Annotated in this window: 54 protein-coding genes (2 of these 54 cut by a window edge); 31 read left to right on the forward strand and 23 right to left on the reverse strand. The window is 44.7% G+C overall.

Translation table 11 applies throughout. From position 1 onward, the window contains the following. The 4 genes from nirB to cobA form a co-directional block, all read left to right on the forward strand. Positions 1-2233, forward strand: the 3' portion of a protein-coding gene (gene nirB / locus R7127_RS09410; protein WP_064376961.1) for a nitrite reductase large subunit NirB. The gene continues 332 nt to the left of window position 1, outside the view; the window shows 2233 of its 2565 coding nt (coding positions 333-2565); its start codon lies off the left edge, out of view; its stop codon occupies positions 2231-2233. A gap of 13 nt (positions 2234-2246) precedes the next feature. Beyond that, a complete protein-coding gene (nirD, locus tag R7127_RS09415) occupies positions 2247-2570 on the forward strand; it encodes a nitrite reductase small subunit NirD (RefSeq protein ID WP_005387969.1) in 324 nt (107 codons plus the stop codon). Between the two features lie 195 nt (positions 2571-2765). Further along, positions 2766-3617, forward strand: coding sequence for a formate/nitrite transporter family protein (locus R7127_RS09420; RefSeq protein WP_025767739.1), 852 nt, complete (start codon positions 2766-2768; stop codon positions 3615-3617). Positions 3618-3790: 173 nt separating this feature from the next. Next, positions 3791-4549, forward strand: coding sequence for a uroporphyrinogen-III C-methyltransferase (gene cobA / locus R7127_RS09425; protein ID WP_213895321.1), 759 nt, complete (start codon positions 3791-3793; stop codon positions 4547-4549). Between the two features lie 16 nt (positions 4550-4565). Here cobA and R7127_RS09430 read toward each other — a convergent pair whose 3' ends face one another. Beyond that, positions 4566-5006 (reverse strand): DUF4174 domain-containing protein, encoded by a 441-nt coding sequence (locus tag R7127_RS09430; RefSeq protein WP_005387976.1) that lies wholly within the window; start codon positions 5004-5006, stop codon positions 4566-4568. A 119-nt stretch (positions 5007-5125) separates the two neighbouring features. Here R7127_RS09430 and R7127_RS09435 point away from each other — a divergent pair, with 119 nt between their 5' ends. Continuing rightward, on the forward strand, positions 5126-5614 hold the full coding sequence (locus tag R7127_RS09435) for an NYN domain-containing protein (protein ID WP_005387978.1): 489 nt from the start codon (positions 5126-5128) through the stop codon (positions 5612-5614). A gap of 88 nt (positions 5615-5702) precedes the next feature. Here R7127_RS09435 and R7127_RS09440 read toward each other — a convergent pair whose 3' ends face one another. Next, complete coding sequence (locus R7127_RS09440; RefSeq protein ID WP_005376060.1) at positions 5703-7034, reverse strand: anaerobic C4-dicarboxylate transporter; 1332 nt, start codon at positions 7032-7034, stop codon at positions 5703-5705. 419 nt (positions 7035-7453) lie between these two features. Here R7127_RS09440 and R7127_RS09445 point away from each other — a divergent pair, with 419 nt between their 5' ends. Then, on the forward strand, positions 7454-8191 hold the full coding sequence (locus R7127_RS09445) for a siderophore ferric iron reductase (RefSeq protein ID WP_042520969.1): 738 nt from the start codon (positions 7454-7456) through the stop codon (positions 8189-8191). A gap of 89 nt (positions 8192-8280) precedes the next feature. Further along, complete coding sequence (locus tag R7127_RS09450) at positions 8281-10452, forward strand: TonB-dependent receptor (RefSeq protein ID WP_005376064.1); 2172 nt, start codon at positions 8281-8283, stop codon at positions 10450-10452. A 49-nt stretch (positions 10453-10501) separates the two neighbouring features. Here the strand turns inward: R7127_RS09450 and R7127_RS09455 are convergent, their stop codons facing one another. Then, positions 10502-10693, reverse strand: a complete 192-nt coding sequence (locus R7127_RS09455) for a DUF2986 domain-containing protein (protein WP_005376066.1) — start codon at positions 10691-10693, stop codon at positions 10502-10504. A gap of 136 nt (positions 10694-10829) precedes the next feature. On the opposite strand from R7127_RS09455, the gene R7127_RS09460 reads away from it, so the two are divergent. Together R7127_RS09460 and R7127_RS09465 are read left to right on the forward strand one after the other, a co-directional pair. Further along, positions 10830-11339 carry a GNAT family N-acetyltransferase gene (locus tag R7127_RS09460; RefSeq protein ID WP_033907038.1) on the forward strand — a complete coding sequence of 170 codons (510 nt, stop codon included), beginning with the start codon at positions 10830-10832 and terminating at the stop codon, positions 11337-11339. Positions 11340-11353: 14 nt separating this feature from the next. After that, positions 11354-11743, forward strand: coding sequence for a nitrous oxide-stimulated promoter family protein (locus R7127_RS09465; protein ID WP_262584689.1), 390 nt, complete (start codon positions 11354-11356; stop codon positions 11741-11743). A gap of 50 nt (positions 11744-11793) precedes the next feature. Here the strand turns inward: R7127_RS09465 and R7127_RS09470 are convergent, their stop codons facing one another. Together R7127_RS09470 and trxC are read right to left on the reverse strand one after the other, a co-directional pair. After that, positions 11794-12954 (reverse strand): MFS transporter, encoded by a 1161-nt coding sequence (locus tag R7127_RS09470; RefSeq protein ID WP_033907039.1) that lies wholly within the window; start codon positions 12952-12954, stop codon positions 11794-11796. A gap of 176 nt (positions 12955-13130) precedes the next feature. Continuing rightward, positions 13131-13565: a thioredoxin TrxC gene (gene trxC / locus R7127_RS09475; RefSeq protein ID WP_005376074.1), complete on the reverse strand. Its 435-nt coding sequence runs from the start codon at positions 13563-13565 to the stop codon at positions 13131-13133. 162 nt (positions 13566-13727) lie between these two features. Between trxC and R7127_RS09480 the strand changes: the two genes are divergently transcribed. Next, on the forward strand, positions 13728-14822 hold the full coding sequence (locus R7127_RS09480; protein WP_033907040.1) for a ketoacyl-ACP synthase III: 1095 nt from the start codon (positions 13728-13730) through the stop codon (positions 14820-14822). A gap of 86 nt (positions 14823-14908) precedes the next feature. On the opposite strand, the gene R7127_RS09485 is transcribed toward R7127_RS09480, so the two are convergent. From R7127_RS09485 to R7127_RS09530, 10 genes are all read right to left on the reverse strand, one after another. Then, positions 14909-16234 (reverse strand): DUF1501 domain-containing protein, encoded by a 1326-nt coding sequence (locus R7127_RS09485; RefSeq protein ID WP_213895322.1) that lies wholly within the window; start codon positions 16232-16234, stop codon positions 14909-14911. Between the two features lie 9 nt (positions 16235-16243). Beyond that, positions 16244-17812 carry a DUF1800 domain-containing protein gene (locus R7127_RS09490; protein ID WP_085569015.1) on the reverse strand — a complete coding sequence of 523 codons (1569 nt, stop codon included), beginning with the start codon at positions 17810-17812 and terminating at the stop codon, positions 16244-16246. Positions 17813-18219: 407 nt separating this feature from the next. Beyond that, complete coding sequence (locus tag R7127_RS09495; RefSeq protein ID WP_115386657.1) at positions 18220-19482, reverse strand: hydroxymethylglutaryl-CoA reductase; 1263 nt, start codon at positions 19480-19482, stop codon at positions 18220-18222. A gap of 351 nt (positions 19483-19833) precedes the next feature. Continuing rightward, positions 19834-21051 carry a mannose-6-phosphate isomerase, class I gene (manA, locus tag R7127_RS09500; protein ID WP_170890085.1) on the reverse strand — a complete coding sequence of 406 codons (1218 nt, stop codon included), beginning with the start codon at positions 21049-21051 and terminating at the stop codon, positions 19834-19836. A 124-nt stretch (positions 21052-21175) separates the two neighbouring features. Next, complete coding sequence (locus R7127_RS09505) at positions 21176-22516, reverse strand: MFS transporter (RefSeq protein ID WP_318148385.1); 1341 nt, start codon at positions 22514-22516, stop codon at positions 21176-21178. Positions 22517-22522: 6 nt separating this feature from the next. Beyond that, positions 22523-24025, reverse strand: coding sequence for a signal transduction histidine-protein kinase/phosphatase UhpB (gene uhpB, locus R7127_RS09510; protein ID WP_213895323.1), 1503 nt, complete (start codon positions 24023-24025; stop codon positions 22523-22525). Continuing rightward, complete coding sequence (uhpA, locus tag R7127_RS09515; protein WP_005394558.1) at positions 24025-24633, reverse strand: transcriptional regulator UhpA; 609 nt, start codon at positions 24631-24633, stop codon at positions 24025-24027. Before uhpA ends, uhpB begins: the two co-directional genes overlap by 1 nt. A 139-nt stretch (positions 24634-24772) precedes the next feature. Continuing rightward, complete coding sequence (gene uhpT, locus R7127_RS09520; RefSeq protein WP_005479317.1) at positions 24773-26167, reverse strand: hexose-6-phosphate:phosphate antiporter; 1395 nt, start codon at positions 26165-26167, stop codon at positions 24773-24775. Between the two features lie 406 nt (positions 26168-26573). Beyond that, the gene (fdhD, locus tag R7127_RS09525; protein ID WP_213895324.1) at positions 26574-27404 is read right to left on the reverse strand and encodes a formate dehydrogenase accessory sulfurtransferase FdhD; all 831 of its coding nucleotides are present in this window, start codon (positions 27402-27404) and stop codon (positions 26574-26576) included. Between the two features lie 53 nt (positions 27405-27457). After that, positions 27458-28342 carry a LysR family transcriptional regulator gene (locus R7127_RS09530; RefSeq protein WP_005460961.1) on the reverse strand — a complete coding sequence of 295 codons (885 nt, stop codon included), beginning with the start codon at positions 28340-28342 and terminating at the stop codon, positions 27458-27460. A 666-nt stretch (positions 28343-29008) separates the two neighbouring features. On the opposite strand from R7127_RS09530, the gene R7127_RS09535 reads away from it, so the two are divergent. Together R7127_RS09535 and R7127_RS09540 are read left to right on the forward strand one after the other, a co-directional pair. Continuing rightward, positions 29009-31333: an FdhF/YdeP family oxidoreductase gene (locus R7127_RS09535; protein WP_262584682.1), complete on the forward strand. Its 2325-nt coding sequence runs from the start codon at positions 29009-29011 to the stop codon at positions 31331-31333. Between the two features lie 195 nt (positions 31334-31528). Further along, positions 31529-32005: a DM13 domain-containing protein gene (locus tag R7127_RS09540; protein ID WP_005376099.1), complete on the forward strand. Its 477-nt coding sequence runs from the start codon at positions 31529-31531 to the stop codon at positions 32003-32005. Between the two features lie 198 nt (positions 32006-32203). Here R7127_RS09540 and R7127_RS09545 read toward each other — a convergent pair whose 3' ends face one another. Continuing rightward, on the reverse strand, positions 32204-32653 hold the full coding sequence (locus R7127_RS09545) for a YkgB family protein (protein ID WP_213899877.1): 450 nt from the start codon (positions 32651-32653) through the stop codon (positions 32204-32206). A 146-nt stretch (positions 32654-32799) separates the two neighbouring features. Here R7127_RS09545 and R7127_RS09550 point away from each other — a divergent pair, with 146 nt between their 5' ends. After that, entirely contained in the window at positions 32800-33600 is an 801-nt protein-coding gene (locus R7127_RS09550) for a PhzF family phenazine biosynthesis protein (RefSeq protein ID WP_031781164.1), read from the forward strand. Positions 33601-33738: 138 nt separating this feature from the next. Continuing rightward, positions 33739-34437, forward strand: a complete 699-nt coding sequence (locus R7127_RS09555) for an aspartate/glutamate racemase family protein (protein ID WP_053349909.1) — start codon at positions 33739-33741, stop codon at positions 34435-34437. Between the two features lie 67 nt (positions 34438-34504). Here R7127_RS09555 and R7127_RS09560 read toward each other — a convergent pair whose 3' ends face one another. Beyond that, positions 34505-36208, reverse strand: a complete 1704-nt coding sequence (locus R7127_RS09560; protein WP_104976080.1) for an FAD-dependent oxidoreductase — start codon at positions 36206-36208, stop codon at positions 34505-34507. A gap of 151 nt (positions 36209-36359) precedes the next feature. Between R7127_RS09560 and R7127_RS09565 the strand changes: the two genes are divergently transcribed. The 3 genes from R7127_RS09565 to R7127_RS09575 are packed head-to-tail and all read left to right on the forward strand — an operon-like array spanning position 36360 to position 37524. Continuing rightward, a complete protein-coding gene (locus R7127_RS09565; RefSeq protein WP_005376206.1) occupies positions 36360-36650 on the forward strand; it encodes an ArsR/SmtB family transcription factor in 291 nt (96 codons plus the stop codon). Positions 36651-36655: 5 nt separating this feature from the next. Beyond that, positions 36656-37069 carry a YeeE/YedE family protein gene (locus tag R7127_RS09570; RefSeq protein WP_254901900.1) on the forward strand — a complete coding sequence of 138 codons (414 nt, stop codon included), beginning with the start codon at positions 36656-36658 and terminating at the stop codon, positions 37067-37069. A 14-nt stretch (positions 37070-37083) separates the two neighbouring features. Then, a complete protein-coding gene (locus R7127_RS09575) occupies positions 37084-37524 on the forward strand; it encodes a YeeE/YedE family protein (RefSeq protein WP_154204408.1) in 441 nt (146 codons plus the stop codon). A gap of 36 nt (positions 37525-37560) precedes the next feature. On the opposite strand, the gene R7127_RS09580 is transcribed toward R7127_RS09575, so the two are convergent. Continuing rightward, complete coding sequence (locus R7127_RS09580; RefSeq protein WP_213910219.1) at positions 37561-38424, reverse strand: endonuclease/exonuclease/phosphatase family protein; 864 nt, start codon at positions 38422-38424, stop codon at positions 37561-37563. A gap of 309 nt (positions 38425-38733) precedes the next feature. On the opposite strand from R7127_RS09580, the gene nrdD reads away from it, so the two are divergent. Beyond that, a complete protein-coding gene (gene nrdD, locus R7127_RS09585) occupies positions 38734-40854 on the forward strand; it encodes an anaerobic ribonucleoside-triphosphate reductase (protein ID WP_005388026.1) in 2121 nt (706 codons plus the stop codon). An 83-nt stretch (positions 40855-40937) separates the two neighbouring features. Further along, complete coding sequence (gene nrdG, locus R7127_RS09590) at positions 40938-41408, forward strand: anaerobic ribonucleoside-triphosphate reductase-activating protein (protein ID WP_005376213.1); 471 nt, start codon at positions 40938-40940, stop codon at positions 41406-41408. Between the two features lie 84 nt (positions 41409-41492). On the opposite strand, the gene R7127_RS09595 is transcribed toward nrdG, so the two are convergent. Further along, positions 41493-42878 (reverse strand): MATE family efflux transporter, encoded by a 1386-nt coding sequence (locus tag R7127_RS09595; RefSeq protein WP_005388027.1) that lies wholly within the window; start codon positions 42876-42878, stop codon positions 41493-41495. Between the two features lie 120 nt (positions 42879-42998). Between R7127_RS09595 and R7127_RS09600 the strand changes: the two genes are divergently transcribed. From R7127_RS09600 to R7127_RS09610, 3 genes are all read left to right on the forward strand, one after another. Further along, a complete protein-coding gene (locus R7127_RS09600; protein WP_064376844.1) occupies positions 42999-43856 on the forward strand; it encodes an AraC family transcriptional regulator in 858 nt (285 codons plus the stop codon). A gap of 155 nt (positions 43857-44011) precedes the next feature. Beyond that, positions 44012-45199: an aromatic amino acid transaminase gene (locus R7127_RS09605; RefSeq protein WP_047101084.1), complete on the forward strand. Its 1188-nt coding sequence runs from the start codon at positions 44012-44014 to the stop codon at positions 45197-45199. Positions 45200-45210: 11 nt separating this feature from the next. Then, positions 45211-45894, forward strand: coding sequence for an ATP-dependent zinc protease (locus R7127_RS09610; protein WP_005388032.1), 684 nt, complete (start codon positions 45211-45213; stop codon positions 45892-45894). A gap of 129 nt (positions 45895-46023) precedes the next feature. Here the strand turns inward: R7127_RS09610 and R7127_RS09615 are convergent, their stop codons facing one another. Both R7127_RS09615 and R7127_RS09620 read right to left on the reverse strand, forming a co-directional pair. After that, positions 46024-46560: a hypothetical protein gene (locus R7127_RS09615; protein WP_017634623.1), complete on the reverse strand. Its 537-nt coding sequence runs from the start codon at positions 46558-46560 to the stop codon at positions 46024-46026. Between the two features lie 154 nt (positions 46561-46714). Next, positions 46715-47089, reverse strand: a complete 375-nt coding sequence (locus tag R7127_RS09620; protein WP_005376220.1) for a YgiW/YdeI family stress tolerance OB fold protein — start codon at positions 47087-47089, stop codon at positions 46715-46717. 155 nt (positions 47090-47244) lie between these two features. Here R7127_RS09620 and R7127_RS09625 point away from each other — a divergent pair, with 155 nt between their 5' ends. From R7127_RS09625 to modC, 4 genes are all read left to right on the forward strand, one after another. Beyond that, positions 47245-48696, forward strand: coding sequence for a cobyric acid synthase (locus R7127_RS09625; RefSeq protein WP_262584663.1), 1452 nt, complete (start codon positions 47245-47247; stop codon positions 48694-48696). A gap of 69 nt (positions 48697-48765) precedes the next feature. After that, a complete protein-coding gene (gene modA, locus R7127_RS09630; protein WP_065275320.1) occupies positions 48766-49521 on the forward strand; it encodes a molybdate ABC transporter substrate-binding protein in 756 nt (251 codons plus the stop codon). Positions 49522-49548: 27 nt separating this feature from the next. Continuing rightward, the gene (gene modB / locus R7127_RS09635) at positions 49549-50238 is read left to right on the forward strand and encodes a molybdate ABC transporter permease subunit (RefSeq protein WP_054575444.1); all 690 of its coding nucleotides are present in this window, start codon (positions 49549-49551) and stop codon (positions 50236-50238) included. Beyond that, on the forward strand, positions 50235-51341 hold the full coding sequence (gene modC, locus R7127_RS09640; protein ID WP_054575980.1) for a molybdenum ABC transporter ATP-binding protein ModC: 1107 nt from the start codon (positions 50235-50237) through the stop codon (positions 51339-51341). The genes modB and modC overlap by 4 nt, the downstream gene beginning before the upstream one ends. Positions 51342-51417: 76 nt before the next feature. On the opposite strand, the gene R7127_RS09645 is transcribed toward modC, so the two are convergent. Next, positions 51418-51855, reverse strand: a complete 438-nt coding sequence (locus R7127_RS09645) for a DUF3069 domain-containing protein (protein WP_005376232.1) — start codon at positions 51853-51855, stop codon at positions 51418-51420. 273 nt (positions 51856-52128) lie between these two features. On the opposite strand from R7127_RS09645, the gene R7127_RS09650 reads away from it, so the two are divergent. After that, positions 52129-53088 carry a diguanylate cyclase gene (locus R7127_RS09650; RefSeq protein WP_005376234.1) on the forward strand — a complete coding sequence of 320 codons (960 nt, stop codon included), beginning with the start codon at positions 52129-52131 and terminating at the stop codon, positions 53086-53088. Positions 53089-53339: 251 nt separating this feature from the next. On the opposite strand, the gene R7127_RS09655 is transcribed toward R7127_RS09650, so the two are convergent. After that, positions 53340-54578: a sensor domain-containing diguanylate cyclase gene (locus R7127_RS09655; protein WP_130545642.1), complete on the reverse strand. Its 1239-nt coding sequence runs from the start codon at positions 54576-54578 to the stop codon at positions 53340-53342. A gap of 253 nt (positions 54579-54831) precedes the next feature. Here R7127_RS09655 and R7127_RS09660 point away from each other — a divergent pair, with 253 nt between their 5' ends. The 4 genes from R7127_RS09660 to pntB all read left to right on the forward strand — a co-directional run. Continuing rightward, entirely contained in the window at positions 54832-55200 is a 369-nt protein-coding gene (locus R7127_RS09660) for a late competence development ComFB family protein (RefSeq protein ID WP_005376241.1), read from the forward strand. Positions 55201-55241: 41 nt separating this feature from the next. Further along, positions 55242-55523 (forward strand): HlyU family transcriptional regulator, encoded by a 282-nt coding sequence (locus tag R7127_RS09665; RefSeq protein ID WP_115386646.1) that lies wholly within the window; start codon positions 55242-55244, stop codon positions 55521-55523. Positions 55524-55957: 434 nt separating this feature from the next. After that, a complete protein-coding gene (locus R7127_RS09670; protein ID WP_172563813.1) occupies positions 55958-57514 on the forward strand; it encodes a Re/Si-specific NAD(P)(+) transhydrogenase subunit alpha in 1557 nt (518 codons plus the stop codon). A gap of 8 nt (positions 57515-57522) precedes the next feature. Beyond that, positions 57523-57671 carry the 5' portion of a Re/Si-specific NAD(P)(+) transhydrogenase subunit beta gene (gene pntB, locus R7127_RS09675; protein ID WP_005376248.1) on the forward strand. 1228 nt of this gene lie beyond the right edge of the window, so 149 of the gene's 1377 nt are visible here — the first part of the coding sequence; the start codon lies at positions 57523-57525; its stop codon lies off the right edge, out of view.

Genomic DNA, 57671 nt, shown 5'->3' on the forward strand with positions numbered 1-57671 from the left:
ATTCCCATTTGTTCCACCTATTAAAGGTCACGAAAGCAAAGACTGTTTTGTTTACCGTACTATCGAAGATCTTAAAGCGATCGAAGCGTGTGCGAAGAAGAGCAAATCAGGCGTTGTTGTCGGTGGTGGTCTGCTAGGCCTTGAAGCAGCAGGCGCACTGAAAGCACTGGGTGTAGAAACGCACGTTGTTGAGTTCGCGCCAAAACTAATGGCTGAGCAACTTGACCTGGCTGGTGGTAACCAACTTCGTCACAAGATCGAGCGTATGGGCGTGAACGTTCACACCAGCAAAAATACGCTTGAGATTGCGCCAGAAGGCACAAACGCACGCAACGTTATGCGTTTTGCTGACGGTTCAGAACTAGAAACAGACTTCATCGTATTCTCTGCAGGTATTCGTCCACAAGACAAACTAGCACGCCAAATGGAGCTAGAAGTGGCACCTCGTGGCGGTGTTGCTATCAACGACCATTGTCAGACTTCTGATGAGAACATCTACGCGATTGGTGAGTGTGCGTCTTGGAACGAAATGTTCTACGGCCTTGTTGCTCCTGGCTACAAGATGGCGACCGTTGCTGTTGACCACCTACTAGGTAACACAGAAAGCAAATTCGAAGGCGCTGACATGTCTGCGAAGCTGAAACTTCTAGGTGTAAAAGTAGGTTCAATCGGTGACGCGAACGGTCGTACTGAAGGCTGTAAGAGTTACGTTTACCAGAACGAAGAACAAGAAGTTTACAAACGTCTTATCGTTTCTAAAGACAACAAGAAACTGCTTGGCGCGGTTATGGTTGGCGACACCTCTGACTACGGTGACCTGCTTCAACTTATGTTGAACGAAATCGACCTACCAGAACACCCGGATGCGTTGATCCTTCCTGCACACGCAGGCGCTGAGAAACCAGCACTCGGTGCAGACGCTCTACCAGAAAGCGCAGTAATCTGTTCTTGTTTCGACGTAACCAAAGGCAAGATCGCACAAGCGGTTGCTGATGGTCACCACACATTGGGCGACATCAAAGCAGTGACTGGCGCAGGTACAGGCTGTGGTGGTTGTATTCCTCTAGTGACCTCTGTTCTAAATGCTGAGCTTGCTAAATCTGGTATCGAAGTGAAGAACGACGTGTGTGAGCACTTTGCATACTCACGCCAAGAGCTGTTCCACCTAATCCGTATTGAAGAGATCAAAACGTTTGATGAGCTTCTAGAGAAATACGGTAAAGGTTACGGCTGTGAAGTTTGTAAACCACTGGCTGGTTCTATCTTGGCTTCTTGCTGGGGTGAGCACATTCTTAAGCCACAACTGGTTAAGCTGCACGACACGAACGATAACTTCCTAGGTAACATCCAAAAAGACGGTACTTACTCTGTTATCCCACGTATGGCGGGTGGTGAAGTAACACCTCAAGCACTGGGTGCGTTAGCGAACGTTGCAGCAGAATACAACCTATACACCAAAGTAACCGGTGCTCAACGTATTGGTCTGTTTGGTGCTCAAAAAGACGATCTTCCAGAGATCTGGCGCAAGCTTATCGACGCTGGTTTCGAAACAGGTCAAGCGTACGCAAAAGCACTTCGTATGGCGAAGACCTGTGTTGGCTCAACGTGGTGTCGTTACGGCGTTCAAGACTCTGTTGGTCTGGGTTCTTACATCGAGAACCGTTACAAAGGCATTCGTACACCTCATAAGATGAAGTTCGGTGTTTCTGGCTGTACTCGTGAGTGTGCGGAAGCACAAGGTAAAGACCTTGGTATTATCGCGACTGACGCAGGTTGGAACATGTACGTATGTGGTAACGGTGGTATGAAACCTCGTCACGCAGACCTACTTGCAAGTGACCTAGATAAAGAAACACTAATCAAGTACATCGACCGCTTCATGATGTTCTACATCCGTACTGCTGCGCCACTACAACGCACATCAGTTTGGATGGAAAACATGGAAGGTGGCGTTGACTACCTACGCGAAGTGATTGTTGAAGACAAACTTGGCATCAACACTCAACTAGAAGCTGACGTAGCGAAGCTTGTAGATGAGTACGAGTGTGAGTGGACTGCGACCATCAACGACGAATCACAACTGACTCGTTTCGCGCACTTCATCAACTCTGACAAGCGCGATGAAAACGTCGTGTTTGTACAAGAGCGCGAACAGCACCGCCCAGCAACCTTCACGGAAAAACACCCTGAAGCGAAAGGCGACATCCTACACGTAGCGATCACTGAAGCATAAGGGAAGGTTGATTATGTCATTTGAAAAGATTTGCCAAATCAGCGACATCGTACCGGGCACGGGTGTTTGTGCACTGGTTGATGGTCAGCAAGTTGCGGTATTTCGCCCAACACAAGCAGAAGAAGTGCTGGCGATCAGCAACACAGACCCGTTCTTCCAATCAAACGTGCTTTCTCGCGGTTTGATCTGTGAGCACCAAGGCGAGCTTTGGGTGGCTAGCCCACTTAAGAAGCAACGCTTTAACCTGACAACAGGTGCGTGCATGGAAGACGAGCGTTTTAGCGTGAAAGCGTACAAAACCCGCGTAACCAACGGCGAAGTAGAAATCTCTGCGTAAGCTTGGTTTTCATTCCCTCCTCTTAGGGGGAGGGAATGAACTGAAACCTAGATTTAATAGACAAAGGCTTTCCAAGCATCATCTCAGGGGAACAGGGAAGCGAGGTGTTGTAGACAGCGTTCAGGTGTCAACGGGAAGCCTTTCTCTATTCAATCTTTAACTTTTTAACTTTCAATTTTGGATAAGGACACATTCATGTCTACTGATTTTAAGCCTGCAGAATTCGTGCAAACCATGATCAATGTTGGTGAAGCGAAAACCAATACAAGCACGCGAGATCTTCTGCTTCGCGGTACGATGGCTGGCGTTATTCTTTCGCTTGCGGTGGTGGTTGCTATTACCGCGATTGTACAAACGGGTATCGGCCTTGTAGGAGCACTTGTTTTCCCCGTTGGTTTCGTAATTCTAAGTGTGATGGGGTATGACCTAGTAACCGGTGTTTTTGGTCTAGCGCCTCTGGCTAAGTTTGCGAACCGTCCGGGCATCACTTGGGGTCGTATCTTCCGTTGTTGGGGTCTTGTAGGCTTGGGTAACCTTATCGGTTCTCTGATCGTTGCTTACCTAGTGGCTATCTCTCTAACAGGTAACTTCTCTCTAGAACTGAACGCAGTAGCGAAGAAATTTGTCGCTGTTTCTACCGCGCGTAGCCTTGGTTTTGAAAACATGGGTATGGACGGATGGATCACATGTTTCGTACGCGGCATCTTCTGTAACCTAATGGTGTGTCTAGGCGTTATAGGCAACATGACGGCACGTTCGGTGTCTGGTCGCGTAGCAATGATGTGGTTCCCAATCTTCATCTTCTTTGCGCTAGTATTTGAACACACCGTAGTAAACATGTTCCTATTCCCACTAGGTATGATTCTAGGTGCGGATTTTGGTATCGCGACTTGGTTGAACTTCAACCTTATTCCAACCATTCTAGGTAATATTGTTGGTGGTCTCGTAATGACTTGTATTCCACTGTACCTAACTCACGCGAAAACAGCGCCTTCTATCAACGTAGTTGAAGAAGAAGTAAAAGCAGAGCCTGCAATCGCAAAATAAACCGCTTTTATCTGGCCCTACCTATGGTAGGTAGGGCTGTTCAACTCATTTAACTTTCGATAAGTATTGTATTGATTTAGCTATAAAAAGTAATAACTCCTTGGGGTGATTTTAACCTTGAGTTAATGACTTGAGTGTTACTTTTTATGTCCAAATTTTCGATAGGCGTTGATATGACAACTGTTAACTCATCTTTAAACAGCGGCTTTGTTTCTCTTGTTGGTGCAGGTCCTGGTGACCCTGATATGCTCACAGTAAAAGGCTTAAAAGCCATTCAAGCGGCTGAAGTTGTTGTGTACGACCGATTGGTATCAAAAGAGATTCTTGAGTTGGCCCATGCATCAGCAGAGATGATTTATGTTGGGAAAAAGCTCGATTTTCACTGTGTACCTCAAGATCAAATCAACCAAATCTTGGTGCAGAAAGCGCAAGAAGGTAAGCGTGTTGTGCGTCTGAAGGGCGGTGACTCATTTATCTTTGGCCGTGGTGGTGAGGAGCTAGAAGAACTAGCGGAATTTGGTATTAAATACGAAGTGGTTCCGGGGATCACAGCAGCAGCGGGTGCAACGGCTTACGCTGGTATTCCATTAACACACCGCGACCATGCGCAAAGCGTTCAATTCATCACTGGTCACGTACAAAAAGATGGTCGTGAGATTGAATGGCATTCTCTAGCACAATCCAACAACACACTTGTTTTCTACATGGGTTTGAAGCAAAGCGGCCACATTATGGATAAGCTGATCACTCATGGGTTAGATCCTGAGATGTCATGCGCCATTATTGAAAACGGTACGCGCCCAGAGCAGCGCGTGTTCCAAGGAAAGTTGAACGAGCTATCGATCATGGCAGAGCAAGCCGTGAGCCCAGCATTGATTGTGGTTGGCAGCGTGACTCAACTTCACAACAAGTTGGATTGGTTCGCAAAGTAATACTGCCCACAAGTGACTATATTTTACAGGGGCTTTGTTGCCTCTGCATTTCTTGCTTACGCATAGGCATTTGATCAATGAGGTTGTTGATAAACGACCAGTCTGTTTCTGCGCCCCAGCGGTGCTTTTCTAGACCATCTTTACCAAGCAAAATAGCGGTATGAGAACCTTTTTCGACCTCATAAAGACGAGCTAGCATTTTTAGGTCGAACTCTTCTTTAAGCCAAGCAGGAAAAGTATAACCTTGTTCTGTAATGACCAGCGTGACGACATCTCTGTCTTCCAACTCACACTCATTCATAAGTGTTTCTAGCAAGAATTGTTTGACGTATTCATCATTTTCTGGCGCAAAGTAGAGCACACTTCTATGTGGCCAGTATTTGGAGTGCGCTGGATAACCAAATGCTGTCGATGACAAGATACAAGAAAGCAGTATCACTAGTAACTTTCCGCCCATGACAGTTCCCCTAGAAACCCAAATAACTTTTTATACGTTAAGTTTAGTGGAATTGGCTCATTGTGCTTTTTCCAAAACTGGCATAGGGTAGGCAGCAAATAAATTGAGCGTAGAAATAGATGAGTTCGGAAAGCAAACAAAAAATCGCCATTTTGGTTGATGTACAGAATGTGTATTACACCTGTCGCGAAGCGTATCGAAGCAATTTTGATTACAACCAGTTTTGGTATGTTGCCACACAAGGGAAAGAGGTGGTAAGTGCTCGTGCTTATGCCATTGCGAGCAATGATCCCAAGCAACGTCAGTTCCACCATATTCTTCGTGGTGTTGGATTTGAGGTGATGCTTAAACCCTACATCCAGCGTCGTGATGGCAGCTCGAAAGGCGATTGGGATGTGGGTATTACTCTCGATGCAATTGAAATTGCTCCCGAAGTTGAGGAAGTGATTCTAGTTTCGGGAGATGGAGACTTTAGTCTGCTAGTAGAGAGAATTCAGCAGCGCTTCAATAAAACGGTGACCGTTTATGGTGTACCTAAGCTAACATCCCAAACTCTGATTGATTGTGCCGACAATTTTGTCGCGATTGATGACGATTTCTTGCTGTAGTTAAATAGTGTAATAAAGAAAGGCGAGTCACTCAGGCTGTACGAAAACGTACAATGACTCGCCTCTAATTTATCGTTGATTTGGCTAGTTACGAAGGAATGATCATTTGCCCTAGCAAGTAACCCAAGCAACACGCACCAATCACGCCGATTAAGCCCACAGACATGAATGAGTGGTTGAAGTACCACTTACCAATCTTAGTTGTGCCCGAGGTATCGAAGTTCACAGTCGCGATATCTGAAGGGTAGTTGGGAATAAAGAAGTAGCCGTATACCGCTGGCATCAAGCCGATAAGCAGCGCAGGTTCCAAACCTAAGCCGAGACCAACAGGCAGCATCATGCGAGCCGTTGCAGCTTGAGAGTTCACCACAACCGACACAATGAATAACGCAAGCGCGAATGTCCAAGGGTAGTTGGTTACCATCTCTACGATGCCGGATTTAAATTGAGGCATAGCGTACTGGAAGTATGTATCTGACATCCATGCAATACCGAAGATAGCAATCGCCGCCACCATACCAGATTTAAATACCACCCCATTTGGTACGTCGCGCGGGTCAGTTTTGGTCGCAAGCAAAATGATACCGCCGAAGCAGAGCATCATCATTTGAATCACAACTGCCATGCTGATTGGCTTCGAGCCATCTACGATGGTACGAATGTCTGGCCACATCGCGATAACGACGATAACCAAGATAGAAGCAATGAACAGCAATACAGAGTTACGAGCACTTGTTGGTAGTACTTCATCAAGAGACGTTGCAGTTGTGTTGAGGATTTTTTCTCTCCACACAGGATCTTTCAAACGCTCTTGGTATTCTTCATCGTCGTCTAGTTCTTTACCACGCTTTAGGCTGTAAAGTGACATCAACAACGTACCGAATAAGGTTGCAGGTACAGTAACGAGCAGAATTGAGAGCAGAGTGATCTCGTGTTGAATATCAGAGAGTTGCGCCAAGTAGTAAACTACGGCCGCTGAAATTGGTGATGCCGTGATTGCGATTTGAGAGGCGACAGAAGCGGCAGCCATAGGACGCTCAGGACGAATGCCGTTTTTAAGTGCAACGTCGCCAATGATTGGCATGATAGAGTAAACCGCGTGACCTGTACCAAGTAGGAAGGTCATAAAGTAAGTCACGAACGGAGCAATAAGGGTGACGCGTTTTGGGTTCTTACGAAGCACACGCTCGGCAACTTGCAGCATGTATTTCAAACCGCCAGCGGCTTCAAGAATGGAAGCACATGTTACCACCGCTAAAATGATCAACATGACGGTGACAGGAGGAGAGGTTGGCGGCATCTTAAAGATGAAGACTTCAATCACCAAGCCAATTCCGGATACGACCCCAAGGCCTATACCACCATAACGTGAGCCGATATACAGCATCACGAGCAAAAATAGAAACTCAAGATACAACATGTGGATTTCCTTATTCAAAACAGAGGGCTACATAGCCAAATTACCTCTTTGTATTGTCTCGATATGCAGAAAGAAAATACTTCATGTTGTTCACAATCCGCTGGATAAGAAACAGCAATATTCAATTATTGGCAATAACTCACGCTACACAGGGGAACTGTTAACACAGTTTTATCAGGGTGTTTTTATGCTGTGTATTTTTGCGATCATGTGAGCGTTAAATGCGAAGAGGTTTAAGAGTTTGTTGCTATTCATCGCATACGTAACCAGACCTTACAGTTTCACAGAACGCGGAAATACAGTCATAACTAACCCTAAGAGTGCTTCTTTGTTATGAAAACGCAAAGGATAATAGTTTGCATTGCGATTGGTGCTTGGGTATAAAGGTGTCAGAATGACTACACCAACAATAAGCCATCATGTCTGAGCAATTTTTCCCGCAACTGTTTCAAACTTCGAGTGAGATTACACCTTATCTACACGGTGATATCGGCGAGATAGGGCAAGAAGCTATCCATATCGAGAATGATATCAACCCGATCATCCAAGGCCTTTACCAGCAAATCTCGGAGGCTCATCCGGAAGCGGGAAAAGCATATTGGTTGACAAGAACGTGGGATTTACTTTGTTGGCAGCCAGTTTATGTCGCATTCATCTCCATTTACGGTTACCACACGTTGCCAAACATTCGCGAGATAGCGCAGCACCTCAAACCTTGTTTTGTTTCTGGGTACCGATTCGCCGACGAAGCGCATATACATGGCGAGCCAGAAGCGTTGATAAAAGAGGCGGGGCGTCAAATCCGAGAACTGTTCGACTTCTATCAACAAGAGATGAGTCAATGGACACGCATTCGTCCTGGCTTCACCCATCAATTGATGTCGGACGGAATCATGGCTTGTTTAATTCGTCTCCAACAGCGCTTTCCGCAAATGACTAACTCGACACTTCAGGAGCATGCGGTCTTGTGGCTAAGCGCAATGGGTTTGGATGTTGATAATAGCCGCTCACTTCATGAGACGGAATCTGATCAGCCGCTAAAGTTAGTAAGAAAAAGTTGTTGTTTAGTCTATAAGTGTGAAGGCAGAAAGCTTTGTGCAGATTGTCCTCGTTTAGAGGAAAATCGACAGCTTATGAGCAAGAAGGTTCTTAATTAACATTTATTTAACTTGTGTAACAGTGCTCGATTTGAGAGTGAGAATAAGTATCATTGCATGCTCTTGTTGACAACAAAAAGATAAATACAATGATGAAAAGGACGTTTTCTTTCAATCTCATCGTACTTGCGATGAGCAGTGGATACGCAGTTAGCTCAATAGCAGCAGAAGATCTTCAACAAACATCGACTCCGAGCGATGAGCAATTGGTTGTTGTAGGCAGTGTGATGCCGAAATCGATCTCCGATATTCCAGGAACGGTTTGGTTTGTTGGCCAAGAAGAGATTGCTCAGCAATATCGTGCGGGCAAGACACTGGGTGATATTCTTTCTGCAACCATCCCTTCTTTAGACGTCGGCACCGGTGGTCGAACTAATTATGGTCAGAACCTTCGCGGTAGAGCAATGTTGGTAATGATTGATGGTGTCTCTTTACAGTCTTCTCGCCCGATTAGTCGTCAGTTAGACGCAATAGACCCATTCAACATCGAGCGAATTGAAGTACTATCTGGTGCAACCTCCATTTATGGTGCAGGCGCTACTGGTGGTGTTATTAACATTATCACCAAGAAAGCGTACTCGGATGACTTGTCGTTTGAATCCTACGTGAGTGGCACTACAGGCTTTAATAGCAGCGATGACTTTGATTACAAACTCGCTCAGTCTATCTCGGGTGGTAATGAGCGAATTACCGCTAGAGGTTCGGTTGTGTACACCGAGACACAAGGTGCATTTGACGCAAATGGCGACATTGTCACCCCAGACATTTCACAGGGCTCCTTGCAGTATAATTCAACGCTCGATGTTATGGGATCGACCGAGATTCAAATCTCCGATGCCAGCAAGTTAAACCTTGTCGCACAATACTATGACAGCCAGCAAGATTCGCCATACGGTTTGTACATTGTTAACAATAAATTTGTTGATGTACGAGAGGGGTTCGATTCCGACCGTGAACATGGTACAGAGCGAGTTCTCTTAAGTGCGAACTACGCTCACGACAGCGTATTCGGTCATCAACTGATAGGCGAGTTATCTTACCGTAGTGAAGACCAAACCTTTACTCCTTATTACCAAAGTGCCTCTCAACAAAAAACAGAAGTTTTTGCTGGGCGCTTAGCGTTAGCTAAAAGCTGGGAGTCATTCAAACTTGTTTATGGTGTCGATGCGTACTTAGACCGTTTTGAAAGTAACCAGGCTCTGTTCGATCCAACCATTGCGAACAGCTCTGGGAACTTAATTAATCGAACCTATGCCGAAGTGGGGCGTTACCCAGATGTTGATGTGGCGTCTTACGCAATGTTTGTCCAAGGGGATTACCAAATCAATCAAGATTGGTCAGTACAAGCAGGCTACCGCTACCAATACATGGACAATAAGATTGATGATTTTGTTGCCTATAGTATACAAAAGAAGATCGCATCGGGTAATGGTGTATCAGCGGATGCGGTACCAGGTGGCAGCACTGACTACTCAGTGAGCTTATTTAATTTGGGCACCATTTATCAGCTTAACGATGAATCTCAGCTTTGGGCGAACTTCTCTCAAGGTTTCGAACTCGCTGATCCTGCAAAGTACTACGGCCAAGGTAGCTACGATGCCGCGGATGCAAATGGTCACTACGCGTTGAACAATAGCATTAACGTATCTGACTCAAAAATGTCGGGCATCAAAACGGACAGCTATGAAATTGGTTACCGATTAGATACCGATACTGTCGCACTGCAAGCGGCGGGTTACTACTCGGTGTCGGATAACTCAATCAAGTATGACAAGAAGACGCTCCTAATCACCAATGTTGATGACGAGCAACGTGTATACGGTGCCGAAGCAAACATTAACTACTGGGTAAACCGTGATATTTTGTTAGGTGCATCAGGTCACTATGTGGTTTCTGAGCTGAAAACCAACGGTAAGTGGGAAGATCTAAGCGCGGGTAAAGCAAGTACATCAAAAGCGAACGCGTGGGCGGCTTACTATCAGGATGGCTATTCAGTACGTTTACAAAGCCAGACGATGTTTGATTACGAAGATGACGCAAACAATAAACTAGATGGATACACTACGTTTGATCTTCTTGGTAACGTAACACTACCTATCGGGCAGTTAGGTTTTGGTATTCAAAACCTATTTGACGAAGACTACACAACCGCTTGGGGACAACGTGCGCAGATTCTTTATGCAGCACACTACGATGCAGCAGCGTACGACTACAAAGGAAGAGGTCGCACATTCACACTGAACTACAGTGTCGAATACTAAAGCTAACTATCTCCGAATATCAAAAAAGCCGCTTGAAGCGGCTTTTCTTTTAGGCTTGATCTGTCTGCGCTGTGTCTACAACGTTTTCCGTGTGTTCTGAAGCTTGGTTTTGTTCTTCAGCTTCCATTTTCGCGCGTTCAGCTTTGGAGATATAACGCGGCTTATTGCTCTTATGTAGCTTAGCGTTATGCTTCTTCTGCTTCGCTTTCAAGATCTGATTGATTTTCTTCTTGCGGTTCATGGTGGTGGTCCTTTAATTTAGCGAGGCAGGATAGTTACTTTTTTATCAAGTTACAACTAAATAAGCGCCGGTATCGGTCGCAAAATTCAAGTACGTTCCTATGTCCAATCATCTATCGCGTTTTAATGGAGCCCAAATGAAAACACTGTACACCGAACGTTTGATACTGCGTCTTGTGAGTGTAGATGATGCACCATTTATACTAGAACTTTATAACCACCCAGACTTCTACCGTTTTGTCGGAGATAAACAAATTCGTACCGAATATGAAGCGGCGAGTTACATAAAAGAAAACATGCTACGCATGCAAAAAATTAGAGGCGTGAGTTTACTCGTTGTAGAGAAGAAAGAAGATGGGCAACCCATCGGGATTTGTGGGTTGGTTAAACGTGACACATTACAACACTATGATCTCGGATATGGATTTTTACCTTCCGCTTATGGCTTCGGCTACGGAACGGAGTCTGCAACCGCAGTGCTGGAATACGCTAGAGAGGAAATGAAACTCGATAATTTGGTTGCCATCACCAACAATGACAATATTCGTAGTATAAGTTTGCTCAAAAAACTGGGCTTTGAGTTTGAACGAGTTGAGCAGCAATATGATAATGGCCGCACGTTAGAACTTTACACAATGATGTTGTGATTTTTGGATAGTGCATGAGCGATATTTTACTTGGCAAACTCGCCACTGAATTTAAGACAGTAAAAGCCATGGTAGAGGTTTACTGTCATGACCATCATGGAACAAAACGTGACTTATGCTCAGAATGTCGTGAGCTGCTTGAATACGCAGAAGTGCGCCTCGACCGCTGTCCTTATGGAGAGAATAAACCGACGTGTAATAAATGTCCCATTCACTGCTACAAACCAGAGCCGAAAGAACAAATGCGTTTGGTCATGCGTTACTCTGGCCCCAGAATGTTACTGAAACATCCCACCTTGGCGGTTCGTCATTTGCTTCATGAAAAGCGCATGGTACCGGAAAAGCCTGCAGCGAACGCGTCAAACCGTCACAAGCGTTTATCTAAACAAAAATGCGAAGAATAAAAAAAACGAGGGCGACATGCCCTCGTTTTCGTTGAGTAGAAGCGGCGTGATTAGAGGCCAGCGGCCATACGCTGCTTGGTTTTGCTCGCAGCAAGTAGCATGTATACGCCAGTCGCAACCAAAGCGGCAAACAAGTAGCCTAGTAAGCCGTGTTCTTGGCCCATAAATTTATCAGCGACAACTGGGCCAGCAACAGAGCCGATGCTGTAGCTAAACAGCATGACTTGTGTCGCAGAGACAATAAAGCGTTCATCAAGTCCTTCGCAACCTAAGTTGATTGCTATCGGGTACAAGGCAAAAGTAGCTGCACCTAAAAAGAATAATGCAGCAGCCAATACCACGGCTGACGAGGAAATAAAGGTCATACCGATCGAAAAAATACCCAAAATACAGAAAAACGCCATTAGCACTGTGCGGCTCATGTATTTGTTTAACGCGGTCACCATTGGTTGAACTAGCATGCCACCTAGAATAACTAGCGCCATCAATGTACCAATGTCTTGATGGCTAATTTTACGGTTAGTTAACTCAACTGGCATTAATCCGTAGATTGCACCTAAGGTCAAACCTGAAACAACACAACCAATAATTGCTGCATGGTTTAGTTTGGCAATTTGCTTAAATGATAAAGCGGTTGATTCATGGCTGTTTGGCTGCTCACACTCAATGAACATTAGCACCAGCATCGCCATTAGTATCAACGTCGTGATCGCAATAAACGGAACGCCGCCACTTACGCCAAGCACGCCAATACCAAACTGGCCTAATGCTGAACCACCATAAAGCGATAGCATGTACAAGCTCAAACGTTTCGCACGCGATGCTTCGTCTCCAGACATTAGCCAAGACTCAACAATGACAAAAACACCAGCAACCGCGATACCCGCAATAAAGCGAGCGGCAAGCCACATCAATCCGTTAGCAAACACGGGTAGTGTGACGATAGTTAGCGAAAATACGGCCAAGCAACCAATAAACGCGTTACGGTGACCAACTTGACGTACGATACGTTCAATAAAAATAGCACCGGTTAATAAGCCGCCATAAAACACACTCGCCAACCAACTCGCGTAATCTGCTGAGATGTTGTATTCACCGAGCATGAGAGGGATCAAGCTCATTAAATAGCCCGAAGCCACCGCATAAAGAGACAGTGCGACGACTGGAACTGTAACTCGTGGTGATGCTGCAGGAACGACTGTGTTTTCCACTGTTTTGCGCCTATAAGTTAAATGAAATCTAAGGGTTATTCGGCGCGAATATGAGGCTAATAGTTAGGCAAGTAAAATGATAAATTTAAGTCGTTTCGACAAATAATATTTATTAACTAGATAGGTTGATAAGTTGCATAAAAACGCCAACCTACAAACAAGGTTGGCGTGGAAGATTATTTAGTAAGTGCTTGATTTAACCATTGATCAAATTGAGTTTTAGGTAACGCACCATTGATCATATCAACGCGTTGACCATTTTTGAAAACCATAATGGTAGGAATGCTGCGAATACCAAATTGCGCCGCAAGTTGTTGTTGAGCTTCGGTATCAATCTTAACAAAACGAGCCGTTCCGGCTTGCTCATGAGCAACATCAGAGAAAACAGGAGCAAAACCAACGCACGGGTTGCACCATGGGGCCCAAAAATCTACTACAACAGGCATATCACTTTGTAATAGAGCAGAAAAGTTATCTTGTGTACCTTCGATAGGCGAGCCGTCTAAAAGTGCACTTTTACATTTACCGCAAGTTGCAGATTCGGCAACGCGCTCATTAGGGACACGATTTAGACCGCCGCACGAAGGGCAGCGAGTTTTAAACGATGACATGACTTCTTCCTTTATTACGTATTGATGAAAACATGACTTACCAGTCAGCCTCATTATTTGTATACTTATTTTTTAACCTGCCGAAATAACGCAGCGCAGGTTTGTATTTGAGCCTAAGGTTCTAAGAAATTTTATTAAAATACAACAATAAATAGGTCTGCGATGACAAATTACTACGCTGAAATTACAGGTTGGGGGAAATGTGTTCCGCCAGCCGTGCTCTCTAACGATGATCTTAGCACTTTCCTCGATACTTCCGATGAGTGGATTCGTACCCGCACTGGTATCGAAAACCGCCGTATTAGTCATGTAAACACGTCAGACATGGCGACCGTTGCTGCTAAACATGCATTAGCTCGAGCAGGCGTCGATGCAACAGACGTGGATTTAATCATTGTGGCGACTTGTTCACCAGATTCATTGATTCCAAATATCGCGTCTAAGGTACAGCAGAACCTAGGTATTCGTGCAGCCGCTGCCTTTGACTTAAATGCCGCATGTACGGGATTTGTCTATGGCCTAGAAACGGGCACACGTTTGATTCAATCAGGTAACTATCGTAACGCGATCATTATTGGTGCGGAAAGATTGTCTTTCTACATCGATTGGGCAATGCGAGATACCGCTGTTCTATTTGGTGATGGTGCGGGCGCCGTTGTGTTATCAAGAACGGAAAAAGAAACGGGTTTACTACAGTCTCAAATCGGTTGTGACGCAAAAGGCCGCGATATTCTGTCCGTACCAAAGTTTGGTACTTGTATGGATCGCTTTGCGGAAGACAACGGTTACTGGGATTTCAACTTTGTAGGACAAGAAATTTTCAAACGTGCAGTAAAAGGCATGGGGCTAGCTGCGAAAACCGTACTGAAAGCATCACAGTTAACGACGGACCAAATCGATGTTGTGATTCCGCATCAAGCGAATATTCGTATTATTCAAACCTTGTGTGACCTGTCTGGAATTCCGCACGACAAAGCGTTTGTTAACATTCAAAACTATGGCAATACTTCAGCTGCGACGGTGCCAATTGCATTGTGTGAAGCGGTAGAGCAAGGTCGAGTTAACCCAGGTGATAATATGCTTCTTGCTGCGTTTGGTGCAGGTTTGACATGGGGTGCGGCAGTATTGAAATGGGGTGACCGCGTAACGCCAGTTTCTGAAAGTGATGCGGTTCTGCCTGAATGTGAGCAATCCGCGTTAGAATTACTTGAGCGTGCCATTAAGCTGTGTAACGAACGCCGTCGCGACGAGGTGTAACGGACACTCTGCAAACATAAGATGGGTAAGGGAGCGCGAGGCTCCCTTATTTGATGATGCGTTCTACAGCTAACCTGAAAAATATCTTAAGCCATAAAACCCAGGTTTGAATGAGTAAAATTACGGATGTTCGGGAAGACGTATTCCAGTGCAGCGTTATCACTCACGCCCATCCACTGTGCTAGTGTTGAACCAACTTGATCAGCGGCAATTTTGGGTATGAGTCGGCCTTGAGAGTAATCATCGTTTCCGCCCAGTATTAGTTCCGGCCATGTACCGATAGGTTGTTTCCCATTTACCGCGCCTCCAATTAATAGTTGATGGCCACCCCAGCCATGATCAGTACCATTTCCGTTGCTCATCATCCGTCGACCGAAGTCAGACATAGTGAAAGAGGTGACTTGCTTGTTTAGCCCTAACCGTTCGACCGCACGATACATTGCCAAAAGGTTTGTCGCGAGATCCTCAAGTAACACTGGATGACGTGCCAGTTGCGAATCGTGTAGGTCATACCCAGAGTGTTTAACGAAAAAGACTTGTCGTTGCTGCTTCAGGACATCTTGGCTTGCTATCAATTTGTACACGGTTTGCATCTGCTTGCCGAGCGTCGATGACGTAAACAGCGGCTCGTCAGCAATGTGGTTGAGTTGCTCGCTCAGTACACTGCTCATTACCATCGACTCATCAACCATCAAATTAAAATGACCATTAAATGGATTGTCAGTTTGATGAGAGAGAAGGCGATCATAGATCCCCTTGTATAGCGGGTTCTCAATCGCGGTAAGCTGAACCGCGCGATCTTTTTTCAGGACAGTTTGGCGGTGTTCCATTGCCCGTAACCAAAGCGAGTTGCCATGCACACTGTATAGCGGTGTTATTTCTGATTCAGAGTTTAATACATCCAACATTCTGCCAGCCCAACCAAGATTTTTAGACTCGCTCATTCCACCAAGTAACCAAGCGTCTGTTTGAGAATTATGAGAAAACAGTTGCTCGGGAAGTGATGCTTCACCTTGCTCAATAGCTTGTTTGGTGACGGGATGGTTGAGAATGCCACTATTGAGCACGATGCTGGCATCGCCTTGTTCGAAAACGGAAGTTAACGCATTTAACTTTGGGTGTAAGCCGAGCTTCACTGGGTGATTTGAGCTATCGACAGCACTTAAATTGATAGGGAGTATGTCTTCTTTGGCGACAGAGAGTGGCCCTCTGACTTTGGAATATTGACGATAGTGCGCCTCCGATAATGGCAGTATGGTGTTGAATGCATCGTTTCCGCCTGCTAAATACACACATATTAATGCTCGAAAGTCATTGGATGGCGCTGCGAGAGAGTAACCTGGCAGACTAAGAGAGGCTAGTGCGCCCATCGATAGCGTGCTTTGTATAAAATGTCGTCGTGAAATATCCATAATTCACTCCTAATCCTGAATATAGAATTCGTCGCCAGAAATGGCGGTAAATATCACTAGAGCGAGTTTTGTTGTTGGCACATAGTCCCCACGATAATCATTCAGGGCGGTGAGCATGAGCTCTTTCAATTCAGCAGAAGCCGTTCCAGCAAAGAAACGCTCGTTAACCAATTCGACTAAGGCACGGTGATCGTCCAGAAGAAGATAAAACTCGTTAAGATCGAAGTGGTAGGAATCACCACCTCCTCTACGAGTGCTGGTTAACATATAGTTGACCAAATCGGTATAAACAGACCAATTGAGAAGTTCATACTCTGGAGAGTTAATACCAGACTCCGTAAACTCGTTAGACGGCTGATAGTCTGGAGAGTAAAAATTAAACACGGAAGGAGAACGAAGCGGCCCTTGATTAGCGATGTTCATCATCGTTGTTGCGTCTTCGTAACGTGATCCTTTAATCGTAAAACCTGATGCTCGATGAAAATTAGTCAGGACCAGTATCGGTTCTTTCACTTTTATAGGCGGGGTATCCGTCATCCCTAATGCTTCAGGGTCGAGCAATATGGCTCGAACAACGGCGGTTAGATCGCCTTTTTCTCCTTCCCCATTGTTGTTAAATATCGTAGCAACACGCGCGACGTACTCTGGGCTTGGATTTGAACTGACCAAACGTTGGATAAGTAACTTTGAAACAAATGGAGCAACATTTGGGTGAGACATCAACATATCAATCACTTTTGAAAGCTCTTCTTGTGCGGTTAGACCCGATGGGATCACGTTCCCTAGAAATCGCTTCTCGCCGGTGTCGTGTCGCTGACTGATAACTCGCATCGGTTTCACGAATGCGATGTCGGAATTTTTCCATCCAGTTAATGCTCGCGCGAGCTCTTGAATATCAGTTTGATTGTACGTGGGGATAGGTTTGCCTGTGGCGTGGTTTAGTTTTTTACTGCCATCTAAATTGAGTTCATACAAACCGATAGTGAATAGCTGCATTAACTCTCGAGCAAAGTTCTCATCGGGAAGCGTTCCTGTCGTACTATTTTCTTTTGCACTACCGAGCATAGACAAATAGCTCCCCATGACTGGATGGATGGAAACGTCATACAACAGGTCTCGGTAGTTGCCAAACGCATGCTCAACCAACAGATCGTAGTAATTCACTAACCCTGTAGGTTTGCTGGAAAGAACGCCGCCATAACGAGAAACGACTACGATCTGACTCAATGCATAAGCCGTTCGCTGTCTGAGCTGATCTTCAGCAGTAACAACAATCTGATACCAAGCATTTTCTCGGTTTGACTGTAGGCCTTTAGAAAAAGGCGTTTGATAAAGTGGTTGATGGTAGGTTGCTGGCAGGTTGATTTGTTTCTGTATCCAGTCCCCTAACCCGTTTTCCCTAACCTCATTAATTAACGCAGGAGTTGGTCCAAAAGAGGTTTGATAGAGAAAACGCGCAACGGTTTGATCGGATGGGGATTGCTGTATTTGTGCTGATACATTAGGCACATGGCTCAGCAATAAGATAGCCAATCCTAGTACCCAAGCAGAGATTTTATTTAGCTTCTGACGTCTCATAGTTAACTCGCTTACCCGAAGTAACGATTTAAGTCCATTTAACGGGAGTTATTAAGCTCTTTTGAGCTGTTTAGTAAATTTATGAAAATCAAGCAGCTGCATAGGCGAGTATAGTAGCTATAAGTGGTGAACAAAAAACTCAAACGATGAATTTGGTACTATAGTGCTAGAAGTTTTTGATGCTATTTTTTCTAAGATACTGATATTAAATATGGCCAATGAAGAGTAACAAGCAGAGATATCGCAATGGATATAGAAGGGGGACAGCTAAAGTACTGTTAACAAGAGATTGGTATGTTTGTTAAGGCTTAAGTTAGTTTCAAGAAATTATTGAGCCAATAAATAAAGTCCATTGGTTTGCACAAGAGAAAACCACACGGATGTTCTCTTGTACAAAGCAACAAAGGTTATTTTCGGGCAAGCTTATGGTGAGCACGAGAAAAGTGATCGGCACAAAATGCGCCCACGATCGAGAGTTCGCCAGCCAGACAAAGCGCAGCTGCGACTTCGGCTAACGCTTTCGCATTGCCGTTGCCGTGCAAACCCAAAATATCCAAACATGCTTTTTGCGTTGGAAGGCCAGTACCACCACCAACCGTCCCCACCATGATGTTTGGCAAGGTCACGCACGCGTACAAGTTGCCTTGAGCGTCCACATCCATACGAGTGATTCCAATGGCAGACTCTGCAACGCAAGCGGCATCTTGACCACAAGCAATGTACAGCGCGGCAAGCGCGTTTGCGTAATGCGCGTTGACGCCAATTGTCCCGCTGAGTAAACCGCCCACTGTGGTCATTTTGCCAAATTGAACCATAGACTCCGGCGTCGTATGCAGATATTTTTCCACCAACTCAGCAGGAATGGTCACTTCGGCGGATACTTTCTTACCGCGTACCGAGCGCAGTGTGTGCGCGTTTGGTTTTTTGTCGCCTGATAAGTTGCCATCCAAGAATGCTTGAGTTGGTTTGATTGGGCTGGTCGCCAAAATATGATGGAACACTTCGTTTGTTGCGATGGTCACCATGTTTTGTCCGGAAGCGTCACCAGTCACGTATTCAAAGACCAAATAAACGTGGTTTCCTTCGATATTTACATTGATGTCTTTGAGTTTGCCATGTGAGGTGGTGGATTCCGCAATTTGACGAAATACGTCAAACTGGGTCACAACCCAACTGACGAACTGGCCGGCGTCAGCAAGGTGATTAAAGGCGAATACTGGTGTTCGGCTCACCCCTTCACTTAGTAACAATGCGCTCGCGCCACCAGCGGCGGTGATAAGATTTGCGCCACGGTTGTAGGAAGCGACTAACGCGGCTTCTGTCGTTGCGAGCGGAACCAAAAAGTCATCGTTCGCATACAAACCGTTGACGCGCAAAGGGCCTGCGATGCCGACCGGCACATTGACAGTACCAATGAAGTGCTCGATGTTGTTGGAGTAAGCGTCGCAATGTGACTGTGTGAAAGGATCAAGAAGATGATCTTTATTGGTCACTTGTTCCAATACTTGCCAACGGCGCGCCAAATGCTTATCCGATAGGCCAGGGCTTAAGCAGAGACGTTTCTCTGGCTTGTGAAACTTCGGTTCTAATGCCGATTGAATCTTACTGCTGGTTTCGATATCGGAAAGGGCGGAGCTTTGAACAGGGTTATCTTGGTTTAACTTCGGCATACAAACGTTAACTGAAAAATCGAACCAGAGATTGTAGTGATTGAGGCTTTGATTACAACGTTGATTATACGTTTTGCAACAAATACCACTGTGCAAGCGCCTTTATTATCCAAGTGATTTGATATTGGAGCGACGAATTTATCGGACATAAATGGGTTTTGACAATGAATGTTGAGTAAATGGTAGATCCGGGAGGTTATGGCTTTTAGAGAAACTGGCCTGTAGGTGTTTGGATTCGACAAGGTGTAAGCATGAGTGCCTTAAGAGCGGAATGGTTCAATCTATGAAAGGAATAAATTGTCTAACCCAGTCCCTTGGGTCAGACGTTAGTTTGAATCGGTTGTTCAAAAACTAGTTGAAGGCGCGAGCCACACGTCCCGCACTTTGAATACGGTAATGGCCAACGTAAGCAGGAACAAATACAGATTGTCCCTTCGCGGCGGTTAACGTCTCACCGTTATCACTGATGAGTGTCAGGTCGGCATCAATCGCCATCAAAATCTCTGCGCTGTTTGCCTCAACCACGTCGTGATTCGGTTGGTTAAGAATGCTGAAACTAAAGTCTTCCACTGGAACGGGGTAAAGGCTTTGGCAACCATTGGCATTGGGTTCTAGAACAAGGCTGTCAAAAGGCTTAGGCACAAAATCTGTGCATTTAACCAGTTCTTCAACATCCATATGTTTCGGCGTGAGTCCTGCACGTAAAACGTTATCTGAGTTCGCCATGATCTCTAATCCCGTACCTTTAATGTAAGCGTGTGGCGTTCTTGCGCTCAGGAACATCGCTTCGCCAGGTTGCAGCGTGATGACATTCAACAGTAATGGCGCAAACAAGCCGACATCGCCGGGGTATTGAGTGGATAGATCCAAGATGAGCTGGAAAACGTCGCTGCCAGTGCCTTGCTCCGATTGACGTGAAGCGTGGGCAAGAAGCTGTTTCAGTGCTCGCTCTTTTGTTTCTCCTTCCATGGTCAGAATGTGCACAAAGAAATCGCGTAAACCTTGTGAGTTGATTTCGCGTTTGAATGCATCTAGCGGTGTGCGTAGCTCATCGATATCGCAAAGGCCAAATGCCTCAATAATCTCGTCATACGAACGAAAACCGTTCATGGCTTGGTAACTTGTCAGCGCGTACACCAACTCAGGTTTATGGTTTGGATCCTTGTAGTTACGATGGCTTGCGTTTAGTGGGATCCCGGCACTTTGTTCTTTTTCGAAGCCTATTTTGGCATCTTGTTTGCTTGGGTGAACTTGAATCGACAGTGCATGTTCGGCCGCTAAGATCTTAAACAGAAAGGGCAGGTCGCCAAATTTCGCTGCGGTTTCTGCTGATAAGTAAGCGGGTTGGTTTTGTTTGATCAGTTCAGACAAAGGCAGCGTGTTTTGCTCAACCTGAACTTCAGAGCAGCCGTTTGGGTGAGTACCCATCCATACTTCTGCTTGAGGCTCATTCGTTTCGTTAGAAAAGCCAAACAAATCGTGAATAGAAGAGGTGCTTCCCCAAGCGTAGTTTTGGATTTTGTTGTTCATTTGAAAGAAGCTATGCGATGAAATAGTGTTCAAATTCATGAATTTTTCCCATAGTTAACCCTCCGAACTGAATCGGAAGAAAAATTGAGCAGAGATACGTTAAATAAGGAGGGCGAGCGCGGTTAGGTCACTCGCCAATTTGCCCTAAGGGCGATAAGTCGATTTACAACCGAGGCTTTGGTTCGAGTGGTTTTCGTGATGGCTGCGCTTGCAAAAATGGCAGCAACAAAAGGCCAATGACGGCTGCACAAACTGAAATGGTGATGAAGAAACCTGTCCAATGATATTCTTCAAGAATTAATGCCAGTGGATAGCCAGACAATGCTGCGCCCATGTAGGCGAACAAGCCCACGAATCCTGTTGCCGCGCCGGCAGAATCTTTGTGAGAGCACTCCGCCGCCGCCATACCGATCAGCATTTGTGGTCCAAAGACAAAGAAGCCGATGGAGAACAATCCCGCTGCTTGGAATGCAAAGTTGGTCAGAGGCATTAGCCAAAGCGCAGAGACAGATAAGAAAATCCCAATCGCGAACAGCAAGTTCATTGGTCCACGGTTACCGCCAAAGAGTTTGTCTGAGCCCCAGCCCGCAACCAATGAACCAACAAAACCGCCGATTTCAAACATAGACAGAGCAGCGTTGGCATTAATCAGGCTATAGTGATGCTGCTCGGTCAAGTACAGGTTTCCCCAGTCATTGATTGCGGTTCGGACGATGTAAACCAACACATAACTGAACGCGAGCAGCCAGATGTATTTGTTGTTAAATACGTACGATTTCAGAATTTCTCGGTAGGTGAGGCCACGTCCGTAATTTTCCTGCGCAAGTTCTAGTGCGTCGTTGCGCCATTGGCCGACACTTGGTAAACCCATTGTTGTGGGTTTGTCGCGCAATCGCCAACAAACGAATAGACCGAGTAATACGCCGATGATGCCGGGTAGAATAAAGCCTTCACGCCAGCTGTAGTGCAACGTTAAATAGCCCACCAAAATAGGGATCAGCGCGCCACCAACGTTGTGTGCGGTGTTCCAAATGGCCCATAAGAAGCCACGCTCGGAGCGTGAATACCAAGTGGTTAACAGCTTGGAGCATGAAGGCCAGCCCCAGCCTTGGAACCAGGCGTTTAAGATCCACAGAGTAATGAAAGCCGCGAGTGAGCTAGAAAAACCGAACGCGATATTGACCAGACCTGTCGCAATCAATCCTAATCCCATGAAATAACGAGGGTTAGAGCGATCCGAAATCGTGCCAGAAATAAACTTCGAACAGCCGTAAGTAATGTAGAAAAGTGTACCGATAAGACCCAAATCGCCTTTATCTAAGCCAAGATCGGTAATCATCGCTGGTGCGGCGTAGTTAAAGGTCTTACGGGTAAAGTAGAAACCTGCGTAGCCGATGTACATCCCCAACATAATGTGCAAACGCCAAAGGTGGTAACGCTGGTCGATTTGCTCGTTGCTCAGGCTCGGTTGAGTAAATTTAGGTGAACGTAAAAATCCAAACATCTTGAGTTACACCTTAGGTAAAGTAATGCTGATTTGTGTGCCGATCACTTGATCGCTGGTGGAGTAGATAACCATTTTTCCACCTAACGCGTGCACACGTTCTTGCATGCCGCGAACGCCCATGCCTTTCATGCTGTCCTGAACTTTGAATCCGACACCATCATCGTGAATCATCAGTGACACCGCAGCTTCTCCAATTGTCAGTTCAATATTGATCAACTGCGCTTCTGCGTACTTGGCTGCGTTATTCAATGACTCTTGGCATAAACGGAATAGGGTGACTTTGAGTGTGTCACTCAGGCTGGTGTAATCGCCTTGCCAGTTCAGTTGAACAGTTGTTCCGTGATTGGCGAATTCCATCTCTCGCGTCAGTTGCTCGACGGATTCTTTTAAGTCCAAATCATCCAGCATTTTTGGTCTTAGCTTGCTTAACAGTCGCTTAGTGGTGTCGTACACGTTTAGGGAAAGCCCTTCGATCATGTCGGCGCAACCCACGCTTGTTTCGGCGTTATTTACCCGCTTAATGATGTTGGCTTGTGTGCGGATCGCCGTGATGTTCTGTCCAATTTCGTCATGTAGCTCGCGCGCAATATCGCGTCTTACCGATTCTTCCGCTTTGATAAGCTGGCGAGACAAATTCTGATTGCGTGCAAGTTCGCCGCGCAGTTTGTGATTGAGGTCTTTTTGTTTCTGAACCCCTAAGCCGAGCATAATGCCGGTGATGGTTTGCGCCGAGAGAGATAATAACAAATCGGTGATTTCTAGATTTGATACGCCGCTGCGAGCCGCAATCAGCGCAATGCTGTTGAGCATGGTGGCGAGCAGGGCTCCTTGCCAGCCGTAACGAAGTGCCAACACGATGATTGGGATAGCCATACAAAATGGCGCAAATCGTTTTAGCTCTTCAGGTAAACTGGTTTGCACCAAAATACTGCCGATCAAAAGCAGCGCATAAAGCACGATATGACGCACCTGAAATACAACGGCATTACTAAGTAGGAGAGAGCTAAGCGGAGACCAACGACTTTGGAACAAATAGCTCCACAACAGGTAGCACATAGGAACCAGCATCAGCCCACCAGAAATACTGGCTAACCACACCATGTAAACAGAAGGCACGTGAAAGCCGACCGCCATTACGTTGATGAAGGCGGTAATGATGATCACAATACCCATGACGGCTAAGTGGCGGTTTTGGTCACCGTAGTAGTATTTTTTCGCAATCAGTGTGACAGGGATGCTGGCAACGCTGGCGATCAGCACGGTGAGCCATTGAGGTTGTTCTAATAAGGTCGCCAGTGCAATCGTCAGCGCCCATTCTGATACGTAGATTGTTGGCCAGTAAGCGGTGCGAGTGTGCAGCGCAATCCCCAATCGTAAGGCGAATGGGAAAAGCAGAATGGCGAGCTCTGGATCGTTGACAAAGTAGTAGGCGATCACCCACAAACAGAACCAAGCACAGGCCATAACAAACAGGCCACAAATCGTTGTGACAGAATAGGCTCGCATTAAAAGGACTCTTGAGAGAATAGTTTGGCGAGTTCAACGTTGTTTTTCACGCCGAGTTTGTCGATGGCATTTGCTCGATGAACGTGTACGGTCTTGTGGCTCAAGCCAAGCTCTGCCGCGACGGATTTTACATCCAGCCCTTTGGCTAAAAGCTGGCACACTTCATTTTCGCGTCTTGTTAGCTGGCAAAGCGATGCAGCTTTGTCACTTGGTGTTGCCAATTTGATGGCAATGTCGGAGGTAAGATAGCAGCCGCCAGACGCACTGGTTCTCACGGCTTGAATAAGTTCGTCTGGGCTACAGCGTTTGCTTAGATAGCCTTTTGCACCAAGTTTTAGTGATTTTTCCACCATTGCAGGGGAGTCGTGCACGCTTAGCATGACACAGGCAATGCCAGTTGGAATTTCGCTCAGTAAGTTTAATCCGCTCTCATCGGGCATGGAAATATCTAGGATGACGACGTGTGGGTGTACCGCAGGCAAGCCTGTGCGTGCTTCGGCGACAGAACCAAATTCACCAACAACGGTAATATCACTTTCCAAATTTAATAATTGTGCGAAACCAGAACGCACGATGACGTGATCATCAACTAGAGCAACATGAATCATCATTACAACCAAATAGAGCAGACAACAAACAACAATAAGCCCCAAAACGGAGCTAATAGAAAAATCTTTAATGATACTGAATTGATCAACTCATTTTAATGATCTTGCGCGCTTTACCGAAGTAAAGCGCGCAGAGAAGTTAGGCTTGGTTTTGTGCAAGTTGAAGCTTCTTCGCGTGTCGAATCTTCTTCTCTTCCGCGATAGCAACGAAAGCAAGCAAAACAATACAAATCATGGCGGAGGTATCTAGGGCTGCGAAGGTACCTTTCCAGCCTGTTAGACCGAAGATTGGGGTACCGTCTGCAATCATACCGAGACCAAGTTTCGCGAAGCTGTCACCGATTAGGTAAGCGAATGTACCTTTCACACCGTCAGCCACACTGATTGCTTTTTTAGGAACAAAACCAACCGCTGCAACACCGATAAGAAGTTGCGGACCAAACACCAAGAAACCAAGTACGAATAGAGACGACAAGTACATGAATTCATTTGTTGCGTGTTGGTAGAACTCAAGCGATACGATGATCAAACCAAGAGACACACAAGCAACCAATGCGCGGCGACCGTTTGCTAGGTCAGATAAGTAACCCCACATCAAAGTACCCACAAGCGCACCGACTTCGAACAGAGTAAAGCCAGAGATTGCCGTTTCTTTTGACAGACCAAGCTCTTGGTATGCGTATACCGTTGACCATTGGTCGATACCGATACGCACGATGTAAAGGAAGATGTTGGCAAAGCAAAGTAGCCAGATAACTTTGTTTTTAAGAACGTATTCAACAAAGATTTCTTTTTTGGTCATCTGGTTTTCTTCAGCGGCGGTGTCTTCTTCACTCACTGCTTCATCGAAAAGTTCTTCTACTTTACCTAGACCGTAAGCTTCTGGTGAGTCGCTACCAAAGCGCATACCGATAAAGCCGACGATGATCGCGATGATAGAAGGGAACACGAACATGCCGATTACGTGGCCGTCGAATAGGTAGTTGGCACCGAAAAGAGCAACACCCGCTGCGCCCGCACCACCAACGTTGTGTGACATGTTCCACAAGCCGAGGTAAGAGCCGCGTTTGTTACGAGGTGTCCATTTTGTAATGGTTGAGTAACTAGAAGGGCCACCAGTACTTTGGAAGAAACCACTCAGAGCGTAGAAAGCCACCATCAAGAACAGGCTTGCACTACCGCCGCCCATGCTGAAGCTGAAACCAAGCATTGCAAGACCAGAAAGGATCAGCATAAAAGGGAGGAATTGCTTGGTGTTCTTACCGTCAGCGTAGTAAGACACAACGGTTTTACCGATGCCGTATGTGATGGAGAAGCCAAGGCCAATAAGACCTAGGTCTGTCATGCTCAAACCGTAAGTTGAGATCATGTCGTTTTGCGCGACATTGAAGTTCTTACGAATCAAGTACATGGTTAGGTAGCCGATGAATACGACCAAGTAAGATTGGATGAACGGTTTAAACCACATCTTTCTTCTAACTTCGACAGGAAGATCGAGGGTCGGCTTCCGCACCTGTTCGAGGAATTTTAACATGATGAACTCTCTTGTAATTGTTTTAGAAACACAACGGAGACCGTTATGTGCTCTTGTTACCTTTGACTGAGCGGAATTCTAGAGAGTGGTTTTGTGAGGCACATGAGATGGTTGCCTAGATCGGCTAGGAAAAATTCCTAGAATTGCCTAGGAAGGTGGAAAAGCGTGAAAAGAGTCACACAAAATCCTTACTAATTTATGGGTTTTTGACAGGGTTCTTATCGGATTGGAAAGCGTTCAAATGCAAGCGGGTTAATATACGCAAGCTTAGTGCTGGCAAGGGGTGAGCACGTTTAGTTGGAGAGAATAGTGTCTTGTCGCTAAGTATCAATTGGGAACGAGAAGCATACAACAGAGACCCAGAGGTCTCTGTTAGAAATATTAGGAATTCGACTAAGTTGACGTGTTAAGGCGCAGGACTGTATAGACGCGGCGAGCCGTGTTTTGGCAAGTGAATTAGGTTCAAATGGTTTCTTCTTGCCCATTCGACGGTTAACGCTGTAGGTGCAGATAAGCAAACCAGAGTGGAGATACGCGCGCGAACGGCTTTGTGGATCAACTCCAAGCTGCAACGGCTTGTCATGATTGCGAAGCCACTTTGAGGCTCGATGTGATTGTTGGCCAATGCGCCAATCAACTTATCTAGCGCGTTGTGGCGGCCGATGTCCTCTCGGCACAACTTGATGTTGCCTTGTAAATCTGCAAATAAGGCGGCGTGTAACGCGCCAGATTCACGTGCGGCTTCTTGATGCAGTGCGACTTTGTCTCGCAGCCCTTCGAATACATCGGAGCGCGGAGGAAGAGACGGTGTCAGCGGTGCTAAATCAGGCAAAGCTTGTTCAAGAGCCTCGACGCCACAAATGCCGCATCCGGTTGTGCCAGCAAGATTTCGGCGTTGTGTTTTTAACGCCCAGAAAGCGCGGTTGCTGATTTCCACTTCTGCATAGTGAGATTCGTGATCGCCGCCAATTTCAAGGTCTTTGATCTCTTTGAAGTCGTGGACGATGCCTGTGCTTAGGCTAAATCCTTTCACGAAGTCTTCCAGATGGCCTGGCGTCACCATCATGACCGCTTGGCTAATGCCGTTATAGCTGATAGCTAAGGCGGATTCACTCGCCAGCGACATTTGTTGCACTGAGCGGCCATCAATCAATTCTCGGTAATTGAACGCACTTGGTTGAGGTGGTGCTTGATTGAAATCGGACAGTTCAAAATAAGATTGAGTAGTACATCTCATGAAATCACCTCATAAGCCGTTATGTATGCCAAAAATTGACGTGTGGATTCTTGTTATCGATTGAATATGTTTTTTGCTTCTGCGAAGCACTGATCGGTTAGCGCGGAGAAGGGTTCTTGTTTTCGCTTTAACAAACCTAGTGGGGCGTGAACGGCGGCTTCTTCGATAGGGATAATGCGAAGCGTATCGTTCAACTCTTCCAATCCACAGTTCAGCGGCATAATGGCGCAACAAAGGCCACTGGTTACTGCTTGGATCAAGTGAAAGGTTGAGTTACTTTCAATGACGGTTTGCGGAACCAGCCCTTTACTCACAAAGCTAAGATCAATTGAGTGGCGATAGTGCATGCCCTTCGAAAGCAGCCCTAGCGGAATGTTATTGAGTGACTCCCACAACACTTCAGATTCGGCAAAATCAAAATGACGCTCATCGAATAAAACGCCAAGTTTGGTTGAATCTAGCTCGATAACATCAAAGTAAGCGGTGTTGACTTGATCGACATAACACATCCCCAAATCAAGTTGATTGCGATTGAGTTGGTCTATGATCTGTTCGGTCGTCATGGAGAGTATTTGAAAGCGTAACTCAGGGAACTGTTGAGCTAATGGTTTGAGCAATTGCATAGGGTTTTGGCTGGCGAGTGGCACCATTCCAAGCCGAAGAGAGCCGACCAATTGACCACGGCAGTTGGCGGCTTCGGCTTGCAATCCATCATGAGCTGCTAAGACGGTTTTTGCCCAAGCTAAAATGCGTTCTCCGGCTTCAGTAAATCCTTCAAATCGTTGACTTCTTTGGATTAATTCGAGATCGAGTTCTTCCTCTAAGCTTCGGATTCTCATGGACAAGGTAGGCTGCGTAATGTGGCACAATGCGGCGGCTTGACCAAAGTGTTTGGTCTGTTCAAGTGCGATGAGATATTTAAGTTGTTTGATATCCATAATGGCTTGTTCACCTTGCGTTGTGAGTCACATGTACGGGGGAACTCCCTAAAAGGGGCACAGCACTACCGTACTTTTTAAGCGCTGGAGCGTTTTAACTGAGGAATGGAAAACCAAAACCAAGTCAAGAATAAAACCACACTCAAAATTGATCTGAATCAAGGCTATTCCTGATATTAATTAGGGTCAAATTTAAAGTATCTATAGTGTGATAGATATTATCTATTATCAAGAGGGCCGATTTTATTGAGTTCGTTAAGCGAACTAGGTGGAATCGAATGGGAAAACGATTAACCTCATAAATTGTATTGATTAAAAATGTGATGACCGTCAGTGGAAAAAATCGTCATAGATTTTGTTTATCACTCGGTCAGGATTATCAATTGGACGCATATTGAATAACGACTTAATCTTTGATTTAGATCAAGACGCAACAATGCAAATTGAATCTAACAGTCTTAGAAACAGTAGGCGGGTATCCGATATCAAGAATCTAGATAAGTAAACGCTCGGACAAGCGAGAGCGTGTTGAGTGGTTACTTATTTGGATTAAAAAATACATGGATTAGAAACTAAGCCCTTCAATACTTCCGCATTATCTCAATAAATAACGCGCTTGTTTTCACGGGCACCCTGCTTGCTGGTATATCTGCGAGGAGTAAAGTCGTGAGCCAAAAAGAACAAATAAAAGCATACAAAGGTCCAGCTGGTGGTTGGGGTGCACTGAAAGCCGTAACCAGAAGTTGGTGGGGCAGTGAAAATGCAGTTAAAAACATTCGCACTATGCTCAAAACCAACCAAAATGGCGGTTTCGACTGTCCGGGATGTGCATGGGGCGAGTCGCCAGATAGTGGTAAAGTCAATTTTTGTGAGAATGGCGCGAAAGCGGTAAACTGGGAGGCGACCAATCGTCTGGTTGATCCTGAGTTTTTTGCCAATCACAGCGTTTCTTCTCTCTCAACTCAAACCGATTACTGGTTGGAATACCAAGGCCGTATCACGCACCCAATGCGATACGATGCTGAATCCGACCACTATTTGCCTGTCTCTTGGGATGAGGCTTTTACACTTGTCGCGAAACATCTCAATCAATTGGATTCACCGCACCAAGCGGAGTTTTATACCTCTGGTCGTGCAAGCAACGAAGCGGCGTTTTTGTATCAGCTATTTGTGCGCGCATTCGGTACCAACAACTTCCCAGATTGTTCCAACATGTGTCATGAAGCCAGTGCAATCGGGATGAAAGACACCATTGGCGTTGGTAAAGGCACAGTGATCTTTGATGATTTTGAAGAAGCTGATGCGATTTTTGTGATTGGTCAAAACCCGGGCACGAATCACCCACGAATGCTTGAACCTCTGCGCGAAGCGGTAAAACGTGGTGCTCAGGTTATCTGTCTAAACCCGCTGAAAGAGCGCGGATTAGAGCGTTTCCAAAACCCACAAATGCCGATAGAGATGTTGAGTAACGGCTCAGAACCTACAAACACGGCGTACCTGCGTCCTGCTTTGGGCGGAGACATGGCAGTGTTTCGTGGCATCGCGAAATTCTTGTTGCAATGGGAACGCGAGGCATTGCAAAACGGTGGCAAAGCGGTATTTGACCGTGAATTCATCAAACAACACACGATAGGTATTGATGAGTATTTGGCTGAAGTGGACGCAACCTCTTGGGAACACATCGCGGAACAATCGGGTCTTGATTTAAGTGAAATCGAGATGGTGGCGAGCATGTATAGACGTGCAGAACGTGTGATCATGTGTTGGGCGATGGGGTTGACTCAGCATCGTCACTCTGTACCAACCATTAAAGAAGTCGCAAACGTGCAAATGTTACGAGGTAACGTTGGTAAGCCGGGCGCGGGTCTTTCACCAGTGCGTGGTCATAGTAACGTTCAGGGCGACCGTACGATGGGCATTGATGAAAAACCTTCAGGTCTGTTATTGGATCGTATTGAAAGTCGATTTAACTTTGCCGTCCCGCGTAGTGAAGGCCACAACACTGTGCAAGCGATTAAAGCGATGGAAGAAGGGCAAGCGAAAGTATTTATCGGTTTGGGCGGTAACTTTGCACAAGCAACGCCAGACACAGAACGTACGCACAACGCGATGCGAAACTGTAATTTAACCGTACACATTTCGACGAAGTTAAATCGTTCTCACCTTGTCACAGGTAAAGATGCGCTTATTCTTCCATGCTTAGGCCGTACTGAGATTGATCAGCAAGCGACTGGCCCACAAGGCGTGACGGTTGAAGATACCTTCAGCATGGTACATATCTCATTTGGTCAGCTAAAACCGCGTTCGGAGCATTTGCGTTCAGAACCAGCGATTATTGCAGGTATTGCCAATGCTACACTCGGGGCAAAACCAATTGATTGGTTGTGGGTGATTGAAGATTACGACCGTATTCGCGATTTGATTGCCGACACGATTCCGGGCTTTACCGACTTTAACCATAAGCTCAAACACCCGGGTGGATTCCACTTGGTAAACCCAGCTGCTGAGCGTCGATGGAATACACCAAGCGGCAAAGCACAGTTCAGCTCTAGTGAGTTGCCGAAACAGTTGATCAGCGAAGCGATACTCGAAAAAGGCCAAAAGCCAGATTTGATCTTGCAAACCATGCGCTCACACGACCAATACAATACGACACTTTACGGCTTGAATGACCGTTATCGTGGAGTATTTGGTATGCGCGAAGTGCTGTTTATCAATGAAGCGGATATTCGTAAACTCGGTTTTGAACCGGGCGACAAAGTGGACATGGTGTCATTGTGGGAAGATGGCGTTGAGCGCCGTGTGAGCGGATTTACGCTTGTTGCCTATGATGTACCAGCAGGTCAGGCGGCGGCTTACTATCCAGAAACAAACCCATTAGTTCCTTTGGACAGTTATGGGGATAGAACGTTTACGCCAACCTCTAAGTTTATTGCGATAAAATTGGAAAAATCGACATCCGATAAGATCGCTTTGGTGGAAGCGGAATAGTGACCAAACCGGCACAACGACATTTCCGATAAGCAAACGGCTGATATTAATTATCAGCCGTTTTTAATTGCGCTCAGTCTGCATTTAGTGCGCATAGCTTGTGTATAATGTTAATGACATTATGCTGCTCGATAATAGACAGATAAGGCCGATTTGAATCTAATTTCAAGTAGTAAAACTAATAAGAAGATGCTTATGACCTTGAAAAATATAATTAAATTAACAATCAGTCACTTAGTGGCAGTTTCTATTGGCATTGCGATAGGTATCTATACTTTACCGATCCTTATTGCACCACCTGCGCCGACCGATGAACAAGTTGCTAAGAGCAAGCAAGGTGCAGAATACAGCGCAGTGTTTAAGAGGGAACTCAAAGGTAGCGATGCTTTTCATTGGGGAGAGGGAGAGATTCATTTGAGTTCTGAAGTCATTACGTTGGTAGGAAAACTCGCTCCCGGACCAGACTATAAACTCTATCTATCTCCTAAGTTTGTCGAAACGGAACAAGAGTTTAATGACCTTAAATCTGAAATGAGCTTAATTGGTGATGTAAAAACGTTCGATAACTTCGTTGTTGAGGTTCCTCAAAGCACTTCAATTTCTGAATACAATACGGTTGTTGTATGGTGCGAGACATTCGGTGAGTTCATTACTTCGGCAAAGTATCAATAAACCTTAGCAGTAGAGTAAAAGGCTTTTCTTTTCACTTTACGCTAAGATGTTGTTTCGCATAATTAAGAGGCAAAGACTCTTAAACATTCTAAATTTAAGAGCCTTTGTTTAGAGTTATTGACAGAACCATTCGACTTGTAAGTCGTTTGCACCTTTCAGGCTACGTTCTGGAAAAACAAGATTTCGAACTATTTAGAGTTATTCTCTGTTTGGCTTGTTTCGTTCGATGACGCTAATCGCAATGGCTAAAAATAGAATATCTTTTACTAAAAAGAAGTTTGTCACCAAAACCCCATCAGACACTTTCCATGTATTCGGTGTCGTAATTAGAAAGCTGAGTGTCGCAAGAAAAATAATTGCGGCGGCTATGCCAGAAAAATAAGCGACTCGTGTGTTTTTAAGGCCAACGATTAATCCAATAGCGACAATGATTTCTGTTGCGCCAATGATGTTTGATACGGCTTGAACTGACATCACATCATACAACCAACTCATCAGAAAATGATTTTCAACGAGCGGTTGTATAAGCTTGGCCTCTGTAGGTGTGAATTTATAAATACCAATCCATATTAGAACTAAAGAAACGCCGAAAACTCCGATAAGATATCCAATTGAGTCACGTTGATGATGGCTTTTTACGTTTTGCATAATTAACTACATTCTCCTGTTTGTTAGCGCTTCCAACAAGACCTATAAGGTTGGTAGAAAATTTCATAGGTTTTTTCGCTCAAACAACAGATATTAAAAATCACGTGATACAGAATTACGTGTTTGATAGAACTTAAGGATATTTCGTGGAAGTTAAAATTTTTCAGGTTGACTCGTTTACATCAGAGGTTTTCAAAGGTAATCCCGCGGGTGTTTGTATCACAGAGTCAAGCCTTGATGAGGAAACGATGTTGGCCATCGCGGCCGAGATGTCGTTATCTGAAACGGCATTTCTGTCACTCAGTACAATGCAACTTCGTTGGTTTACACCGAGGACGGAAGTTGCTTTGTGTGGACACGGCACACTTGCAACGGCGCACGTTCTGAAAGAGCAGGGGTTATATAATACTGGAGATACGATTGAGTTCGTTACGCTATCTGGGGTTTTAACTGCACAACTCGATCATGAAGAAATTCATTTGGTGTTTCCTGCTCCAACTTTAGATATGCGAGCTAGTATTAACAAAGACTTACTTCATGGTTTGGGGCTAGATGCCGCCAATGTAGTCGCCTACGGTCAGTTTGATAATAAGCAGTTGGTCGTCATTAATGATGAATTTGTGCTTGAACAGCTCGACCCTGATTTTGGTGCGCTGCTTAAACAAAAAGGCCGTGGCGTCGTCATCACTGCTCAATCAAGCACTGACGCCGATTTTGTCTCTCGATACTTCGCGCCTTGGGTAGGTGTTAATGAGGACCCAGTTACAGGCTCTGCACATTGCGCTTTATGTGTTTACTGGGCTAAAGAGCTCAACAAAAAGCAACTGAAAGGCTTCCAAGCCTCCAAGAGAAGTGGGGTCGTCCATACAGAGTTGTTAAGCACTGAGCACGTTAAGCTTTCTGGAAATGCAGTAACGATATTGCGAGGATATATGAGAATCGCGTAGCGGTCCTTGTGGGAATGATTTTATTTTCGTGTTACCCAATGCTCAATAGTGAAGACGCTTGAATGCTGCTTATTTAAGTGGCTGATTTTTTTGTAAAAACACCCCTGGCACGGTGGTGTATAACGATTGGAGAGTTATATGAAAACTATCGGTCTTCTAGGTGGTATGAGCTGGGAGTCGACGCTTAGTTATTACAAATTGATCAACGAAGGAGTCAAAGAGGCGTTAGGCGGCCTAAATTCCGCAAAAATTTGTATGTATAGCGTGAATTTTTCGGAGATAGAGAAACTTCAACATCAAGGTAAATGGGAAGAAACGGCAAGCATTCTATCTGATGCTGCATCTTTAATAGAAAAAGGGGGCGCTGACTTCATTCTTATTTGTACTAACACAATGCACAAAGTTGCGCCTCAAATTGAAGCCAGTATTAATATCCCCATACTACATATCGCAGACGCGACTGCTGAGTTACTTCGTGAGAAAGGGGTTCAAAAGGTCGGACTCCTTGGTACTCAATTCACAATGGAGCAAGACTTTTATAAAGGAAGGCTTTCCGACCGTTATGGGCTTGATGTCGTCATTCCCGATCAAGACGACCGCTCTAAAGTACATAACATTATTTATAAAGAGTTATGCCAAGGTGAAATCAAAGAGGAGTCAAGGACTATATACTTGCAAATTATTGAAAAACTAAAAGAGCACGGAGCTGAAGCTGTGATTCTCGGGTGTACTGAAATTGCCTTACTTGTAAACCAAAGTCACACCGATGTTACACTACTCGATACCACTTCTATCCATGCTCAAGCAGCAGTCCGTTTGGCAATTGAAGGTGAATGATCTACGCTTTCTTTCCTGCAAAAAAAGAGAAAACCAAGCACGTGGTTTTCTCTTTTTTATTATCAAGTTATAAGCGAGCAAATTTGAGAGTTCTGTATCCACCAATCAAGTTGCGGGCTTTGTAACCATTGTTGACCAGCTGACGGTATGCTACGTTACCGCGTAACCCAACTTGACAGTAAATCACGATCTCTTTGTCTTTAGGAAGTTCGTGCATGCGACGACGTAGTTGATCGACAGGAATATTAATTGCACCTTCAAGATAACCAACGGACTCCAATTCACCAGGATTACGAACATCAAGTAACAGTTGGTCTTCTGTCAGTGAATCCATTTCATCATAATGAATCGCGGTCGCATCGCCTTTGATGATGTTATTTGCCACAAACGCCGCTTGGTTAATTACATCTTTAGCAGAGCCATAAGGTGGCGCGTAAGTGAGCTCGAGGTGTTGCAGTTGCTCTACCGTCATACCAGCACGCTGAGCAACTGCCATTACGTCGATACGTTTATCAACACCGTCTTTACCTACTGCTTGCGCACCTAATATTTTACCTGTTACTGGATCAAACAGCATTTTGAATGACACGGTTTCTGCACCTGGGTAGTAACTCGCGTGACTTGCTGTATGCACATACACTTTTTCATAAGCGATGTTTTCACGTTTCAGCTGTTTCTCGTTTTTACCAGTAGAAGCGACGGCTAAATCAAAAATCTTACAGATCGCCGTGCCTTGCGTACCTTGGTAAGTTTCTTGGCGGCCAAGCATGTTGTCTGCTGCCATTCGGCCTTGACGGTTTGCCGGGCCCGCAAGTGGCACTAGAGTTTGCTCGCCAGTCACAAAGTCTTTCTCTTCTACCGCGTCGCCGACAGCGTAGATCGAAGGATCGCTGGTTTGCATGTATTCATTGGTATAAATACCACCAAGAGCGCCGATTTCTAAGCCAGCTTCTTTCGCTAATTTGGTCTCGGGGCGAACACCAATTGCCATAATCAAAATATCGGTGGTGAGTCTTTCACCGTTGTTTAGTGTTAATTCCAATTCACCTTCTAGATGTTGGTGTTTTTCGCTCTCACCAGAGTCGAAACTTGCCACGTGCTCGTTAGGTACGAATTTCACCGACTCAAGTGCGACGCCAAGTTTAAGGTCGATGCCTTTCTCACGAATTTCAGCATGTGCGAAGCCAGCCATTTCACGGTCAACGGGCGTCATCACTTGATCCGCCATTTCAACTAATGTGGTTTTTATGCCTAGCTGGTGGAAGGCTTCCATCATTTCCAAACCGATAAAACCACCACCAACGACCGTAGCGTGTTCAACTTTGTTGGTTTCGATCGTTTTAATGATGCGATCCATATCTGGAATATTGCGCAGCGAGTGCGTTAACGGGTTATCAATACCCGGAATAGGCGGCACAACTGGACCTGCGCCAGGGCTGAGTAGAAGAAAGTCGTAGCTCTCTTGGTATTCCGAGCCATCAAGCAAATTCTTAACCGTAACCGTTTTGTCTTGACGGTTAATAGAAACCACTTCGTTCATCACACGGACATCAACATTGAAACGCGCTAAAAAGCTCTCAGGCGTTTGAAGAAGCAGTTTGCTGCGCTCTTGGATATCACCACCAATGTGATAGGGTAAGCCACAGTTTGCAAATGACACAAATGGACCGCGTTCAAACATAATGATTTCTGCATCTTCACTTAAACGACGAGCGCGAGCTGCTGCAGATGCACCTCCAGCAACCCCACCAATAATCACGATTTTGCTCATGGATTTCTCCTGCTGAATGATCGAAAACGCCTACACCTTACTTAAATAAATTAGCTGAGTCTAATGTTATTTAATCTACATTAGCATTGACTTAATAATATTAATTAGTAATATCTAATGAAATGTAATGTAGTAATGAAGAGGCATAAGAATGGGCGACAGTATGCTACAAAGTGCGACCGAAGCGAGTGAGCTGCTTAAAATTATGGCTCATCCAGAGCGCCTAATCGTGATGTGTAAGCTGATTGAAGGCGAGAAAGGGGTCGGTGAACTGTTTGAAGGTTCATCATTAAGCCAATCTGCTTTTTCACAACATCTCACCGTATTGAGAAAGCACGACATCATTAAAGCTAGGAAGGTTTCTCAGCAGGTATTTTATTCAATTTCTGATGAAAGAGTTGGTCCGCTGGTTGAAGCGTTTAAGCAAGTTTTCTGTAAGTAATTAGTTTGGCGGATGCTATGTTTGAAGTTCCTTGGATGTCGCTTTTGGGCGGCATAATAGTTGGCGTATCAGCGATAACACTGATGCTATTTACTGGCAAGACTGCTGGGATCAGTGGGATCTTAAACGGTGCCGTTGAGAGCGCAGACCGCGTTTGGCGAATTGTTTTTTTAATTGCGATGGTATTAGGTGGCTTGTTTGCTGTTTATGTTCTTGGCGGGCATGTACCAGATCAGTACAGCGGTTCTCTTATTTTAGTTATCGTTGCTGGCTTGTTAGTCGGTGTTGGTACGCGTATCGGCAATGGTTGTACTAGTGGCCATGGTATTTGTGGGATAGGGCGTTTCTCAATCCGTTCTGTGGTCGCGACGTGTACTTTTATGGCCACAGCCATGTTAACCGTCTTGCTAGTATCGTGAGGAATAGTGCCGTTATGAAAACTCATGTAATGAAAAGTATTAAGCAAATGTCCGTTGTTGCATTTTCTGGTGTGCTCTTTGGTATTGGTATGGTGGTCTCTGGTATGGCTGAACCGGCAAAAGTGATTGGCTTTCTCGATATTACTGGAGCATGGGATCCAAGCTTAGCCTTTGTAATGGGCGGAGCACTTGTTGTGTTCGTTCCTGCTTATCTTTTATTAATAAAGCCAAGAAGCGAATCTGTGTTTGGTGATGAGGTTGTCTGTCCGACTTCTAAAACGATAGACAAAAAGTTAGTCGGTGGTGCAGCACTGTTTGGTATTGGTTGGGGCTTACTGGGTGTGTGTCCTGGTCCTGCGGTTGCCAGCCTTTTTACTGGCAACACACAAGTTCTGCTCTTTATAGCGGCAATGTTGGTTGGGTCATTCACCGCTAAAAGAGTGGTTCGTCAATAAAGAAAGTACTTCAACGTTAAAAAGAGTACTTAAACGCTAAAAAGTGAGTGTTGTAGAAACCGGGCAATGGTCACTCAGTTTATAGTCGAGTACATCTTGTGTTTTGAAAACGGTTTGAACACCAGACGACGCCTTTAAATCACCACTCGCAATGATGTGGTCTATCACCGAGCGGAATTGGTGGGTTTTATTCGGATTACGATTAGAGCGCACTTTACATTCCGCTTTAGTGTCTTTAGTCACTAGCTTTGCACTAGTATTGTCCGATATCACGTCCCACAACCAATCTCCTTGATAACCCAAGCTGTGGTTAAAGTCGCCAAGCACGACATAATGTTGTTTGTTGTCCTCGCGCGCCTTTATCCACTTAGCTAGTGCCTGTCCTTGTTGTTTCACTATCTTACAATCGCGGTTATTACGATACGCGCCACTGCAACCCGCTTTCAGATGTACAGAGAGTAGGTGAGTCTCGTTTTCTTGGTTTGGATTTAAAACAAGGTAGCTCGCGAAGCGCAGCTTGCTGTTGCCTCGTGTGATAGAGAAGTCTGGCTTGTCTAATATGCTTACGCCATTGCGCACGGCAAAGCCTGTGTATTGGTTGGTGTCGTTAAACTGAAGGTGTCGGTTGGAGGCGTTTGAACGATCGGAAAGATAAATAGTGAAGTCATCGCCAACGGCTTTTTGCATTGCAGCGACGCTTTCGACTTCTTGAAAAGCAAGAATGTCGGCTTGTGTTTTATCCACATAGTGGGTCAGTTTTTCAAAATCTTGTGGTGTTCTCGACACTTTTCCACCATCTATAGATAACCACTCTATGTTCCAACTGGTTAGATTGATGGAGTTTTGAGCAAATGAAAGAGAACTAAAAAGTAATATTAACGTAACAAAAAGTGATCGCATTTTGGCCTGTTGCACTCCTATCTTTTAGCATATTCCTTTCCATCCTTTATCCTACAAGACCTCCAAAAATAGCAAGTAGATTTAGTACCAATTTTGCAATTTTCATGGTTTTCTTCGCAACTGAGATCAACGCCAATAAGATCGATTTCTTCTTGTTCGCTAGCCAATCTTTATTGATCAAAATCAATGTTTTCGAGTGGTGCTTCTCGTTAAATACGCCACAATATATTGTGTTGCTAAAATAAAAAATAACCCCATATAGTGTGTTTGTGGATAACTCTGTGAGTGTGCTCGGGTAAGGAGAACAAGGTGAAACCAATCGTAATCAAACGCGACGGATCAAGAGCTCCGTTCAACAGGGATCGTATCCAAGCAGCAGTTGAAGCAGCAGCGGAAAACAAAGATAAAGATGTCGCTATTTATGCTCTTAATGTGGCTCTTGCTGTCGAGTTACAGTTAAGAGAACACGATGAAGTTCACATCCATGAGATTCAAGACTTAGTCGAAAATGAACTCATGCAAGGTCCTTACAAAGCCCTAGCGCGTTCTTACATTGAATATCGCCACGATCGCGACATCGCTCGTGAGAAGCAAAGTGCACTAACTCGCGAAATCGAAGGTTTGATTGAAGAAAGTAATCTGGATCTAATCAACGAGAACGCAAACAAAGACGGCAAAGTAATTCCGACTCAACGTGACTTGTTGGCTGGTATCGTCGCGAAACACTACGCGAAGACGCACATTCTTCCTCGCGATGTGGTTCAAGCGCATGAAGTGGGTGACATTCACTACCACGATTTAGACTACGCACCGTTCTTCCCAATGTTTAACTGTATGCTTATCGATCTTAAAGGCATGCTGACGCATGGTTTTAAAATGGGTAACGCTGAGATTGATACGCCAAAATCAATTTCGACTGCAACAGCGGTAACAGCACAAATCATTGCTCAAGTCGCGAGCCACATTTACGGCGGTACAACCATCAACCGTATTGATGAGGTTCTAGAACCGTACGTAATCACAAGCTACGAGAAACACCTAGAGATTGCAAAAGAGTGGAACATTGCTGAGCCAGAAGAGTTCGCAAAAGCGCGCACTGAGAAAGAGTGTTACGACGCATTTCAATCTCTAGAATACGAAGTAAACACGCTGCATACAGCGAACGGTCAAACCCCATTCGTTACGTTCGGTTTTGGTCTTGGTACAAGCTGGGCATCCCGCCTGATCCAGAAATCGATTCTGAAGAATCGTATTGCAGGTCTAGGCAAGAACCGTAAAACAGCGGTATTCCCTAAACTTGTATTCGGCATCAAAGATGGTTTGAACCACAAATCAGAAGATCCAAACTACGACATCAAGCAACTTGCGCTTGAGTGTGCGTCTAAGCGTATGTACCCAGACATTCTTAACTACGACAAAGTAGTGGAAGTAACCGGTTCATTCAAAACGCCAATGGGTTGCCGTAGCTTCCTTGGTACTTACGAAGAAAACGGTGAGCTGATTCACGAAGGTCGTAACAACCTTGGCGTCGTGAGCTTGAACCTTCCTCGTATCGCTATCCGTGCAAACGGAAGCGAAGAGAAATTCTACGAGCTTCTAAATGACCGCCTACGTCTTGCTCGTAAAGCACTAGAGACACGTATCTCTCGCCTTGAAAACGTGAAAGCACGTGTGGCCCCAATCCTATACATGGAAGGCGCATGTGGTGTTCGCTTGAAAGCAGACGACTCAATCGCAGATATATTCAAAAACGGTCGTGCGTCTATTTCTCTTGGTTACATCGGTGTACACGAGACAATTAACGCGCTATTCGGTACAGAAGCGCACGTTTATGATGACGCTGTTTTGCGTGAAAAAGCGGTCGCGATCATCAAGCATCTAAAAGATGCTGTGAATCAATGGGCTGACGAAACAGGTTATGGCTTCAGCTTATATGCAACGCCAAGTGAAAACCTATGTAGCCGTTTCTGCCGCATCGATGCGAAAGAGTTCGGCGTAATTGAAGGCGTAACAGACAAAGGTTACTACACCAACAGCTTCCACCTAGATGTTGAGAAGAAGGTGAACCCATACGACAAGATCGACTTTGAGATGCCTTACCCAGAAATCTCAAGCGGCGGCTTTATCTGTTACGGCGAGTTCCCGAACATGCAACGTAACGTTGAAGCACTAGAAAACGTATGGGACTACAGTTACACCCGAGTGCCTTACTACGGAACTAACACGCCAATTGATGAGTGTTACGAGTGTGGTTACAACGGTGAGTTTGACTGTACAAGTAAAGGCTTCACTTGCCCAAGCTGTGGCAACCATGATTCAACCAAAGTGTCAGTGACACGTCGTGTTTGTGGCTACCTAGGCAGCCCAGATGCACGCCCGTTTAACTTCGGTAAGCAAGAAGAAGTGAAGCGCCGAGTTAAACACCTGTAAGGTTAACTACCACTCGTTTTACACTTTGAAAATCAACTTTAAACAGGTTGATTTTCTCTTTCGCGATAACACAGAGACGCATTATGAATTACCACCAATACTATCCAATTGACGTTGTTAACGGACCGGGTACGCGCTGTACGCTGTTTGTGTCGGGTTGTGTGCATCAGTGCCGTGGCTGTTATAACCAGTCGACGCAACGTTTGGATTCTGGTGTACTTTTCACGCAAGAAGCGGAAGACAAAATCATCGCTGACTTAAACGACACGCGTATCAAACGCCGTGGCTTGTCGTTGTCGGGTGGAGATCCGCTTCACCCTGCTAATGTGCCTCATATTTTGAAGATAGTGAAAAGGGTGAGAGAGGAGTGCCCGGGTAAAGACATTTGGGTTTGGACTGGCTACACGCTGACGGAACTGAATGACGCGCAAAGGGAAGTGGTGCAATACATCGATGTTTTGATTGATGGTAAGTTTGAACAAGACAAGAAAGACCTCAATCTCGAATGGCGTGGCAGTTCAAACCAAATCATTCATCGATTTACGGACATCTAATCAAGCATTCTCCGCACATAAAAAGAGCTCACGCGTGCAGAACGGGTGAGCCCTTTTGGTGTGAGTTCGTTAATGTCTTTTTAGTTACGCTGTCACCGATTGGTCATCTTCAACCATATTATTTATCCAACGTTTAGATTGAATACGGTAAGTCGTCAGTACGCCTTTCACTAACTCTTCCGCGAGCAGAGACATCAAGACAAAATGCAAAGGCAGCCCTAACACCATGCCTGTGTAATAAGTAAGGGGGATGCCAATAGCCCACTGACCGAACGTGTCGATGAAAATGCTATAGCGAATATCAGCGCCACTCTTTAGTACGCCGCCAATCCCAACCATGTTAAACACCCTCAAAATCATACCTAGCGCCATGACTAAACATACGTTAAGTGCCATGTCTGCATCGGTTAACGGGCTCAGTACCAATAGGTGATGAATCATGGGCGAGCTCAACCACACTAGGAAAAACAGCAAGGTGGCTAAGATTGCGCTGGTTAACACATACCACCACGCCGTTTTCTCGACTCGGTCATAATGTTTTGCACCAATATCATTCCCAAGAAGAACGGATGCAGCGACCGCAAATCCCATAAAGGTTGAAATCAGTACCCCTTCAATCGGTGATAAGAATGAGATGATCGCCAGTTCTGAAACGCCCAATTGACCATAGATGATGCTGTAAACGATCAATCCACCAGTCCAAAGTGCATCGTGGACCAACATGGGTAAAGAAACCTTAAAGTACTTTTTTCGATACTGTTTTAAGCGGCCTTGTACCCAATCGAACTTAGTCGGAATTAGGTAAGCATATCGTTTGTAGAAAAAATAAATCAAGACGGCGGTTTGGAAAAATCGAGAAACAAAACTACCTACGGCTGCACCAAATACGCCCCATTGAGGGAAACCAAATAAACCAAAAATCAAAACATAATTAAGCGCGACGTTAACGACAATGGCGGAGATACTAACGTTGGTTGCCAGTTTGGTTTGGCCCACGGAGCGCAATACCGCTTCAATCGGTACTACTATCGCCGTAGCAATGAGGCTAAAGCCCGTAACCACAAGATAATCACGTGCATAAGTGACGTATTCAGGATCGTCTGACATAAAAGAGACGATCTCTTCATCAAAAATCGCATAAAGAACGATAAACGGCAGCGTCACCAAAATGGAAATAAACCAAGATTGCGCCAACGTTCTGCGAATTCCGGCTAGGTTTCCTGAGCCGTAGTATTGAGAAGCAAGTACGGTAACTGCACCGCACAGGCCAAAGACAACCGCTAGGTTGAAGAAAAAGATACGATTTCCAACTCCAACTGCTGCCGTTGCAGATTCTCCGAGTAGGCTTACCATGAAAATATCCACGACGCCGAGCAAAGCAAAAAGCATGGACTGAAGTGAAACAGGTAGGCCAATCGTAATCAGCTTTTGCCAAAATGCTTTATCGATGTATTCGCGTGTTAAGAGCATCGCATTTCTCCTTAAAGATTAATGCGAGTAGTTTATCCTCATGATTTGGCGCTGTATTTTTCAAAGGAATCCAAAACCTTTGTAAAACTCTCTACTAACGCACATGTGAGCCAATAAATCATGGAAGATAAACAAGAACGCTACGCGATTTCAGAAAAAACTTATCAAGAGTTTATTGATCACAGTCGAGTATTAGCACTTGAGGAGAGAGGCATTGTGCAGTGCGGCATTGCCACTTGTCGTGACTTCTTCACTGTTTATCGTAAAAACCAAAAGAAACACATGCTGCTCTATACGGTGCGTGGTAAAGGGTGGCTAGAGAGTGGGACTTATCGATACGATTTGGAACCGGGCTCGTTGATTACAGTACCCGCAGGTGTTGAAAACGGTTTTGGTATAGAAGAAGAACCTTGGCAGATCGCGTGGCTTTTTCTTGCTCCTGATAGAGAGTGGCCGATATTAGAATGCGATGTTCGCTACCAGCTTTCATCTACACCTGAAGTGATGTATGCATGTATCCAAACGTTACTACGCAGCATTAACCTTCCAATCGATTATGGTGGTGCGGTAGGTGAGCATAGTGTGGCTCAGTTAGAGCTGATGTTAAACATGCCGCCCTCAGAGTCGATATCACGCAGCCAATTGAGGCTTCGGCGTGTATTTGACCTTGTCCAACGTCAGCTCCATAAGGATTGGAGCGTTGAGCAGGTGGCGGCTCTATATCCATGTTCGGAGCCTCATTTGCATCGACTGACTCAAAAGCAGTTTGGTCGAAGCCCAATGGCACATTTAACGCGTATGCGCATGGAATATGCTGCTAGGTTACTTCGTTCAACAGAATGGCCAATTCAGCATATTGGAGAAATAGTCGGATATCCGACCAGCGCTAACTTTAGTACACGTTTTAAAGCGTGGTCGACCATGACACCAAGAGAGTTTAGAAAAAACGGTAGAGTGGATTGGTACAACGAGGAGTGAATCGTTCTTTTTCTGAACGATAGAGCGCACAAAACTCACCGCAATCCAGAATTTTGTTCTCTAATTGATGAAATAAGTGAAAAATCATTTCGTCATTTTTTGCGATGGTGTTAACGTGAGGTTCGGTACTTGAATTTCAAAGGGTTATGACTTTCATGTTTTCTAATCTCCCAACTCCCGTATTAGATCCTATTTTATCTCTATCCGTTGCATACCGTAACGATGAACGTCCAAACAAGGTTGACCTTGGCATTGGCGTATACAAAAACAGCGCAGGCGAAACGCCGATTATGAAAGCCATTCAAATGGCGCAGGATGTCGTTGTTGAAACTCAAAAAACCAAGTCTTATGTTGGTCTTGCAGGTTGCGAAGAATTTAATAAAAGCATGATCGATTTGCTACTGACGGGAACGTCTGCAATGGATCGTGTTGCAGCTATTCAAACGCCAGGTGCAAGTGGTGCGCTGCGTATGCTCGGTGATCTAATGAAGATCGCACAGCCAGATACGACGGTTTGGATTTCCAACCCAAGCTACGTAAACCACAAGCCAGTGATGGAAGCAGCAGGCCTTAAAGTTAAGTTCTACCACTATTTCTCTTCGGAAACGAAACAAGTAGACACCGAAAAAATGATGGATGATCTTGCGAAAGCTGGGCCTTCAGATGTGGTACTTCTTCATGGTTGTTGCCACAACCCAACTGGTGCGGATATTGACTTCTCTGCTTGGCAAGCCATTACAGAATTGTCGCAGAAGAACGGTTTCATCCCATTTGTGGACATTGCTTACCAAGGCTTCGGTGATGGCCTAGAAGAAGACGCAAAAGGCCTTCGTTTTATGGCAGATAACGTTGAAGAGATGTTGATTACTACTTCATGTTCGAAGAACTTTGGTCTGTACCGTGAACGAACTGGTGCAGCGATTGTGGTTGGTAAGAACATGCATGATGTAACCAATGCAAAAGGTAAACTCCTCACTCTAGCTCGCTCGACTTACACGATGCCACCCGACCATGGTGCAGCTTTAGTTAAGACCATTCTGCAAGATGACAATCTCACTTCCGTTTGGAAGCAAGAATTGAGTGAAATGCAACATCGTTTGGTTAGCCTTCGTCAAAGTTTGTGTAACGAGTTGAGAAACAACCATAATACAGATCAATTTGATTTCATTGAGGGTCACAAAGGCATGTTTACTGTGCTAGGCTTTAGTGGAAACCAAATGGCGCAACTGCGTGAAGATTATGGCATTTATGGTGTTGGCGATGGTCGAATTAACATTGCCGGACTTACCGAAACTCATATTCCATACGTAGCGGACGCAATTAAGAAAGTATCTCAAGCTTAATTGGAGTGTGGATGAAAAACTGGAAACTGATTCTGCCGCTTATGATGAGCGGCAGTTTAATTGCTTGTACGTCAACTCAAACGACGCAGGAACCTGTTGAGCCAGAGTCGCCAAAGGTCGAAGAGCCCGTTAAAGTCGAGCCAGAAGTGAAACCTGATGTAGATCCAAAGCCAGAGGTGGAGCCCAAACCAGAAGCGAAACCTGAGAAAAAGCCGGAACCAAAGCCTAAGAAGCCAGTCAAGGTCACAAAAACACCCGATGGCATGTTAATTCTTGGTTCTGAAGAATGGGTTTATGTTCCTGAAATTGACCAGACTTTCAAGGCTAGAGTCGATACAGGTGCGACAACATCATCAATTAGTGCGACTGACATTGTTCCGTTTGAGCGTGATGGTAAAGACTGGGTTAAATTTAAGATAGATTTAGGTGACAAAGACACCAAAGAATTTAAAGTACCCGTTGAGCGCTGGGCTAAAGTTAAGCAGTCTTCGTCAGAAGAGGTGGATAAACGAGCGGTGGTAAAAGCCTACATTACCGTTGGGGATCACAAAGAAAAGACAGAGTTTACGTTAGCGGATCGCGGACATATGACGTTTCCAATTTTGCTTGGTCGAAGCTTTTTTAGAGATATCGCCGTTGTAGATGTATCGAAAAAATATGTGCAAGATAAACCTAAAAAAACCGCTAAAAACTGATGTATTACAGCTAGTTTCTGCTACAAGCTAATAATTCGTGATTAACAAAAAATGGCCTCCAAAATTGGAGGCCATTTTTATTGAATCATATGCTTGCTTGTGATGCCCTGGTAGTCATAGTCATGTCCACTAAAATGCAAAACGAGCAGACATTACAATTTGCTGGCCATAGACACCATTATTTTTGAAATCTGCACCAAGCGATAGTTGCTGAGTTGAGTGGAATCGTGCGCCCAGATTGTAAATGGTGTTCGAATCGTCATTATCTATGATTTGGCCGATACGGCCATGTAGCTCAACATTTTGCATAAACCAAATACGAGTGCCAATATTCACTTCCGTGCGCCACTCGTCGCCCACTTTATCACTGCCGTTCTCTTTAATGTTGTGTACCAACATTTGGCCATAAATATCTGCAAATTGGCCTGCTGGCCCATTAAAGCCTATACCACCAGCAATGTCCCAGTCTCCGCTGAATTCACTGTCTGCGCGAGCAATGAAATGGGTATTCTCTGTAAAGTAGGTATTGAACTCGCCACCAAATGTACCAGGGCTAGTGCCCATGCGAAATTCCATCGTGTTGTAGTTGAAATTATTTGCGTGTGCGGAAAGTGGCAAAATAGCACACAAACCAAAGGCTGCAACCTTTAGAGCTTTACCTAGCATGGTGTCTCCGGGCAAGATGATTAAAATGAACAAAAAAATGGTCTGCAAAAAGCAGACCAAGATTGATAAAGCTATCATTTTAAGTGCTTGCCGTCACTATTTAGCTGTAATCGTCACTACATCATGTTGATATGCACAGCAATCGGGGTTTGTTTTACATGACCACGAGTTGTTCGACTTCAATCTCTGGTTTGTTCCCGCCTTCAAATTCGCCAAACAGACGGACTTTAGTCGTGTGATCAATCGGAGTATTTAGCTGAATATCGTCATCGAGTTCGACCATCACTTCACCGGAACCATCGCTAAAGACAAACTTATCCGCGCGAACTTGACGCAATAAGTTACCTTCAACGACCACATCTTTTTCAGTAAACATATTGGAGTCGTTTAGCAAGGCATCCAATTTTTCCACAGTGACAGGACCGTTAAACTGCAAGTTTGATTGGTTTTGAGCGTTATCTTTCGCGAACGCGATAGAAGGAGCAATAGCTAAGGCGGCGATTGTTGCGATAATTGTATTCTTTTTCATGTTACATCCTCATCGGTTTGTTTTGATGGGGTCATTAAAACAGGGCTTGTTTGAACCAATGATGATTTCAACATTCATATTCTATTCATTTGCTTGAGTAAGTGGGGACGATGACGTTATGATTGTTCATCTTCCTCTATTCCTTACAAACATTCATGAAATCAGCGATCCCATCTTTAATGGTTCAAGGCACCACTTCGGATGCCGGAAAAAGTGTCCTTGTGGCAGGTTTATGCCGTGTATTAGCACGAAAAGGGATGAATGTTGCCCCATTTAAGCCACAAAACATGGCACTAAATAGTGCGGTAACCAAAGATGGCGGTGAAATAGGTCGAGCACAGGCCGTTCAGGCACAGGCGTGTAATATTGAGCCAACTGTACATATGAATCCGGTTTTAATTAAACCTAACAGTGATACAGGTGCTCAGATCATTTTGCAGGGTAAGGCGATTTCCAATATGGATGCGGCTGGCTTTCATGATTACAAGAAAGTGGCGATGGACACGGTGTTAGATTCCTTCTCTCGTCTGACTCAAGAATTTGATTCGATCATTATCGAGGGCGCGGGGAGTCCTGCTGAAATCAATTTACGAGAAGGCGATATTGCAAACATGGGTTTTGCTGAGGCCGCTGATGTACCAGTGATCATTGTCGCTGATATTGATCGTGGTGGAGTGTTTGCACATTTGTACGGAACACTTGCGTTACTTTCTGAATCTGAACAAGCGCGAGTAAAAGGATTTGTTATCAACCGTTTTCGAGGTGATATTCGTTTATTGCAATCGGGCCTCGATTGGCTCGAAGAAAAAACAGGTAAACCTGTACTTGGTGTACTTCCTTTTCTTCATGGTTTGAATTTAGAAGCAGAAGACGCGATCACTGCACAGCAAGAGTTGCACTCTGAGGTAAAACTGAATGTTGTTGTGCCTGTTTTAACCCGGATTAGTAATCATACTGATTTTGATGTGCTGCGATTGAATCCAGACATCAATCTACGTTATGTAGGTAAAGGCGAAAAAATAGATAAAGCCGACCTGGTTATTTTGCCTGGGACCAAATCAGTGAGAGACGATCTGGAGTATCTAAGAAGCCAAGGGTGGGATAACGATATATTACGTCATATTCGTCTTGTTGGAAAAGTGATTGGTATCTGTGGCGGCTACCAGATGCTTGGAAACTTGATTGATGATCCAAACGGCGTCGAAGGCCAACCAGGTCAAAGCGAAGGACTTGGCTTGCTTGATATCACTACGACGCTAACTAACAGCAAACAGCTTACAAACACACAAGCACAGCTTTCTCTTAACGGCAAAACAGCCAATGTAAAGGGTTATGAAATCCACGTAGGGCGAAGTGAAGTACGGGGCCTGCAACCTCTTACATTCAGTTCCGGTGAAGCGGAAGGGGCGATCAGCGAGTGTGGCCAAATCATGGGAACCTACCTTCACGGGTTCTTTGACGAGGCAGATGTCTTAAGCCTGGTATCAGAATGGGTAAACGGCACCCAAATCAAACAACAAGACTTTGAAGAGTTAAAGGAGCAAGGCATTAATCGCATCGCAGATGCGATAGAACAACATATGCGCCTTGATTTTTTGTTTAAATAGCACATTAACTGATTGAACTTTATATTCAAATAACCTGTTCTTTCGCTTGCCTTGTATTGGAGTATCTCTATGAAAGCATGGAAACAGCATGCTTGCCTTGCGGCAGTATTAAGCATTTCATTTTCAGCAAACGCAGCAACGAACCTAAAAGTGTATGCAGCCTCTTCTATGACGAATGCGATTAACGAGATCGCGCAAAACTTTGAAGAAAAGTATGACGTTTCTATCACTCCCGTTTATGGTGGTTCTTCTTCTATCGCTCGACAAATTATCAATGGCGCACCAGCGGATGTATTCATTTCTGCGAACACGAAATGGATGGATTATTTGGTCGATAAAGACGTCATTTATCGTGACAATGTCACAAATCTAGTGCGCAATAGCTTAGTGTTGATTGCTCCCCAGTCTTCAGAATTAACCTCATTTAACTTTTCTGATACAAAGGCATGGGAGAAGGCATTGCATGGAAATCGTCTTGCTTTAGGCAATCCGACGTCAGTACCTGCTGGTATGTACGCGAAAGAGTCATTGACTACACTGGGTGTATGGAAAGCGGTTCAAACTCACGTCGCACCAGCAAAGAATGTGCGCTTAGCTTTGGCGTTGGTTGAACGTGGAGAAGCGCCTTTAGGTGTGGTCTACAAAACCGATGCTCAGTTAACTGATAAAGTCAAAATTCTCGGCGAATTTGCGAGTGATACGCATGCGGCTATTGTTTACCCGGCTGCAATTGTGAATGATTCTACTGAGTCGGAGCAGTTCTTCCAGTACCTAAAATCGGACGAAGCCGCACGCGTTTTTGCTCAATATGGCTTTCAGCAATAAACCGGCCTTCAATTATAGGAACTAAGCGTGACAGAACTGGAATACCAAGCCTTAATGTTAAGCCTCAAAGTAGGCGCGTACGCAGTACTTTGGCTGATTCCTCTCGGCGTTTTTCTTGCTTGGCTACTTTCTCGAAAAACGTTCTTTGGTAAATCGATTCTCGATAGCTTAATTCATTTACCACTGGTATTGCCGCCAGTGGTAATCGGCTATTTATTGTTGATTTCTTTAGGACGACAAGGGGTCCTTGGAAAGTGGCTCTATGAAAACTTAGGGGTAGTATTTAGCTTTAATTGGAAAGGGGCAGTAGTCGCTTGTATTGTCGTGGCTTTGCCTTTGATGGTTCGTTCAGTACGCTTAAGCTTAGATAGCGTCGACCCTAAATTGGAGCACGCAGCCTCTACGTTAGGCGCTTCTCCTTTAAAAGTGTTTCTCACCATCACGTTACCACTGACCATTCCCGGAATTATTACGGGCACGATGCTGTCATTTGCTCGTAGTCTTGGCGAATTCGGGGCGACGATCAGTTTCGTCTCTAACATTCCGGGTGAGACCCAAACGATTCCGCTGGCAATGTACAACTTTATTGAAACGCCAGGTGCAGAAATGCAGGCGGCTCGTCTGTGTATCATTTCTATCGCGTTAGCCTTGTCTACATTAATGATCTCTGAATGGCTAAATCGTAAAGCGGCAAGCAGATTGGGTGCGAAGCAATGACGATTAAAGTCCAATTTAAACAAATGCTTGGTGAGACTGACTTCGACATCAAACTTAAGTTACCCTGTAATGGAATTAGTGCCTTGTTTGGACGATCTGGTGCAGGTAAAACGACGTTGATTAACATCATCAGCGGATTAGTCACTCCAAGACAAGGGTATGTTGCGGTTGGTGAGCATGTTTTGTTTGACAGTGAACAGGGAATCAACCTACCAACGCACAAGCGTGGTATTGGTTATGTGTTTCAGGATTCACGTTTGTTTCCTCACTATTCGGTTCAAGGCAATTTGTTATATGGCGTTAAAGAAAAAGATGACGAGTATTTTGATGCAGTCACCGAACTCTTGTCTATCAAACCGTTACTAAAGCGCTTTCCGGTATCACTTTCTGGTGGTGAAAAGCAACGTGTTGCGATTGCGCGCGCATTGCTATCTAAACCCAATTTGCTTTTGATGGATGAGCCACTTGCCTCACTCGATATGCCAAGAAAGCGTGAGGTAATGCCTTTTCTTGAGGAGTTGTCGGAGAAGGTAAATATCCCTATTATCTATGTCACACACAGTCTCCAGGAAATTTTAAGGCTTGCTCAGCACCTTGCAATTATTGACCAAGGTAAAATTTCGAGTTCAGGTAAGCTTGAGGAAGTGTGGGCTTCTCATGCTATGCGTCCATGGCAATCTTTCTCAGATCAAAGCAGCTTATTTGAAGGCCGGATTGCTGAACATCATGAACGTTATGCACTGACTTGTATCAACCTTGCACCTAATGTATTCCTGTGGGTGCAAAAGATTGACGGAACACCAGACACGCCAATACGCTTGCAAGTGCGTGCCAATGACGTTTCTATCACGCTCGAGCAGCCCAAGGCGACGTCGATTCGAAATATTCTGCCTGCTATTGTCGATTCCATCGAAGTGTTTAACGCAGCCGATGACAAACAGAGTATTAATGTATCACTCAAGCTAGACGAGAAATGTTATTTGTGGGCAACGATCACACCGTGGGCCCTTGATGATCTCAACCTAAAAGTTGGTAGCCGTGTTTTTGCACAAATTAAAGGTGTCAGTGTGACACAAAAAGATATGGCACTAGCGCCTCATTAACCGTTTAGACTGATTTACGCTTCATGATCAACAAAGGCCGCAAAGTGCGGCCTTTGTTACTAGAAGAATGTCGGAATTACTTCGCGAATACTTCTTTGAATTCACGCTTAAGAAGTGGGTCACGACGTGCTTTCTTAAGTTGCTTAACCATGTCTTTCACACAGTTGTGAAGCACATTATCAAGTAGTTGAGCACGGTATTCTTCTTTATCTTCATCTGTCATGTTTTCTGGCAGATTAAGAGTCGGAAACTCTTCCATCACATTAATACCAGCGAATGCTTGGCCTACAGAAACTAGAGCATGAAACTGTTCAAAGTTGTCTAGAATGTTCTGTGCACTTGCTGGCATTTCGTCCCATGATTCACGTACCGCTTCTTCAGACACTTCATGGATAGAGGTAACCATTTCGAACATTTGCTCTGGAACTTCGTCAAATTCGATAACTTTACGTAGCTCTGGAGAAATGCTGGCTAGATCGATTTTTTTGCTTTCGCTGTTAGTTGCTTCTGACATGGTGTGTCTCTCATTACAAAAAGGCGGGAATATTAATACCAAATGCATCAAATAGCTATACCCATTAGTCCGCAAGATGACCAAAGTGAATGAGTTTGTTGAACTTCTGCTCACAGGCCATGATTAGATAGGGTAACGTCCAGTCTAACTGCTTTATGCAATGGATTCCGTGATATTCAAACAAAAATATAGCACTTAATTATTAGTCGAATGCAACAACTCTATGAGTATGGTATATGTTTAATAAAGACATAATTAAAAATGGAACGCGTTATGCAACCGACAGGGACATCGATGCGAATCCTTCTGGTTGACGATGTTCAGCTAGACAGGATGCAGTTGGCTATTCGTCTAAAGCAACTTGGACATATTGTAAAAGCCGTAGGTAGTGGACTAGAGGCGTTAAATACCTACGAGAGTTTTGATCCGGAACTGGTGTTACTCGATATATCAATGCCAGATATGAACGGTTTTGAAGTCTCTCTTCATATAAGAGAAACGTTTCCGGATTGGATCCCAATTATTTTCTTGAGTAGTCACGAAGAGCCAGAAATGATTGCTAAAGCCATAGACGCGGGCGGTGATGACTATTTAATTAAGCCGGTAGATAAACTGGTACTGAACTCTAAACTTATCGCAATGCAGCGTATTGCTCATATGAGACGAGAGCTTAAGCAAGCGACAGCTCAATTAGAGCAAGTTAATCAACTTTTGACTCAGCAAGCGAATGAAGATGGCCTAACCAAACTCTATAACCGCCGTTATATCGACCATAAGTTGGAATCGATGGTTGCATGGCATGGCCGTCACAATATGCCAATGGCTTTGATTCTATTGGACGTCGATTTTTTTAAACCGTTTAATGATAATTACGGTCATATTGAGGGCGACCGTTGCTTGCAAGCGATTGCGAATCAACTAAAGGCGACGTTTTGTCGCTCTGGGGAATATGTGGGTCGATATGGTGGAGAAGAGTTTGTCGTGTTGCTAGGGTGTACCGACACTCAAACAGCAGAAAGAGAAGCCGAGCGTATACAAGAGGCTATGTATTTTCTCGATTACCCACATGAGTATTCTAGTGTGTCAAATAGAGTGACGGTGTCACAGGGTGTTTTTGTTTTTCAACCGACAGGGAAAGAAGTGCAATCAGACTTGTATGCAACCGTTGATAAAGCGCTATATACCTCGAAGTCTTTGGGAAGAAACACACATACTTTAGTTAATTCTCTTTAAAAACAAAATCTTATGAACGCCACTCTTTTTGTTGCGTTGTCACTTTTTGGTGGTTATTTTAAAGCTCACTCAAAGTAAGATAGGCAAACAGTGCGAACGGAATGTCGCAATCGGGCGTATACCTTATACCTTTGATTAGATAGATAACATCGGGATAGTGGCAACGATGAGTGCAGTTATTATGCTGATGGGGAAGTTCGGTTTTGTTGTAAACCCAGACAAGCTTGTTAACTTTCACGATTGGTGAGAGTCTAACGAAGCTTTATGCAGTTACGTCCGGCCTTTTTCGCTTTGTAAAGTGCTTCGTCCGCTAATTTAATGACGTCCAGAGGAGCTTGCCCATTCCGGCTATCAGCAACTCCGAAACTTGCGGTAACAAAAACCGACTTTCTTTTCGAGCTGTTGCTACCACGACGTTTTTGTCCTTGTTTATGGTTCTCAGGGCGAGATTCTTCATCGCGTAATATCATCTCGTATTCTGCAATCGATTTGCGAGCTTCTTCCAAAAAGTTCTTACATTCGTCAGCGTATTTGCCTTTAAAAACGATGGTAAATTCTTCTCCGCCAAATCGATAAACTTTTGCGCCGCCTGGGGTTTTAGTGAGGCGCGAAGCGACCATTTTTAGAACGTCATCACCAGTATCGTGACCGTAGGTGTCGTTAAACTTTTTAAAATGGTCAACATCAAGCATTGCGATCGTGAACTTCTTACCCATGTGTTTTAGATCGAGATCAAGTGCACGTCTGCTCGGAATCAGCGTTAGGCTATCGGTGAAAGCCAGTTGATGGCTAGCGGAAGCGGCATAAATAATGATAAGCAGCCCTGTTAGAGTAAACATGGTGCTTGATATGTACTGCACATCAAAGAAAATGAACGTCGCAGACGCCAATACCATGGCAGAGTAGGTCATCGCATGGATAATTTCATTCTTCTTTAAAACAAGAATTCCAAGAAAACAGACAATACCCACGCAATATAAAACAAGAATGAAAGGCAGTTTAGAGACCGTCGGTACAATAAATAAAATACCGCTTGTCCATTGTTCAAACCCTCCTTCAACGTAATATGCTAGCGTTAGATAAGACCAAAGAACGAACATTGCTAACATCAAGATGTAAGTCAACATGGCTCTAGAGTCAAAACCTTCTTTACTAAACAAAAATACCGTAAGAAACGAGACAGGAAGTAACGTGGCTAAAATGGTTAGCTCAAGTAAAGCGGTACCACTTTGAAGCGGGACTTGTAGGCGGTGCTGTATCACGAAATAGGCTAGCAACATTGCCAAGCACACCATGGACTCTCTGCCTTGCTTAAATGAATAACAAAGGAGTAGCGCACAACCTAATAGTATGTACGGCAAGTTTGCGGCAATGCCCCAGTTTGCCTGAGTCATCTGAATAATGCTGTCCATGCCCGAACTCACTATGCCCAGTAGCAAAAAAGGGAATAAGAATCTGAAGCCTGATGAAGTCATTGACGATGAGGACATCTATTACAAACTGCCTGAAAATAGTTGACTATATAATTGGTTAGGTAAATCGTTTTATCAATATGGATATTTATCCGTTATTGAATTTCGAACTTTGAGAACTAGCAAGAATACGTCTATTTGTTCCTTTTCCCAAGTATTTTGGAAGACATTACGGCAAAAAGAGAGAGATTGATTAAATTAAGAGCAATCAATAAGTTGTTATAAACAAGTCGTTGCTATACTCATTTCATAGGAAAAAGGAGATTTACAGATGCAGATAAGCTCAGATGTGCACAACTACATGGAAACATTAGTAGGCCAGGTTCTCAGTTTGCCCGAATTTTTAGAACAGTATGACAACGAACAGTTAGCCGATATTGCTTGCCTTGCGCTTATCCAGCTCAAGCCTGTCTATATCCGTCATGATATTGATTTTTTGTCTTCACTTCCTGAACAAAAATTAAGCCAGTTTAAGCAAAGCGCGGATATAGCGGTGAAAAACGCCGCAGAAATGGTGAAAGAAGACAGGCGTAAGAACCGAGAGTATGATGTGCCTGTAATTTTTTCCCATACTAGTTATGATGATGACAAAGAGTTGGATTGGTATGAAAAACCGATCCTTAACGTTAATATTAAGTAAGAGTCGCTCAGTTGACTAGTGAGCTGACCCAAGGAGGAATCGTGGGATTTTTTTCGCGTTTGTTTGGTGGTAGTGAGAAAACGGTTGAAGCCAAAAATATCGAACCAGTGGAATATAAAGGTTTCCTTATTTACCCAGAGAGCCTTTCAGAGGGCGGACAATATCGCATCGCTGGTCGAATAGAAAAGCATGACGATGATGAAGTGAAAACACATCGGTTTATTCGCTCCGATTTGCTTGGCTCAGAGCAAGATGCCAATGACCTTATGTTGAAGAAATCTCAAATGTTTATTGATCAAATGGGCGATAAAATCTTCGACTAGCAATTTACTGCAATTTGATTCCAGTCATCTTAAAAAGAGCCATTAGTGTATATGCTAGTGGCTCTTTCTTTTTAACGCTTAAATCTCTGTTAAGTCAGTATTTAATCGTTACCTGGTTAGACCTCAGTCTAGTACGGTGTTGCGTTGTTATTTTTCGTGCACAGAGCGACAATCATTCATTACTTAGCGTTATATGTAATGAAATTTAGTATTTAAATTACAAAACACTTGAAGTAATGAGACGCGTTCGATACAAACAGAATAATAACAGGGCTGTTAGTCAAGGTGTTATTGTGCAAATGGGTGTCCCCAAACATCATCTTTCGTTTGCAATTGTCTTGCGTGGTAAACAGATAGAAATAAAAAAGAATTAGAGTAGAGCGACGCTCTGTTTTGGGACTAATTTATTGATATGTATACAAGGAGTATGCGTTTTGCAAATCGGTGTACCTAAAGAGATACTCGCGGGTGAATCGCGAGTGGCTGCATCGCCGAAGTCGGTTGAGCAGTTAATAAAATTGGGATTCGATGTCGCGATTGAATCCCAAGCGGGGGTGCTAGCGAGTTTCGATGATGCCGCTTATGAAGCAGCTGGTGCGAAAATCGTTTCTAGTGAAGAAGTTTGGGCATCTGGCCTTATTTTAAAAGTTAATGCGCCAATTGTGGATGATGAGCAAGGCATTGACGAAATTGCGTTACTGCAAGATGGAGCAACACTGGTTAGCTTTATTTGGCCGGCTCAAAATTCTGAGTTGATGGAACAACTTTCAAGTAAGAACATTAACGTTCTTGCCATGGATTCCGTTCCTCGTATCTCACGTGCACAAGCCTTAGATGCGCTATCTTCGATGGCTAATATCGCTGGTTATCGCGCAGTGGTTGAGGCAGCTCATGAGTTTGGTCGTTTCTTTACAGGTCAAATTACGGCTGCCGGTAAAGTACCTCCAGCGAAAGTATTGGTTGCGGGTGCTGGCGTCGCTGGCTTGGCGGCTATCGGTGCTGCAGGTAGCTTAGGTGCCATTGTCCGTGCGTTTGACGTCCGCCCAGAAGTAAAAGAGCAAGTTGAATCGATGGGCGCTGAGTTCCTGACCGTTGACTTTCAAGAAGAGTCAGGCTCTGGGGATGGCTACGCAAAAGAAATGTCTGATGACTTCAACAAAAAAGCGGCAGAGTTATACGCAGAGCAAGCTAAAGATGTTGATATCATTATTACGACCGCGCTCATCCCTGGTAAACCTGCGCCGAAGTTGATCACCAAAGAAATGGTCGACAGCATGAAAGCGGGCAGTGTAATTGTCGACTTGGCAGCTGCTAATGGCGGTAACTGTGAATATACAGTGAAAGACCAAGTTATCATGACGGATAACGGGGTAAAAATTGTTGGTTACACTGACATGGTTGGTCGTTTGCCTACACAATCTTCTCAGCTTTACGCGACAAACCTTGTTAACCTTCTAAAACTGCTGTGTAAAGAGAAAGATGGCAACATCAATATTGATTTTGAAGATGTTGTTATCCGAGGCGTTACCGTGGTGAAAGAAGGTGAAGTTACTTGGCCAGCGCCACCAATTCAGGTTTCAGCTCAGCCGCAAGTGAAACAAGAACAGCCTGTGAAGCCAGAGCCTAAAGTAGAAGAACCTACGTCTCCAACGAAGAAAATTATTGGTGTGGCAGCGGCTGTTGGAGCCTTTGCATGGGTTGCATCGGTTGCTCCGGCAGCGTTTCTTTCTCACTTTACTGTATTTGTTCTAGCGTGTGTTGTCGGATACTACGTAGTATGGAATGTTACCCATGCACTTCATACTCCACTAATGTCAGTAACGAATGCTATCTCTGGCATTATTGTCGTTGGTGCATTACTGCAAATTGGACAAGGTAATGGCGTCGTTTCATTCCTATCTTTTATTGCCGTATTGATCGCGAGTATCAATATCTTCGGTGGTTTCACCGTCACCAAGCGTATGCTTGAAATGTTCCGCAAAGATAAATAGGAGTCACAATGTCTGCAGGATTAGTACAAGCAGCTTACATTGTTGCTGCATTATTTTTCATCATGAGTTTGGCGGGGCTTTCAAAGCAAGAGTCTGCTCGTAATGGTAACTACTACGGTATCGCTGGTATGACGATCGCGCTAATAGCGACGATCTT

The sequence above is a fragment of the Vibrio sp. 1159 genome (genome assembly GCF_033340395.1).
Lineage (GTDB): Bacteria > Pseudomonadota > Gammaproteobacteria > Enterobacterales > Vibrionaceae > Vibrio > Vibrio alginolyticus.

Excerpts from the sequence above, each read along its gene's own strand:
- R7127_RS09440 (WP_005376060.1), bottom strand. The coding sequence starts at position 7,034 with ATGTTGTATCTTGAGTTTCTATTTTTGCTCGTGATGCTGTATATCGGC.
- cobA (WP_213895321.1), top strand. The coding sequence starts at position 3,791 with ATGACAACTGTTAACTCATCTTTAAACAGCGGCTTTGTTTCTCTTGTT.
- R7127_RS09655 (WP_130545642.1), bottom strand. The coding sequence starts at position 54,578 with ATGTCCTCATCGTCAATGACTTCATCAGGCTTCAGATTCTTATTCCCT.
- uhpT (WP_005479317.1), bottom strand. The coding sequence starts at position 26,167 with ATGTTAAAATTCCTCGAACAGGTGCGGAAGCCGACCCTCGATCTTCCT.
- nrdG (WP_005376213.1), top strand. The coding sequence starts at position 40,938 with ATGAATTACCACCAATACTATCCAATTGACGTTGTTAACGGACCGGGT.
- nirD (WP_005387969.1), top strand. The coding sequence starts at position 2,247 with ATGTCATTTGAAAAGATTTGCCAAATCAGCGACATCGTACCGGGCACG.
- R7127_RS09445 (WP_042520969.1), top strand. The coding sequence starts at position 7,454 with ATGTCTGAGCAATTTTTCCCGCAACTGTTTCAAACTTCGAGTGAGATT.
- R7127_RS09625 (WP_262584663.1), top strand. The coding sequence starts at position 47,245 with ATGAAATCAGCGATCCCATCTTTAATGGTTCAAGGCACCACTTCGGAT.
- R7127_RS09540 (WP_005376099.1), top strand. The coding sequence starts at position 31,529 with ATGACCTTGAAAAATATAATTAAATTAACAATCAGTCACTTAGTGGCA.
- R7127_RS09595 (WP_005388027.1), bottom strand. The coding sequence starts at position 42,878 with ATGCTCTTAACACGCGAATACATCGATAAAGCATTTTGGCAAAAGCTG.
- R7127_RS09480 (WP_033907040.1), top strand. The coding sequence starts at position 13,728 with ATGACAAATTACTACGCTGAAATTACAGGTTGGGGGAAATGTGTTCCG.
- R7127_RS09580 (WP_213910219.1), bottom strand. The coding sequence starts at position 38,424 with ATGCGATCACTTTTTGTTACGTTAATATTACTTTTTAGTTCTCTTTCA.
- R7127_RS09575 (WP_154204408.1), top strand. The coding sequence starts at position 37,084 with ATGAAAACTCATGTAATGAAAAGTATTAAGCAAATGTCCGTTGTTGCA.
- R7127_RS09460 (WP_033907038.1), top strand. The coding sequence starts at position 10,830 with ATGAAAACACTGTACACCGAACGTTTGATACTGCGTCTTGTGAGTGTA.
- R7127_RS09420 (WP_025767739.1), top strand. The coding sequence starts at position 2,766 with ATGTCTACTGATTTTAAGCCTGCAGAATTCGTGCAAACCATGATCAAT.
- R7127_RS09560 (WP_104976080.1), bottom strand. The coding sequence starts at position 36,208 with ATGAGCAAAATCGTGATTATTGGTGGGGTTGCTGGAGGTGCATCTGCA.
- R7127_RS09650 (WP_005376234.1), top strand. The coding sequence starts at position 52,129 with ATGCAACCGACAGGGACATCGATGCGAATCCTTCTGGTTGACGATGTT.
- R7127_RS09645 (WP_005376232.1), bottom strand. The coding sequence starts at position 51,855 with ATGTCAGAAGCAACTAACAGCGAAAGCAAAAAAATCGATCTAGCCAGC.
- R7127_RS09605 (WP_047101084.1), top strand. The coding sequence starts at position 44,012 with ATGTTTTCTAATCTCCCAACTCCCGTATTAGATCCTATTTTATCTCTA.
- R7127_RS09545 (WP_213899877.1), bottom strand. The coding sequence starts at position 32,653 with ATGCAAAACGTAAAAAGCCATCATCAACGTGACTCAATTGGATATCTT.
- R7127_RS09610 (WP_005388032.1), top strand. The coding sequence starts at position 45,211 with ATGAAAAACTGGAAACTGATTCTGCCGCTTATGATGAGCGGCAGTTTA.
- R7127_RS09495 (WP_115386657.1), bottom strand. The coding sequence starts at position 19,482 with ATGCCGAAGTTAAACCAAGATAACCCTGTTCAAAGCTCCGCCCTTTCC.
- R7127_RS09465 (WP_262584689.1), top strand. The coding sequence starts at position 11,354 with ATGAGCGATATTTTACTTGGCAAACTCGCCACTGAATTTAAGACAGTA.
- R7127_RS09615 (WP_017634623.1), bottom strand. The coding sequence starts at position 46,560 with ATGCTAGGTAAAGCTCTAAAGGTTGCAGCCTTTGGTTTGTGTGCTATT.
- R7127_RS09455 (WP_005376066.1), bottom strand. The coding sequence starts at position 10,693 with ATGAACCGCAAGAAGAAAATCAATCAGATCTTGAAAGCGAAGCAGAAG.
- R7127_RS09620 (WP_005376220.1), bottom strand. The coding sequence starts at position 47,089 with ATGAAAAAGAATACAATTATCGCAACAATCGCCGCCTTAGCTATTGCT.
- R7127_RS09660 (WP_005376241.1), top strand. The coding sequence starts at position 54,832 with ATGCAGATAAGCTCAGATGTGCACAACTACATGGAAACATTAGTAGGC.
- R7127_RS09530 (WP_005460961.1), bottom strand. The coding sequence starts at position 28,342 with ATGGATATCAAACAACTTAAATATCTCATCGCACTTGAACAGACCAAA.
- R7127_RS09490 (WP_085569015.1), bottom strand. The coding sequence starts at position 17,812 with ATGAGACGTCAGAAGCTAAATAAAATCTCTGCTTGGGTACTAGGATTG.
- R7127_RS09505 (WP_318148385.1), bottom strand. The coding sequence starts at position 22,516 with ATGTTTGGATTTTTACGTTCACCTAAATTTACTCAACCGAGCCTGAGC.
- R7127_RS09565 (WP_005376206.1), top strand. The coding sequence starts at position 36,360 with ATGGGCGACAGTATGCTACAAAGTGCGACCGAAGCGAGTGAGCTGCTT.
- R7127_RS09485 (WP_213895322.1), bottom strand. The coding sequence starts at position 16,234 with ATGGATATTTCACGACGACATTTTATACAAAGCACGCTATCGATGGGC.
- uhpB (WP_213895323.1), bottom strand. The coding sequence starts at position 24,025 with ATGCGAGCCTATTCTGTCACAACGATTTGTGGCCTGTTTGTTATGGCC.
- fdhD (WP_213895324.1), bottom strand. The coding sequence starts at position 27,404 with ATGAGATGTACTACTCAATCTTATTTTGAACTGTCCGATTTCAATCAA.
- R7127_RS09555 (WP_053349909.1), top strand. The coding sequence starts at position 33,739 with ATGAAAACTATCGGTCTTCTAGGTGGTATGAGCTGGGAGTCGACGCTT.
- R7127_RS09435 (WP_005387978.1), top strand. The coding sequence starts at position 5,126 with ATGAGTTCGGAAAGCAAACAAAAAATCGCCATTTTGGTTGATGTACAG.
- R7127_RS09600 (WP_064376844.1), top strand. The coding sequence starts at position 42,999 with ATGGAAGATAAACAAGAACGCTACGCGATTTCAGAAAAAACTTATCAA.
- modC (WP_054575980.1), top strand. The coding sequence starts at position 50,235 with ATGACGATTAAAGTCCAATTTAAACAAATGCTTGGTGAGACTGACTTC.
- trxC (WP_005376074.1), bottom strand. The coding sequence starts at position 13,565 with ATGTCATCGTTTAAAACTCGCTGCCCTTCGTGCGGCGGTCTAAATCGT.
- manA (WP_170890085.1), bottom strand. The coding sequence starts at position 21,051 with ATGAATTTGAACACTATTTCATCGCATAGCTTCTTTCAAATGAACAAC.
- R7127_RS09450 (WP_005376064.1), top strand. The coding sequence starts at position 8,281 with ATGATGAAAAGGACGTTTTCTTTCAATCTCATCGTACTTGCGATGAGC.
- R7127_RS09430 (WP_005387976.1), bottom strand. The coding sequence starts at position 5,006 with ATGGGCGGAAAGTTACTAGTGATACTGCTTTCTTGTATCTTGTCATCG.
- modA (WP_065275320.1), top strand. The coding sequence starts at position 48,766 with ATGAAAGCATGGAAACAGCATGCTTGCCTTGCGGCAGTATTAAGCATT.
- uhpA (WP_005394558.1), bottom strand. The coding sequence starts at position 24,633 with ATGATTCATGTTGCTCTAGTTGATGATCACGTCATCGTGCGTTCTGGT.